The 57671-nt window shown below is 62.7% G+C and carries 49 protein-coding genes (2 of these 49 only partly in view); 27 read left to right on the top strand and 22 right to left on the bottom strand.

Features of this window, described 5'->3' with window-relative positions; genetic code table 11:
• On the bottom strand, positions 1–1307 hold the 5' portion of the coding sequence (pmbA, locus tag CXQ81_RS06975) for a metalloprotease PmbA (protein WP_007929896.1). The gene continues 40 nt to the left of window position 1, outside the view; only the first 1307 of its 1347 coding nucleotides appear in the window; its start codon is at positions 1305–1307; its stop codon lies beyond the left edge, outside the window.
• Between the two features lie 108 nt (positions 1308–1415).
• Between pmbA and yjgA the strand changes: the two genes are divergently transcribed.
• Positions 1416–1937, top strand: a complete 522-nt coding sequence (gene yjgA / locus CXQ81_RS06970; RefSeq protein ID WP_025806420.1) for a ribosome biogenesis factor YjgA — start codon at positions 1416–1418, stop codon at positions 1935–1937.
• A 48-nt stretch (positions 1938–1985) separates the two neighbouring features.
• Here the strand turns inward: yjgA and tldD are convergent, their stop codons facing one another.
• The 8 genes from tldD to mreB all read right to left on the bottom strand — a co-directional run bounded on the left by tldD (position 1986) and on the right by mreB (position 13155).
• Entirely contained in the window at positions 1986–3428 is a 1443-nt protein-coding gene (gene tldD, locus CXQ81_RS06965) for a metalloprotease TldD (protein ID WP_007929903.1), read from the bottom strand.
• 27 nt (positions 3429–3455) lie between these two features.
• On the bottom strand, positions 3456–4295 hold the full coding sequence (locus CXQ81_RS06960) for a carbon-nitrogen hydrolase family protein (protein ID WP_009042186.1): 840 nt from the start codon (positions 4293–4295) through the stop codon (positions 3456–3458).
• A gap of 58 nt (positions 4296–4353) precedes the next feature.
• Positions 4354–8157: a YhdP family protein gene (locus CXQ81_RS06955; protein ID WP_101336848.1), complete on the bottom strand. Its 3804-nt coding sequence runs from the start codon at positions 8155–8157 to the stop codon at positions 4354–4356.
• A 75-nt stretch (positions 8158–8232) separates the two neighbouring features.
• Entirely contained in the window at positions 8233–9690 is a 1458-nt protein-coding gene (rng, locus tag CXQ81_RS06950) for a ribonuclease G (RefSeq protein WP_007929907.1), read from the bottom strand.
• A 57-nt stretch (positions 9691–9747) separates the two neighbouring features.
• Positions 9748–10347, bottom strand: a complete 600-nt coding sequence (locus tag CXQ81_RS06945) for a nucleoside triphosphate pyrophosphatase (protein WP_101336847.1) — start codon at positions 10345–10347, stop codon at positions 9748–9750.
• A 43-nt stretch (positions 10348–10390) separates the two neighbouring features.
• Positions 10391–10867 (bottom strand): rod shape-determining protein MreD, encoded by a 477-nt coding sequence (gene mreD / locus CXQ81_RS06940; RefSeq protein ID WP_009042183.1) that lies wholly within the window; start codon positions 10865–10867, stop codon positions 10391–10393.
• Positions 10867–11976: a rod shape-determining protein MreC gene (gene mreC / locus CXQ81_RS06935; protein WP_101336846.1), complete on the bottom strand. Its 1110-nt coding sequence runs from the start codon at positions 11974–11976 to the stop codon at positions 10867–10869. The genes mreD and mreC overlap by 1 nt, the downstream gene beginning before the upstream one ends.
• Before the next feature lie 141 nt (positions 11977–12117).
• A complete protein-coding gene (mreB, locus tag CXQ81_RS06930) occupies positions 12118–13155 on the bottom strand; it encodes a rod shape-determining protein MreB (protein ID WP_002555108.1) in 1038 nt (345 codons plus the stop codon).
• A 210-nt stretch (positions 13156–13365) separates the two neighbouring features.
• Between mreB and gatC the strand changes: the two genes are divergently transcribed.
• The 6 genes from gatC to CXQ81_RS06900 all read left to right on the top strand — a co-directional run bounded on the left by gatC (position 13366) and on the right by CXQ81_RS06900 (position 18572).
• Positions 13366–13653, top strand: a complete 288-nt coding sequence (gene gatC, locus CXQ81_RS06925; protein WP_007929913.1) for an Asp-tRNA(Asn)/Glu-tRNA(Gln) amidotransferase subunit GatC — start codon at positions 13366–13368, stop codon at positions 13651–13653.
• Positions 13654–13669: 16 nt separating this feature from the next.
• Complete coding sequence (gatA, locus tag CXQ81_RS06920; protein ID WP_007929915.1) at positions 13670–15121, top strand: Asp-tRNA(Asn)/Glu-tRNA(Gln) amidotransferase subunit GatA; 1452 nt, start codon at positions 13670–13672, stop codon at positions 15119–15121.
• 10 nt (positions 15122–15131) lie between these two features.
• On the top strand, positions 15132–16577 hold the full coding sequence (gene gatB, locus CXQ81_RS06915; RefSeq protein WP_087091251.1) for an Asp-tRNA(Asn)/Glu-tRNA(Gln) amidotransferase subunit GatB: 1446 nt from the start codon (positions 15132–15134) through the stop codon (positions 16575–16577).
• Between the two features lie 131 nt (positions 16578–16708).
• The gene (locus CXQ81_RS06910) at positions 16709–17080 is read left to right on the top strand and encodes a septal ring lytic transglycosylase RlpA family protein (RefSeq protein ID WP_037035547.1); all 372 of its coding nucleotides are present in this window, start codon (positions 16709–16711) and stop codon (positions 17078–17080) included.
• A 59-nt stretch (positions 17081–17139) separates the two neighbouring features.
• Positions 17140–18195: a calcium/sodium antiporter gene (locus tag CXQ81_RS06905; RefSeq protein ID WP_101336845.1), complete on the top strand. Its 1056-nt coding sequence runs from the start codon at positions 17140–17142 to the stop codon at positions 18193–18195.
• On the top strand, positions 18192–18572 hold the full coding sequence (locus tag CXQ81_RS06900) for a carboxymuconolactone decarboxylase family protein (protein ID WP_101336844.1): 381 nt from the start codon (positions 18192–18194) through the stop codon (positions 18570–18572). The genes CXQ81_RS06905 and CXQ81_RS06900 overlap by 4 nt, the downstream gene beginning before the upstream one ends.
• Positions 18573–18681: 109 nt before the next feature.
• On the opposite strand, the gene CXQ81_RS06895 is transcribed toward CXQ81_RS06900, so the two are convergent.
• From CXQ81_RS06895 to kdgD, 5 genes are all read right to left on the bottom strand, one after another.
• Entirely contained in the window at positions 18682–19623 is a 942-nt protein-coding gene (locus CXQ81_RS06895) for an AEC family transporter (protein WP_007929928.1), read from the bottom strand.
• 344 nt (positions 19624–19967) lie between these two features.
• A complete protein-coding gene (garD, locus tag CXQ81_RS06890) occupies positions 19968–21521 on the bottom strand; it encodes a galactarate dehydratase (RefSeq protein ID WP_101336843.1) in 1554 nt (517 codons plus the stop codon).
• 12 nt (positions 21522–21533) lie between these two features.
• Positions 21534–22895 (bottom strand): MFS transporter, encoded by a 1362-nt coding sequence (locus tag CXQ81_RS06885; protein ID WP_007929934.1) that lies wholly within the window; start codon positions 22893–22895, stop codon positions 21534–21536.
• 97 nt (positions 22896–22992) lie between these two features.
• Positions 22993–24438 (bottom strand): aldehyde dehydrogenase family protein, encoded by a 1446-nt coding sequence (locus CXQ81_RS06880; RefSeq protein WP_085529831.1) that lies wholly within the window; start codon positions 24436–24438, stop codon positions 22993–22995.
• 67 nt (positions 24439–24505) lie between these two features.
• A complete protein-coding gene (kdgD, locus tag CXQ81_RS06875) occupies positions 24506–25417 on the bottom strand; it encodes a 5-dehydro-4-deoxyglucarate dehydratase (RefSeq protein WP_007929937.1) in 912 nt (303 codons plus the stop codon).
• Between the two features lie 235 nt (positions 25418–25652).
• Between kdgD and CXQ81_RS06870 the strand changes: the two genes are divergently transcribed.
• Complete coding sequence (locus tag CXQ81_RS06870; protein ID WP_101336842.1) at positions 25653–27290, top strand: phospholipase; 1638 nt, start codon at positions 25653–25655, stop codon at positions 27288–27290.
• A gap of 13 nt (positions 27291–27303) precedes the next feature.
• Positions 27304–27495, top strand: a complete 192-nt coding sequence (locus CXQ81_RS06865) for a hypothetical protein (protein ID WP_009042169.1) — start codon at positions 27304–27306, stop codon at positions 27493–27495.
• Positions 27496–27603: 108 nt separating this feature from the next.
• Here CXQ81_RS06865 and CXQ81_RS06860 read toward each other — a convergent pair whose 3' ends face one another.
• From CXQ81_RS06860 to CXQ81_RS06845, 4 genes are all read right to left on the bottom strand, one after another.
• Complete coding sequence (locus CXQ81_RS06860; RefSeq protein ID WP_007927044.1) at positions 27604–28353, bottom strand: FadR/GntR family transcriptional regulator; 750 nt, start codon at positions 28351–28353, stop codon at positions 27604–27606.
• 67 nt (positions 28354–28420) lie between these two features.
• On the bottom strand, positions 28421–30148 hold the full coding sequence (locus CXQ81_RS06855) for an ABC transporter ATP-binding protein/permease (protein ID WP_009042167.1): 1728 nt from the start codon (positions 30146–30148) through the stop codon (positions 28421–28423).
• A 97-nt stretch (positions 30149–30245) separates the two neighbouring features.
• Positions 30246–30806, bottom strand: coding sequence for a response regulator transcription factor (locus tag CXQ81_RS06850; RefSeq protein WP_009046975.1), 561 nt, complete (start codon positions 30804–30806; stop codon positions 30246–30248).
• The gene (locus tag CXQ81_RS06845; RefSeq protein WP_007927040.1) at positions 30799–32061 is read right to left on the bottom strand and encodes an ATP-binding protein; all 1263 of its coding nucleotides are present in this window, start codon (positions 32059–32061) and stop codon (positions 30799–30801) included. The genes CXQ81_RS06850 and CXQ81_RS06845 overlap by 8 nt, the downstream gene beginning before the upstream one ends.
• A gap of 400 nt (positions 32062–32461) precedes the next feature.
• On the opposite strand from CXQ81_RS06845, the gene CXQ81_RS06840 reads away from it, so the two are divergent.
• The 11 genes from CXQ81_RS06840 to CXQ81_RS06790 all read left to right on the top strand — a co-directional run bounded on the left by CXQ81_RS06840 (position 32462) and on the right by CXQ81_RS06790 (position 45548).
• Positions 32462–33178: an SIMPL domain-containing protein gene (locus CXQ81_RS06840; protein ID WP_023969588.1), complete on the top strand. Its 717-nt coding sequence runs from the start codon at positions 32462–32464 to the stop codon at positions 33176–33178.
• A 237-nt stretch (positions 33179–33415) separates the two neighbouring features.
• Positions 33416–33979 (top strand): cupin domain-containing protein, encoded by a 564-nt coding sequence (locus CXQ81_RS06835; protein WP_101336841.1) that lies wholly within the window; start codon positions 33416–33418, stop codon positions 33977–33979.
• A gap of 262 nt (positions 33980–34241) precedes the next feature.
• Positions 34242–34679 carry a hypothetical protein gene (locus tag CXQ81_RS06830; RefSeq protein ID WP_101336840.1) on the top strand — a complete coding sequence of 146 codons (438 nt, stop codon included), beginning with the start codon at positions 34242–34244 and terminating at the stop codon, positions 34677–34679.
• Positions 34680–34792: 113 nt separating this feature from the next.
• Positions 34793–36418, top strand: a complete 1626-nt coding sequence (locus CXQ81_RS06825) for an ABC transporter substrate-binding protein (protein WP_087091239.1) — start codon at positions 34793–34795, stop codon at positions 36416–36418.
• A 305-nt stretch (positions 36419–36723) separates the two neighbouring features.
• Positions 36724–38325 (top strand): ABC transporter substrate-binding protein, encoded by a 1602-nt coding sequence (locus CXQ81_RS06820; protein ID WP_101336839.1) that lies wholly within the window; start codon positions 36724–36726, stop codon positions 38323–38325.
• Positions 38326–38497: 172 nt separating this feature from the next.
• Positions 38498–39898 (top strand): OprD family porin, encoded by a 1401-nt coding sequence (locus CXQ81_RS06815; RefSeq protein ID WP_053259633.1) that lies wholly within the window; start codon positions 38498–38500, stop codon positions 39896–39898.
• 82 nt (positions 39899–39980) lie between these two features.
• Positions 39981–41576: an ABC transporter substrate-binding protein gene (locus CXQ81_RS06810; protein ID WP_007927029.1), complete on the top strand. Its 1596-nt coding sequence runs from the start codon at positions 39981–39983 to the stop codon at positions 41574–41576.
• A 73-nt stretch (positions 41577–41649) separates the two neighbouring features.
• Complete coding sequence (locus CXQ81_RS06805; protein ID WP_007927028.1) at positions 41650–42660, top strand: ABC transporter permease subunit; 1011 nt, start codon at positions 41650–41652, stop codon at positions 42658–42660.
• A gap of 11 nt (positions 42661–42671) precedes the next feature.
• Positions 42672–43598, top strand: a complete 927-nt coding sequence (locus tag CXQ81_RS06800) for an ABC transporter permease subunit (protein ID WP_007927027.1) — start codon at positions 42672–42674, stop codon at positions 43596–43598.
• Positions 43599–43608: 10 nt separating this feature from the next.
• Positions 43609–44577 carry an ABC transporter ATP-binding protein gene (locus CXQ81_RS06795; RefSeq protein WP_009042158.1) on the top strand — a complete coding sequence of 323 codons (969 nt, stop codon included), beginning with the start codon at positions 43609–43611 and terminating at the stop codon, positions 44575–44577.
• Positions 44577–45548, top strand: a complete 972-nt coding sequence (locus tag CXQ81_RS06790; RefSeq protein WP_101336838.1) for a peptide ABC transporter ATP-binding protein — start codon at positions 44577–44579, stop codon at positions 45546–45548. Before CXQ81_RS06795 ends, CXQ81_RS06790 begins: the two co-directional genes overlap by 1 nt.
• A 117-nt stretch (positions 45549–45665) precedes the next feature.
• On the opposite strand, the gene CXQ81_RS06785 is transcribed toward CXQ81_RS06790, so the two are convergent.
• Positions 45666–45926: a hypothetical protein gene (locus tag CXQ81_RS06785; RefSeq protein ID WP_007927024.1), complete on the bottom strand. Its 261-nt coding sequence runs from the start codon at positions 45924–45926 to the stop codon at positions 45666–45668.
• 582 nt (positions 45927–46508) lie between these two features.
• Between CXQ81_RS06785 and CXQ81_RS31000 the strand changes: the two genes are divergently transcribed.
• Entirely contained in the window at positions 46509–47510 is a 1002-nt protein-coding gene (locus tag CXQ81_RS31000) for a fimbrial protein (RefSeq protein WP_157832237.1), read from the top strand.
• Between the two features lie 170 nt (positions 47511–47680).
• On the opposite strand, the gene CXQ81_RS06775 is transcribed toward CXQ81_RS31000, so the two are convergent.
• Positions 47681–49264, bottom strand: a complete 1584-nt coding sequence (locus tag CXQ81_RS06775) for a peptide chain release factor 3 (RefSeq protein ID WP_101336836.1) — start codon at positions 49262–49264, stop codon at positions 47681–47683.
• A 520-nt stretch (positions 49265–49784) separates the two neighbouring features.
• Here CXQ81_RS06775 and CXQ81_RS06770 point away from each other — a divergent pair.
• The 5 genes from CXQ81_RS06770 to CXQ81_RS06750 all read left to right on the top strand — a co-directional run bounded on the left by CXQ81_RS06770 (position 49785) and on the right by CXQ81_RS06750 (position 55113).
• Entirely contained in the window at positions 49785–50501 is a 717-nt protein-coding gene (locus tag CXQ81_RS06770; RefSeq protein ID WP_101336835.1) for an ABC transporter permease, read from the top strand.
• A gap of 20 nt (positions 50502–50521) precedes the next feature.
• A complete protein-coding gene (locus CXQ81_RS06765) occupies positions 50522–51415 on the top strand; it encodes a glycine betaine ABC transporter substrate-binding protein (RefSeq protein ID WP_101336834.1) in 894 nt (297 codons plus the stop codon).
• A gap of 14 nt (positions 51416–51429) precedes the next feature.
• Complete coding sequence (locus tag CXQ81_RS06760; protein ID WP_101336833.1) at positions 51430–52083, top strand: ABC transporter permease; 654 nt, start codon at positions 51430–51432, stop codon at positions 52081–52083.
• Entirely contained in the window at positions 52080–53237 is a 1158-nt protein-coding gene (locus CXQ81_RS06755; RefSeq protein WP_062823682.1) for a betaine/proline/choline family ABC transporter ATP-binding protein, read from the top strand. The genes CXQ81_RS06760 and CXQ81_RS06755 overlap by 4 nt, the downstream gene beginning before the upstream one ends.
• 712 nt (positions 53238–53949) lie before the next feature.
• Entirely contained in the window at positions 53950–55113 is a 1164-nt protein-coding gene (locus CXQ81_RS06750) for a type III PLP-dependent enzyme (protein ID WP_007923836.1), read from the top strand.
• Between the two features lie 167 nt (positions 55114–55280).
• Here CXQ81_RS06750 and CXQ81_RS06745 read toward each other — a convergent pair whose 3' ends face one another.
• Positions 55281–56063 carry a tetratricopeptide repeat protein gene (locus CXQ81_RS06745; protein ID WP_101336832.1) on the bottom strand — a complete coding sequence of 261 codons (783 nt, stop codon included), beginning with the start codon at positions 56061–56063 and terminating at the stop codon, positions 55281–55283.
• 3 nt (positions 56064–56066) lie between these two features.
• Positions 56067–56747 carry a Fe2+-dependent dioxygenase gene (locus CXQ81_RS06740; protein ID WP_101336831.1) on the bottom strand — a complete coding sequence of 227 codons (681 nt, stop codon included), beginning with the start codon at positions 56745–56747 and terminating at the stop codon, positions 56067–56069.
• 206 nt (positions 56748–56953) lie between these two features.
• Here CXQ81_RS06740 and CXQ81_RS06735 point away from each other — a divergent pair, with 206 nt between their 5' ends.
• Positions 56954–57671, top strand: partial view of a TonB-dependent siderophore receptor gene (locus CXQ81_RS06735; protein WP_101336830.1) — the 5' portion only. It continues 1556 nt past the right edge of the window; only the first 718 of its 2274 coding nucleotides appear in the window; its start codon is at positions 56954–56956; its stop codon lies off the right edge, out of view.

Genomic DNA, 57671 nt, shown 5'->3' with positions numbered 1-57671 from the left:
CCGGTGCGGATGTTGCTGCGCAACTCCAGATCGTTACCGACGGCGATGATCTGCTTGAACATGTCACGCATGTTGCCGGCAATGGTCACCTCCTGGACAGCGAACTGGATTTCGCCATTTTCCACCCAGAAACCGGCCGCGCCCCGGGAATAATCGCCGGTGACCATGTTCAGCCCGTGGCCCATCAGTTCGGTGACCAGCAGGCCCCGGCCCATGCGGCGCAGCAAGGCCGCCTGGTCTTCCTCGCCATGGGTGACGAACAGGTTGTGCACGCCACCGGCGTTGGCGGTGCTGGGCAGGCCGAGCTTGCGCCCGGAATAAGTTCCCAGCACGTAGGACACCAGTTCGCCGTTCTCGACGAAAGGCTTGGCGTAAGTGGCCAGGCCATCGCCGTCGAACGCCGAACTGCCCAGGGCGCGCATCAAGTGCGGACGCTCATCGATGGTCAGCCACTCGGGGAACAGTCGCTGCCCCAGCGCACCCTCGAGGAAGGACGATTTGCGGTACAGGTTGCCGCCGGAAATCGCTCCCAGGAAGCTGCCGAACAGGCCGCCGGCCAGTTCCGCGGAAAACAGCACCGGCACTTCGCAGGTCGGCACCGGGCGGGCGCCCAGGCGGCTCGCAGCACGTTGCGCGGCGCGCTGGCCGATGGTCACCGGGTCCGTCAACAGATGGCCCTGACGATTAACGTCATACCAATAGTCACGCTGCATCTGGCCGTCGGCCTCGGCGATCATCACGCAACTCAAGCTGTGCCGAGTCGAAGCATAACCGCCGATAAAACCGTGGCTGTTGCCGTACACACGGCAGCCCTGGTGGGTGCTCAGGGTGGTGCCGTCAGCGTTCTTGATCCGGCTGTCGGCGGCAAAAGCCGCAGCCTCACAGGCCAGCGCCTGCTCGATGGCTTGCTCCGGGGTTATGTCCCAGGCGTGGAACAGGTCGAAGTCCGGCACGTCCCGGGCCATCAGGGCGGCATCGGCCAACCCCGAGCTTTCGTCTTCCGAGGTGTGTTTGGCGATGGCCAGGGCCGCGGCGACGGTTTCGCGAATCGCCTCGGGACCACTGGCCGAGGTACTGGCCGAGCCCTTGCGCTGGCCGACATAGAGCGTGATGCCAAAGCCCTGGTCGCGATTGAACTCGACGGTTTCCACTTCCCGCTGGCGAACCGAAGTCGACAGGCCCTGCTCCAGAGAAACCGCCACTTCGCAGGCACTGGCACCCTGGCGCTTGGCCTCGGCGATGATCTGCTCGACTTGTTCCTGCAGTGCCGGCAAAGCCTGCGGGCCGACGCTTTGTGCTGCACTCATGGTTTTCTCCACTCAAATTCTGCTTTCGGTTAAGGCCTTCGAGCGACCGGGCCGGACAAGCGGCCCCCGACTGGTTATCATGGCGGCGTTTCTTTGCGGACTGCCACCATGGTTGATTCTTACGACGACTCCCTCGATGGGGAGAAAAGCAAATCCCAGGTCAAACGCGAGCTGCATGCTCTGGTTGATCTCGGCGAGCGCCTTACAACACTCAAGCCCGACTTGCTGAACAAACTGCCGTTGACCGACGCCCTGCGCCGGGCCCTGGCGGATGCGCCCAAGCATGTCGCCCATATCGCGCGCAAACGCCACCTGCAATTCATCGGCAAGCTGATGCGCGATCAGGACACCAGCGCGATCCTGGTGCTGCTGGACCAACTCGACGCCTCGACTCGCCAGTACAACGAACGTTTCCATGGCCTGGAGCGCTGGCGCGATCGCTTGATCGCGGGCGATGACGCGGTCCTGGAAAAGTTCGTCACCGACTATCCAGAAGCGGATCGTCAGCAGCTGCGCTCCCTGATCCGTCAGGCCCAGCATGAGGTGGCCCATAACAAGCCGCCTGCCTCCAGCCGTAAAATCTTCAAATACATCCGCGAGCTGGACGAGACTCAACGCGGCCTGCGCTGAGCCTCGACTCGGGTGGGTTGCCCGGCAACTCACCCGCCGCTTCACGTCTTAAGCGCCCGTGCCTCCCACGGTGATCGCATCGATCTTCAAGGTCGGCTGGCCGACACCCACCGGCACCGACTGCCCATCCTTGCCACAGGTCCCCACACCACTGTCCAGCGCCAGGTCGTTACCGACCATCGACACCCGGCTCATGGCTTCCGGCCCGTTGCCGATCAGGGTCGCGCCCTTGACCGGGGCGGTGATCTTGCCGTCTTCGATCAGATACGCCTCGCTGGTGGAGAACACGAACTTGCCACTGGTGATGTCCACCTGACCACCACCCAGATTGGCGCAATAGATACCCTTTTTCACCGAAGCAATGATTTCCGCCGGATCGCTTTCGCCACCCAGCATGTAGGTGTTGGTCATGCGCGGCATCGGCAGGTGCGCATAGGATTCGCGGCGACCGTTGCCGGTGCGGGCCACGCCCATCAGGCGGGCATTGAGTTTGTCCTGCATGTAGCCCTTGAGCACACCGTTCTCGATCAGGGTGGTGCATTCGGTCGGGGTGCCTTCGTCATCGATGCTCAGCGAGCCGCGCCGCCCGGCCAGGGTGCCGTCGTCGACGATGGTGCAGAGTTTCGAGGCCACCATTTCGCCCATGCGACCGCTGTAGGCCGAGCTGCCCTTGCGGTTGAAATCGCCTTCCAGGCCATGCCCCACTGCTTCGTGCAACAGCACGCCGGACCAGCCCGAACCCAGTACCACCGGCAAGGTGCCGGCTGGCGCGGGGATGGCTTCCAGGTTGACCAGGGCCTGGCGCAATGCCTCACGGGCATACCCCATGGCACGGTCTTCACTGAGGAAATAACGGTAGTCGGTACGCCCGCCGCCGCCATGGCCGCCACGCTCGCGGCGACCGTTCTGCTCGACGATCACGCTGACGTTGAAGCGCACCAAAGGCCGCACATCCGCCGCCAGGCCACCATCGGTGGAGGCCACCAGGATGCGCTCCCAGACCCCGGCCATGCTGACGCTGACCTGCTGGATACGTGGATCGAGAGCACGGGTCGCGGCGTCGACACGCTTGAGCAGCTCGACCTTTTCCGCGCGGCTGATGACTTCCAGGGGGTTGTCCGGCGCATACAGCTGGGCCACGTCCTGGGTGGTAAAGGCCTGCACGGTACCGTTCTGCCCGGCGCGGGAAATCGAGCGTGCGGCCCTGGCAGCCAGGCCGAGCGCTTCGAGGGTGATGGCATTGCTGTAGGCAAAACCGGTTTTCTCACCCGATTGCGCCCGCACGCCAACGCCCTGGTCCAGATTGAAGCTGCCTTCCTTGACGATGCCGTCTTCCAGCGACCAGGACTCGGAAATCTGCCCCTGGAAATACAGGTCGGCGGCATCGATACCCGGGCCGGCCAGATCGCCGAGCACGCCCTGCAGGCTTTCCAGGGTCACGCCACCGGGCGCCAGAAGGTGTTCACTGACAGAAGATAACAACCCGCTCATATGCTTTACGCCTTAAATTCGTCGTTCTTAAGCAAGTCGCTGCGCGCCTTGCGAGAAAAAGCGCCGGTGACTGGCCACCGGCATGCGCGCCCGGATGGACGCCTGTTCGCTGCTGTCGCGCTCGGCCAGCAGCACGGCCTCGCCTTGATCCTGCTGCGCCAGCACCCGGCCCCAGGGGTCGACGATGGCCGCATGGCCGAAGGTCTCCCGGGGCCCCGGATGAATGCCGCCTTGCGCCGCCGCCAGCAGGTAGCACTGGGTTTCGATGGCCCGGGCGCGGATCAATACGTCCCAATGCGCCGCGCCGGTCACGGCGGTGAACGCCGAAGGAGCGCTGATCAGCTCCGCCCCGGCGGCTCGCAATTCGCTGTACAGCTCCGGAAAACGCAGGTCGTAGCACACGGTCAGGCCAACCCGGCCCACCGGCGTATCCGCCACCACCACCTGCTCTCCATGAGCATAGTCATCCGACTCACGGTAACGGCCGCGATTGTCGGCCACGTCGACGTCGAACAGATGCAGCTTGTCGTAACGCGCCACTTGCTCGCCATGCTCGTCGATCAGCAGCGAGCAGGCCCGGGCCTTGGTCTCCGGCTGATCCACCGGAGGCAGCGGCAAGGTACCGGCGACTATCCATAACTTGAGGTCGCGGGCGGCCTGTTTCAACCAGGGCAGGATCGGGCCTTCGCCCCGGGCCTCCGCCCGACCGATGGCCGCCGCATCGCGGCGCCCCATGGCGGCGAAGTTCTCCGGCAGCACGGCCAGTCGCGCACCGCCGGCAGCAGCCTGCTCCAGCAGTTGGCGCGCCTGCTGTAGATTGGCCAGCACGTCGCTCTGGCTGACCATCTGAATCACCGCAAGAGACATGGCGCACTCCAGGTTGGATATGTGGCCATGCTACTCCATAGGCCCGGGCCGCGGTTTTTCAAAAAGGTTTGTCGAAGGTGATTTTCGGGTCCTTCCAGGGCCCCTTGACGCTGTACTGGACGCTGGCGAAGCGCGACACCCGGTCGCCGATCAGCTTGTCGATCAGGAACAGCGCCCCGCCGACCGCCGGCGCACCGACGATCAGCGCGGCGATCGGCAGGTTGTTGGTCACCGGCAGCGTCACCAGCAGCTTCGAATCCACCTGGTCGGCCACCAGATCCAGGGTGCCATTGAGTTCCAGGTTGCTCGACGGCCCGGTCAGGGTGATGGGTTCGCGGGTCACGTAGACACCGTTGCTGGCCACCAGCAAACCCTTGACCCGGTCGTAGCTCAGGCCCTTGCCGAACAGGTCGGAGAAGTCCAGGCGCAGGCGCCGGCCGATGGAATTGAAGTTCAGCAGGCCGAATACCCGCAAGGCCTGCGCCCCGCCTTCGACTTCCACGAACTGGCCCTTGCGCAGGGTCGCATCCAGGCTGCCCGAGAACCGCTTGGGCCCGACCCAGGCCGGCGAGCCAGGCCAGCGCCCGTCCACATCCAGGTGGAACTCTTCACTGGTCACGGTCGGCGCAAAGCCCCAGCCCTTGAGCACGTCCGCCAGGTTCTTGCCGCCCAGGCGGCCTTTGTACCAGCTGGTGGCCGCGCCGGGTTCGCCTTCCCAGCCGCCGGAGCCTTGCAGGACCATGCCCTTGAGGCCCAGGTCGAGGCTGTTGAAAGCCATGCCCTTGGCGGTCGGGCGCACTTTCAGCGACCAGGCGCCGATCAGGTCGTTGCCCTGGTACAGCTGATTGATCGAGAGATCCAGCGCCGGGACTTTCTTCGGGTCGACCGAGACCAGCGGGTCCGGCGCGTTTTCGTCGGCCTGCACCGTCGGATCGGCGGCCGGCAGGCGCACATATTGCAGATTGATCGCCATCGGCGCCGCCTTGGCATCGGGAATCGCCACGTTGCCCTTGGCTTGCTGGCTGTCGAGCTGCAGGGCCCAGGAGGACGGCTTGCGCGTCAACTGCACGCGGGCCTCGTCCAGGGTCGTGCCGAAACCGCTGAGCTTGCCGACCCGGAAGTCGGCGCCGCTGAGCAGCTGCTTGGCGCTACCGCCCGCGTCCTGCCCGGCATACCGATCGACCAGCGCCTTCCACGGCTCCACGTCCAGTTCCGACAGCACGCCGCGTACCCGCAGGCCCTTGGCCCCCGGCAGCACGGCATCGCCCTCGCCGAGGAACAACTCGCCACGGCCATCGGCAAAATTGCCGCTCGGCGCGGCGAAAGTAAAGTTGGCCAGATCGCCGTAATCGAACCAGTAACGCCGCTCGGCGCCCTGCAAGGTCATGCGCAATACGCTGTCACGTCCCTGGCCGGCCGCCATGCCGAAAGGCGCTGGCAAGTCGACGGCAACCCCCTTGAGGCTGGAGCTGACCATCAGTTGGCTGTCCGCGCCATCGAGGTTGAGCTGCAACTGGTAGGGAATGTCGCCGGAAACCGGCAGTGGCTGGTTGTATTTCAGCCACTCCGTGAGCTTATTGACCGACACCTGGCCCTTGGCAACGACCCGGGTATCGAGCTTGCCGGGGCGACCGTCGGCAAAGATCTGCGCGGTCACCGGGCGCTCGAAGGCCTGGGCGCTGATGCCCTGGCCGCTCAGCCCTTTGCTGCTGTCGAAGCGAAAATCGCCCTTGAGCTGGCTCAACTCCAGCTCCGGCTCGCTCAACTTGAGCCGTGCCTTGCTGGTCTTGAAGTCCACCAGCACCTTCGGTTCTTCTCCCTTGACCAGCGGGATATCCAGTTTCAGCTTGCCCTGCAGGTCGCCATCGCCCTGCCAGCCGGCAAAGGTCGGGCCCGTGCCGATCGGCGCTTCCTGAAGGATCTTCAAGCCATCGCCCAGGCCGCCGGCGAACTCGCCGTCGATAAACATGTGGGGGCTTTGCCCGGCGGGCACATGGGGAATATTGACGTAGACATCCTTCACCTGGGTGTCGAGCAACTGACCCTGGCTGGCCAGGATGCGCACGCCGCTGTCCTCGATGAACACATCGCCGCTGACCTTGCCGATGTGCGGCCAGCCCGGCTGGAAGGCCAGCTCGGCATCGTGCACCTTGAAGAACAGGCTGATGCTGCGCGCGGTGTCGGCTGCACCATGGTTCAGCGAACCCTGGTACTGGAAGAAACCTTCATCCACCGCGCCCTTGAGGATTGCCGTGCGCAGCCATTCGTCCAGGGCCGGGCTGAGCACCTCGGGCAGGTACTTGGCGGTATAACGACCGTCGCCATCGACCAGACCGACCCGCAGGTCCATATAGTCTTCCTGGGTGTGGTCGAAATGCAGGCGGATCAGGAAGTCGCCGGCGATCTTGCCCTCCTCGCCCAGGACCTTGAGGTACGGCGCGATCAGGGTGAACCCCTGCTGATCGAGCTTCCAGGTCAGCCGGGCATTGGCCTGCAGGTATTGCCAGGGCTTGGCGAAGATCGGGTCCAGGTGCAAGGCAAAGTCCTTGCTGTCCATGCGCAGCTCGCCCTGCCCCAGGTCGCCGCTGATGCTGCCGCTGACGTTACGGGCCGCCGGCGCGCCGCGATAGGCGTTGAACCCGATCTGCTCCAGGTTGGCGGCAAAACTCAGGCGCTGATCGCCGCTGACCTGCGGCCGGAAGTCGAACAGGATGTTGCGCAGCGCGCCCGTGACCTTGAGGCTGTCGATGAGGGTCGCGACCTTTTCCGACAACGGCGCCCAGGCATCCAGGACCGGCGTGATCGGCGTCAGGTCGAGGCGGTCGGCCTGCAAGTGCCAGAGTTCTTCGGCACTGTTGACGGTACCGGTCTGCTGCAGGTGCAGGCGGGACTCCCAGCGCGTCTCGCCGATGTTCATGGCCAGCGAGTCGAAGGCGACGCTGAGGCCCTGCTCGTTGCGCTGGAAATAGGCATTGAGCGCCAGGTTCTTCACGGTGACCGGTTTGCGCTCGTCATAGGCCCCGCTGACCTGCGGCGCGTTCAGGCGCGCGACCATGCTCTGCAGCAGGCCATCGCCCCAACTGAGCCAGAACTCGCCACCAGCCTTGAGTTCGGAGAACGTCCACTGTTGGGTCACGCGCGGCGGCAGCCATTTCGCCCAGTCGCTTTGCGGCAGGCTCAGGTAAGCGTCGGCCTGCCCTTCGCGCCAGGCGCTGGCGCGGATTCGCGTGCGCAAGCTGACAGCCAGAGGCTGACCGTCCGGCAGGGTCAGGCGCGCATCCAGGCGTTGACGGCTGGGGCCAACACGCAGATTGAGGCCGACGTAGGTCAAGGCAATCGCGGGATGATCGAGCGGTTGCAGGGTCACCTGGCTGTCGAGCACCGACAGCTCACTGACCATCTGCATGCGGTTGAGCAACTGCTCGGGGTCGAGAGGCTGGTTATCCTGCACCGGCAGACCCTCGAGCGCCCAGCGCCCATCCGGACCTTCCTTCAGGCTCAGGTTGAGGCCGCTGAATTCAAGGTGTTTGACCCGCAGTTGGCGCGCCAGGGCACTGCCAGGCAGGTCGGGCGCCACCCGCACCTGATCCAGGCGCAAGGCGTTGGCGCCCTCGCCGACTGTCACATCGTGGGCCAGCAGGATGGGCGAGAAACCGCTCCAGTTGCCTTCCAGCCGACCGATCTGCACCGGCATGCCCAAGGCTTCCTGAGCCTTGGCCTGGACCTCGGCACGATATTCGGCCACCAGCGGGGTCAGCTCCCGACCCAGGCTGACGTACAAGGCCGTCAGCACCAGCAGTAACGCACAAAGCCCCAGCCCCCAGCGGGTCAGAGCAGCGAGAAAGCGCATCAGACGCTCCATGTCAGTTGGCCCCCGTGGCAAGAGTCATGTGAAAACCGGGGCCAGCTGTATCCGGTAAATGTAGGGTACGCGGACTCAGAGCAGCACCACGTCGTATTGTTCCTGGGAATACATGGTTTCGACCTGAAAACGGATGGTCCGGCCGATAAAGGCCTCCAACTCCGCGACGTTGCCCGACTCTTCGTCGAGCAGCCGGTCGACCACTTTCTGGTTCGCCAGGACCCGATAACCTTCGGCCTGATAGGCCCGCGCCTCACGCAGGATTTCCCGGAAGATTTCGTAGCAGATGGTTTCCGGGGTTTTCAGCTTGCCGCGGCCCTGACAGCTGCTGCAGGGCTCGCAGAGCACCTGCTCAAGACTTTCCCGGGTACGCTTGCGGGTCATCTGCACCAGGCCCAACTCGGTAATACCAATGATGTTGGTCTTGGCGTGATCGCGCTCCAGCTGTTTTTCCAGAGTGCGCAGCACCTGGCGCTGGTGTTCTTCATCTTCCATGTCGATGAAGTCGATGATGATGATCCCGCCCAGGTTGCGCAGGCGCAGCTGGCGGGCAATGGCGGTCGCCGCTTCGAGATTGGTCTTGAAGATGGTCTCTTCGAGGTTGCGGTGACCGACGAAAGCCCCGGTGTTGACGTCGATGGTGCTCATGGCTTCCGCCGGGTCGACCACCAGGTAACCGCCGGACTTGAGCGGTACCTTGCGTTCCAGGGCTTTCTGGATTTCATCTTCGACGCCATACAGGTCGAAGATCGGCCGCTCGCCCGGATAGTGTTCCAGGCGATCGGCGATTTCCGGCATCAGTTCGGCGACGAACTGCGTGGTTTTCTGGAAGGTTTCCCGGGAATCGATGCGGATCTTCTCGATCTTCGGGCTGACCAGGTCACGCAGGGTACGCAGGGCCAGGCCCAGGTCTTCGTAAATGACGCTGGGGGCGCCGATGGTCTTGATCTGCGCGCCGATCTGGTCCCACAAGCGGCGCAGGTAACGGATGTCCATCATGATTTCGTCGGCGCCCGCGCCCTCGGCGGCGGTACGCAGGATGAAACCACCGGCTTCCTTGATGCCTTCCTGAGCCACGCAATCGCTGACCACCTGTTTCAGGCGCTCGCGCTCGGCTTCGTCCTCGATCTTCAAAGAGATGCCGACATGGGCGGTGCGCGGCATGTACACCAGGTAGCGCGAAGGGATCGACAGCTGGGTGGTCAGGCGCGCGCCCTTGGAGCCGATCGGGTCCTTGGTCACCTGCACCACCAGGCTCTGCCCTTCATGGACCAGGGCGCCGATGCTTTCCACCGCCGGCCCTTCGCGCAGGGAGATTTCCGAGGCATGAATGAATGCCGCGCGATCCAGGCCGATATCCACGAACGCCGCCTGCATGCCGGGCAGAACCCGGACCACCTTGCCTTTATAGATATTGCCGACAATCCCACGACGCTGGGTCCGCTCGACATGGACTTCTTGCAGCACACCGTTTTCGACCACCGCCACGCGCGACTCCATCGGCGTGATGTTGATCAGAATCTCTTCACTCATGGCAGGGTCTCGTTCAGGCATATTCACTATGGATGGCCGCATCGGTAGGTACGGCGCTTAGCGCACTGCAAGGTTTTGCCAACAGGGTATGCCGAAATGGCCAAGTAGTTCTGCGGTTTCGCATACCGGCAAGCCGACGACAGCGGAATAACTGCCATTGAGCCCTGCCACGAATACCGCCGCAAGCCCCTGGATGCCATAGCCGCCAGCCTTGTCGCGGGGCTCGCCGCTGGCCCAGTAGCGGGCCGCCTCGTCATCGCCGATCGCCCGGAAGCGCACCAGGCTGCGGACCACCCGCGACTCGCAGCGCTGGCCATCGAGCACGGCAATGGCGGTCAGCACTTCATGTTCGCGATCCGACAGAGCCATGAGCATCGACTGCGCATCGGCCTGGTCCAGGGGCTTGCCCAGGATCTGCCCATCAAGTACCACCGCGGTGTCGGCGCCCAGGACACAGGCCGCAGACTGGCCATCGGCGATCAGCGCATACCCGGCCGCCGCCTTGTCGCGCGCCAGGCGCTCGACATAGGCCGCTGGGTTTTCATCGGGGAGAGGGGTTTCATCGATATCCGCGCTGATGGCGGTAAAAGGCACACCGATCTGCGTGAGCAGTTCCCGTCGACGCGGCGAGCCTGAGGCGAGGTAAAGCGATTTCATCAAGACATCTCCCTGTCGAGGTACGGGCAAATGCCTGACCGAATCAGTTGATTTTGAAACGTCGGCGCAACCCGCGCAAACCGAAGCTGACCCAAGGCCAGAGCAAGGCACTGACCAATGCCGGCAGCACCAGTGCAAGGGTCGGTTGACGGTTACCGGTCAAGGCGCTGAGCCACAGCTGGACCAGTTGCGCCAGGCCGAAGATCACCAGGATCACCAGGCTTTGCTGCCACATCGGGAACATGCGCAAGCGCTGTTGCAACGACAGCACCAGGAAGGTGATCAGGGTCAGGATCAGCGCGTTCTGCCCCAGCAATGTGCCGTACAGCACATCCTCGGCCAGCCCCAGGCACCAGGCCGTGACCATGCCGACCTTGTGCGGCAGGGCCAGGGCCCAGAACGCCAGCAGCAAGGCCAGCCAGAGCGGGCGCAGGATTTCCATGAATTGTGGCAAAGGCGACACGCTGAGCAGCATGCCGATGGCGAAGGTCAGCCAGACCATCCAGCCGTTTCGGGACATTATTCTCTTCCTCCCGTGGGGGCCGGGGCCGCTGCAGGCGGCTTGGGCGCGGCGGGTCTGGTGGCGGCTGGCTTGACCGGAGCCGGATGGGCCACGGGTTTGACCGGCGTCGTGGCGGCTGGCGTCGCGGGTGCAGCGGCTGGTGCGGCAGGAGCGGTCGCGGTGGCCGGCGTCGCGGGCACGACAGGCTTGGGCACGGTCGCCGGGACCACCGGCATGGCGGTGCCGCCCTGCTGGTCCTGCGCTTCCTGAGCCTGGGCGGCATCGTTGGCACGCTCTTCGGCGGTGCGGTTATCGCTGAACACCAGCAACAGGTAACGGCTGCGGTTCAAGGCGGCCGTCGGCACGGCCCGCACTATGGCAAATGGCTGGCCGGAGTCATGGATCACTTCCTTGACCGTCGCCACCGGGTAACCCGCCGGGAAACGCTGGCCCAGGCCGGAACTGACCAGCAAGTCGCCTTCCTTGATGTCCGCGGTGTCGGCCACATGACGCAGCTCAAGGCGTTCCGGATTGCCGGTACCGCTGGCAATCGCCCGCAGACCGTTGCGGTTCACCTGGACAGGAATGCTGTGGGTGGTGTCGGTGAGCAGCAGCACACGGGAGGTATAAGGCATCAGCTCGACCACCTGCCCCATCAGGCCACGGGCATCGAGCACCGGTTGCCCGAGCACCACGCCGTCGCGCTCACCCTTGTTGATGATGATGCGATGGGTGAAGGGATTGGGGTCCATGCCGATCAGCTCGGCCACTTCGACCTTCTCGTTGACCAGCGCGGAGGAGTTGAGCAACTCGCGCAGGCGAACGTTCTGCTCGGTCAAGGCGGCAAGCTTTTGCATGCGGCCCTGGAGCAACAGGTTTTCGGTCTTGAGTTTTTCGTTTTCGGCGACCAGTTCGGTGCGGCTGCCAAACTGGCTGGCCACACCCTGCCATAGCCGTTGTGGCAGGTCGGTGATCCAGTAGGACTGCATCAGCACCAGCGACATTTGGCTACGCACTGGCTTGAGCAGTGTGAAGCGGGCATCGACCACCATCAGCGCGACCGATAGCACGACCAGCACCAACAGGCGTACGCCCAATGAGGGGCCTTTGGCGAAAAGCGGTTTAATAAGCCGCTCCTCCCAGGCAAATGTTCTCTTTATTCATACGGCTTCAAACCGGCCTGGAGCAGAATGACAGAAGATAAACGCCAACAGGCAGCACTGCAAAGTGCTGCCTGCGAGCGGAACACATGGATGCATCCGGCGCGATTATTCGCTGGAGAGCAGGTCCATGGTGTGTTTGTCCATCATTTCCAATGCACGGCCACCGCCGCGGGCTACGCAGGTCAGCGGGTCTTCGGCGACGATCACCGGCAGACCGGTTTCCTGGGCCAGCAACTTGTCCAGGTCACGCAGCAGGGCGCCACCACCGGTCAGCACCAGACCGCGCTCGGCGATGTCCGAAGCCAGTTCCGGAGGCGATTGCTCCAGCGCGCTTTTCACGGCCTGAACGATGGTTGCCAGGGACTCTTGCAGAGCTTCCAGCACTTCGTTGGAGTTCAGGGTGAATGCGCGTGGCACGCCTTCGGCCAGGTTACGGCCACGAACGTCGACTTCACGGACTTCGCCGCCCGGGTAGGCAGTACCGATTTCCTGCTTGATGCGCTCGGCGGTGGATTCGCCGATCAGGCTGCCGTAGTTGCGACGCACGTAGGTGATGATCGCTTCGTCGAAACGGTCGCCGCCGACACGTACGGATTCGGCGTAAACCACACCGTTCAGGGAGATCAGGGCAATCTCGGTGGTACCGCCACCGATATCCACGACCATCGAACCGCGGGCTTCTTCGACCGGCAGGCCGGCACCGATCGCGGCCGCCATCGGCTCTTCGATCAGGAACACTTCACGGGCACCGGCACCGAGGGCCGATTCACGGATGGCACGACGCTCGACCTGGGTGGACTTGCATGGAACGCAGATCAGCACACGAGGGCTGGGCTGCAGAAAACTGTTTTCGTGAACCTTGTTGATAAAGTATTGCAGCATCTTTTCGCAGACACTGAAGTCGGCGATCACGCCGTCCTTCATCGGACGAATGGCAGCAATGTTGCCCGGAGTACGACCGAGCATGCGCTTGGCTTCGGTACCGACAGCCACGACACTTTTCTGATTACCGTGGGTCCGAATGGCCACAACCGATGGTTCATTCAGGACAATACCGCGCTCGCGCACGTAAATAAGGGTGTTGGCAGTGCCCAGGTCAATGGAAAGATCGCTGGAAAACATGCCACGCAGTTTCTTGAACATGGGAAAGGGACCCTAGGCAACGCGTGGGTAAAAAAGTGCGGCAAACTCTAACAACGACAGGGATTTTGGGCAAGGCGCCAATATGTTAAATTGACCGCTTTTCTGTGCACCAACCCCCACAATCGCGGCCTTATGACCGTAGAAATGCGGTAGTGTTCCGACAATCTAACACACGGACGAGATCCGTTCTGTTTTCCACTGGAGAATCCCATGGCGCTTGAACGCTCCGACGTGGAAAAAATCGCTCATCTGGCCAGCCTTGGCCTCAATGAAGCCGATCTTCCACATATCACCTGCGACCTGAACAGCATTCTCGGGCTGGTGGATGCAATGCAGGCAGTCGATACCGACGGTATCGAGCCCCTGGCCCACCCGCTGGAAGCCAGCCAGCGCCTGCGCGCAGACGTTGTGACCGAGTCCAATCATCGCGAGGCCTATCAGTCCATCGCACCAGCGGTCGAAAACGGCCTGTACCTGGTTCCGAAAGTCATCGACTAAAGGGAAAGAGCCTGCAATGCATCACATGACCCTGGCCGAGATCGCCCGCGGACTCGCCGACAAGAAGTTTTCCTCCGAAGAGCTGACCAAGACCCTGCTGGCGCGCATCACCCAGCTCGACCCGCAGCTCAACAGCTTCATCAGCCTCACCGAAGATCTCGCGCTGCAGCAGGCCAAGGCCGCTGACGCCCGTCGCGCGAACGGTGAGAGCGGCGCCCTGCTCGGCGCGCCGATCGCCCACAAGGACCTGTTCTGCACCCAGGGCATCCGCACCAGCTGCGGCTCGAAGATGCTCGACAATTTCAAGGCGCCCTACGACGCCACCGTAGTCGCCAAGCTGGCCGCCGCCGGGACCGTGACCCTGGGCAAGACCAACATGGACGAATTCGCCATGGGCTCGGGCAACGAGACCAGCTATTACGGCGCGGCGAAAAACCCGTGGAACCTGGAACGCGTTCCGGGCGGCTCGTCCGGCGGTTCGGCGGCCGCGGTCGCTGCGCGCCTGCTGCCTGCCGCCACCGGCACCGACACCGGCGGCTCGATCCGCCAGCCGGCTGCATTGACCAACCTCACCGGCCTGAAACCGACCTACGGTCGCGTTTCGCGCTGGGGCATGATCGCCTACGCCTCCAGCCTCGATCAGGGCGGCCCGCTGGCGCGCACCGCCGAGGACTGCGCGATCCTGCTGCAAGGCATGGCCGGCTTCGACCCGCAGGACTCCACCAGCATCGACGAACCGGTGCCGGACTACAGCGCCAGCCTCAACGGCTCGCTGCAGGGCCTGCGCATCGGCGTACCCAAGGAATACTTCAGCGCCGGCCTCGACCCACGCATCGCCGAGCTGATCCACAACAGCGTCAAGGAGCTGGAAAAGCTCGGCGCCGTGATCAAGGAAATCAGCCTGCCGAACATGCAGCACGCCATCCCGGCGTACTACGTGATCGCGCCGGCGGAAGCCTCCTCCAATCTGTCGCGTTTCGACGGCGTGCGCTTCGGCTACCGCTGCGAGAACCCGGCAAACCTGGAAGACCTGTACAAGCGCTCCCGTGGCGAAGGTTTCGGCAGCGAAGTGCAACGCCGGATCATGGTCGGTGCCTATGCCCTGTCGGCCGGTTACTACGACGCCTACTACCTGAAGGCGCAGAAGATCCGTCGCCTGATCAAGAACGACTTCATGGCTGCCTTTAATGAAGTCGACATCATCCTTGGCCCGACCACGCCGAACCCGGCCTGGAAAATCGGCGACAAGAGCAGCGACCCGGTCGCTGCGTATCTGGAAGACGTTTACACCATCACCGCCAACCTCGCGGGTCTGCCGGGCTTGTCCATGCCCGCCGGCTTCGTCGACGGCTTGCCGGTCGGCGTGCAACTGCTCGCCCCGTATTTCCAGGAAGGCCGTCTGTTGAACGTTGCCCACCAGTATCAGTTGAACACTGACTGGCATACCCGCACACCAACCGGCTTCTGAGGAGAAACACATGCAATGGGAAGTCGTGATCGGGCTGGAGATTCACACCCAGCTCACCACCAAATCGAAGATTTTCTCCGGTAGCTCCACCGCCTTCGGTGCCGAGCCCAACACCCAGGCCAGCCTGGTGGACCTGGGCATGCCCGGCGTACTGCCGGTGCTGAACCAGGAAGCAGTGCGCATGGCGGTCATGTTCGGCCTGGCCATCGACGCCGAGATCGGCCAGCACAACGTGTTCGCCCGCAAGAACTACTTCTACCCCGACCTGCCCAAGGGCTACCAGATCAGCCAGATGGAACTGCCGATCGTCGGCAAGGGCCACCTGGACATCCCGCTGGAAGACGGCACGGTCAAACGCGTCGGAATCACCCGCGCGCACCTGGAAGAAGATGCCGGCAAGAGCCTGCACGAAGAGTTCAATGGCGCCAGCGGCATCGACCTGAACCGCGCCGGCACCCCGCTGCTGGAAATCGTTTCCGAGCCGGACATGCGCAGCGCCAAGGAAGCCGTGGCCTACGTCAAGTCGATCCACGCCCTGGTGCGTTACCTGGGGATCTGCGACGGCAACATGGCCGAAGGCTCCCTGCGTTGCGACTGCAACGTCTCGGTACGCCCCAAAGGCCAGGCCGAGTTCGGCACTCGCTGCGAGATCAAGAACGTCAACTCGTTCCGCTTCATCGAGAAAGCCATCAATTCGGAAGTCCAGCGTCAGATCGAACTGATCGAGGACGGCGGCAAGGTGATCCAGCAGACCCGCCTGTACGACCCGAACAAGGACGAGACCCGTCCGATGCGCAGCAAGGAAGAAGCCAACGACTACCGTTACTTCCCCGACCCGGACCTGCTGCCAGTGGTCATCGAGGACTCGTTCCTCGACCAGGTACGCGCCACCCTGCCCGAGCTACCACCGCAGAAACGCGAGCGCTTCCAGGCGCAGTTCGGCCTGTCGGTCTACGACGCCAGCGTGCTGGCCACCAGCCGCGAACAGGCGGACTACTTCGAGAAGGTCGCCAGCATCGCCGGTGACGCCAAGCTCGCCGCCAACTGGGTCATGGTCGAGTTGGGCAGCCTGCTGAACAAGCAAGGCCTGGAAATCGACGAGGCGCCGGTCTCGGCCGAGCAACTGGGCGGCATGCTGCTGCGCATCAAGGACAACACCATCTCCGGCAAGATCGCCAAGACCGTGTTCGAAGCCATGGCCAATGGCGAAGGCAGCGCCGACGAAATCATCGACAAGCGCGGCCTCAAGCAGGTCACCGATACCGGCGCCATCTCCGCCGTGCTGGACGAAATGCTGGCGGCCAACGCCGAGCAGGTCGAACAGTATCGCGCCGCCGATGAAGCCAAGCGCGGCAAGATGTTCGGCTTCTTCGTCGGCCAGGCGATGAAGGCTTCCAAAGGCAAGGCCAACCCGCAGCAAGTGAACGAATTGCTGAAAAGCAAACTCGAAGGCTGACTGCAGTGTTGATGGCGGAGTTCGAAAATTCCGCCCCTGTAGGAGCGAGCGTGCTCGCGATTGCGTTGTCTCAGACAGGACGCTATCGCGAGCAAGCTCGCTCCTACTCTTGTATCTGGGGTCCCGTATTGATGAAACGCTTGCTGGGCTGCCTGGCCCTTTTCTCACTCCTGGCCGGCTGCGCCAGTCATGTCATCGACCCGCGGGGTTACGACAAGACCGGCGTCGCTTCCTATTACGGCGCCAAGCACCATGGCAAACGCACCGCCAGCGGCGAACCCTTCAACCAGCACGGCATGACCGCCGCGCACCGCGAGCTGCCATTCGGCACCCGGGTCAAAGTCACCAACCTCAATAACGACAAGAGCGTCGTGGTCCGGATCAACGACCGCGGCCCGCATACCCGTGGCCGCCTGATCGATTTGTCGCGTGCCGCCGCGCAACAGTTGGGTATGATCAGAAGCGGCACCGCCAAGGTGCGCGTGCAAGCCATCAGCGACTGACCCACGGAGCCCTGATCATTTTCGGATTAACCGATTTACCGCTGCTCAGCGTTCTCCAGTTGTTCAGTGGCCTGGTCCTGCTGGTCGCCGGCGCCGAATTGCTGGTACGCGGCGCGGTCCGCCTCGCCGCCCGCCTGCGCGTACGAGCGCTGATCATTGGCCTGAGCATCGTCGCCTTCGGCAGCAGCGCCCCGCAGATGGCCGTCAGCCTGCAAGCCACCCTGGCGGAAAACACCGATATCGCCGTCGGCAGCGTGATCGGCAGCGGCATCTTCAACATCCTGGTGACCCTCGGCCTGTCCGCCCTGATCATTCCGCTGCGGGTATCGCGCCAGCTGGTGCGGCTGGACATCCCGTTGATGATCCTCGCCAGCCTGCTGGTGTTCGCCCTGGCCTACAACGAAGAACTGACGCCCCTCGACGGCCTGATCCTGCTGGCGACCTTGATCCTCTACCTGGGGTTGCTGCTGCGCCAGTCGCGGCACTCGGCGCGCCCACAGTCCCAGCAAGGTTCCGACGCACCCCGCGCGCACTGGCTGAGCAGCCTGCTGTGGATGATCGGCGGCCTGCTCCTGCTGGTGTTCGCCGGCCATCTGCTGGTCGAGGCGGCGGTGGAAGTCGCCACCGACCTGGGGCTGTCCGAGCGCATTATCGGCCTGACCATAGTCGCCGTCGGCACCTCCCTGCCGGCCCTGGCCACCTCGCTGATCGCCGCCTTGCGTGGCCAGCGCGACATTGCCGTGGGCAACGTCATCGGCAGCAACCTGTTCAACCTGCTGGGGGTCCTGGGTTTCACCGCCCTGGTGGCGCCGACGCCCTTGTCGGTATCGCCCAATGCCGTGGACTTCGACCTGCCGGTAATGCTCGGCGTCGCGGTGCTGTGCCTGCCGGTGTTCTATTCGGGTTATCGGGTCACCCGCGCCGAAGGCCTGCTGTTTCTCGGCCTGTACCTGGCCTACGGGCTGCACGTGGTGTCCTTCACCACCGGCATGCCACTGGCTGGCAAGCTGGAAGACCTGATGCTGTTTTTCGTCCTGCCAGTGCTGGTGGCGTTCCTGCTGTTCAGTTCGCTGCGGGCCTGGCGCCGCCAACATAAAAAAGGGGAAACGCAATGACCGAGAATAAAAAGCCGGGCGTGGAAATGCGCCGCCAGGTGATGGGCGATGCCTTTGTCGATCGCGCCCTGGGCAACGCCACCGAGTTCAGCCAGCCGCTGCAGGACTTCGTCAACGAACATGCCTGGGGCAGCGTCTGGAACCGCGAAGGCCTGCCGCTGAAAACCCGCAGCCTGATCACCCTCGCCGCCCTGACCGCGCTCAAGTGCCCGCAGGAACTCAAGGGTCATGTCCGCGGCGCCCTGAATAACGGCTGCACGGTGGAAGAGATTCGCGAGGCGCTGCTGCATTGCGCGGTGTATGCCGGCGTACCGGCGGCGATCGACGCGTTCCGCGCCGCCCAGGAAGTGATCGACACTTACCAGAAGCCGGAATAACCCTTCCCGCTGTAGGAGCGAGCCTGCTCGCGATTGGCCAAGGGCCGCTGGTGGATTCACTGCCACATCGCGGGCAATCGAGCGTCGACCGGCCGCTTCTACAAGAGCACTAGATCCACCCGCCCCACTGCAGCAGGAAGATCCCGATATTGGTGGTCACCGCCGCCATCAGCGTGGTGATGACGATGATTGCCGCCGCCAGCTCATGATTGCCATTGGCCGCCCGGGCCATGACAAAACTCGCCGCCGCAGTCGGGCTGCCGAAATACAGGAACAGAATCCCCAGTTCCGCCCCGCGGAATCCGCAGAGCCAGGCCCCCAGGGTGGCGAGGATCGGCAGGCCGACCATTTTCACCAGGCTCGAACTCAAGGCCAGGTCGCCGCTCTCGCGCAACGCCGCCAGGGACAGGGTACCGCCGATGCAGATCAAGGCCAGCGGCAGGGTCATCTGCGCCAGGTACTGGCCAGACGTCTCCAGCCAGGTCGGCAGGCCGATCTGGAACACGGCGAAAGGCGCTGCCGCCAGGACGCTGATGATCAACGGGTTGCTGACCACGCTTTTGCAGATGCTCCACGGATCGGACTTGATCACCGGGCTGTACACCGCCAGGACGATGGTCGACAGGGTGTTGTAGAACAGGATCACCAGCGCCGCGAGAATCGCCCCGAGGGAGATACCGTAGTCGCCATACATGCTGGCCGCGAGCGCCAGGCCGATGACCCCGTTGTTGCCGCGAAAGGCGCCCTGGGTGTAGATACCCCGGTCTTCCCGCGGGCAGCGCCAGATCGCCCAGCCCCAGGCGAAGGCAAAGCTGGCCAGGGTGGCCACGGCGAAATAGATCAGCAGCCCGGGCTTGAGCGCCGAATGCAGGTCGGCATGCAGAATCCCGAGAAACAGCAGCGCCGGCATGGTGACGTTGAACACCAGGGCCGACGCTGTGTGGATAAAACCGTCGTTGATCCAGCCGATGCGCTTGAGCAGCACACCGAGAAACAACATGGCGAATACCGGCGCGGTGATATTCAGCGTTTCGAGAAAAATGGCCAGCATGCCGGGTCAACCTTGAACCTGTCGTTAGGTGGCTAATGATAAGCCAGCCCGCGCGCTTAAGCCCGATGGATTTGCCCTAACCGCAAGCTGATCCATCGGGCCGCAGGCGTTCGCGGCCATCCAAGGCCACGCCCGCGCCACGCCCGATCGCAGCCTGCACAGCACCACCATCCACCCACGCCCAGCACAACCCTGTAGCCGCTGCCGAAGGCTGCGATAGGTCCGCAGGACCTCCAGCGATTTCAAAAGCCACGCCCGCTCCGCGGTCGATCGCAGCCTGCGGCAGCGGCTACCCGGATTGCGACCTGCCATTCAACCGAGCCCAGCACAAACCCTGTAGCCCGTCAGGTGATCGGCGCCGGATTGAACAAGGTGATGTCGTTGTGCAGCTTGTGCCGTTCGGCCCAGGTCTGCTGCTTGCCACTGGCCACGTCCAGGTAGAAGTGGAACAGCTCCCAGCCCAGCTCTTCGATACTCGCCCGCCCGGTGGCGATGCGCCCGGCATCGATGTCGATCAGGTCCGGCCAGCGCTGAGCCAGTTCGGAGCGGGTCGAGACCTTGACCACCGGCGCCATCGCCAGCCCGTAAGGTGTGCCACGCCCGGTGGTGAACACATGCAGGTTCATCCCCGCCGCCAGCTGCAAGGTGCCGCAGACAAAGTCGCTGGCCGGCGTCGCGCAGAAGATCAGGCCCTTGCGGGTAAAGCGCTCGCCCGGCCCCAGCACGCCATTGATCGCGCTGCTGCCGGACTTGACGATGGACCCCAGGGACTTCTCGACGATGTTCGACAACCCGCCCTTCTTGTTGCCCGGCGTGGTATTGGCGCTGCGATCGGCCTCGCCCTTGGCCAGGTAGCGGTCGTACCAGTCCATCTCGCGCACCAGCTCCCGGGCCACTTCTGTGGATTCGGCGCGGGAAGTCAGCAGGTAGATGGCATCGCGCACCTCGGTGACTTCGGAAAACATCACTGTCGCGCCGGCCCGCAGCAACAGGTCCGAGGCATAGCCCAGGGCCGGGTTGGCGGTAATCCCGGAAAAGGCATCACTGCCACCACATTGCATACCGAGGACCAGCTCCGAGGCCGGCACGGTTTCCCGGCGCCGCTGATTGAGCTTCTGCAAACGCACTTCGGCCAGCTGCATGATCTGCTCGATCATCTCGGTAAAACCCTGGCTGGCGTCCTGCAGGCGGTACAGCCAGGGCTCGCTGAGGTCCACCGAGCTGTCGCCTTCGTGCATCACCTGCCCGGCCTGCAACTTCTCGCAGCCCAGGCTGATTACCAGGGCTTCGCCCCCCAGGTTCGGGTTGCGCGCCAGGTTGCGCACGGTGCGGATCGGGATATAGGCATCGGTGGCAGTGATCGCCACGCCGCAGCCATAGCTGTGGGTCAGCGCCACCACATCGTCGACATGGGGATACCTGGGCAGCAGTTCGTCCTTGATGCGCTTGACCGCATGATCGAGCACCCCGGTCACGCATTGCACGGTGGTGGTGATCCCCAGAATGTTGCGCGTGCCGACCGTGCCGTCGGCATTGCGATAACCCTCGAAGGTAAAGCCGTCCAGGGGCGCCTGGGCCGCCGGCACTTCGGTGGACAGCGGCAGACTGTCCAGCGGCGGCGCGCTGGGCATGCGCAACTGCTCTTCCCTGACCCAACTGCCGCGCAGGATCGGCTGCAAGGCATAACCGATGGTCTGGCCGTAGCGGATCACCGGGTCGCCTTCGGCGATATCTTCCAGCGCCACCTTGTGGCTCTGGGGGACGAAGTCCAGGGTCACCAGGCCGTCGGCGAACGCCGTGCCTGCCGGTACGCCCTGGTCATTGACCACAACCACCACATTGTCCCGCTCGTGCAGGCGGATGTAGCGCGGCGAATCGGAATGTTCAATCAACTGCATGACGCCGCCCCTTCAGGAATGCGCTTGGGAAAGTTGGGTCAGCTCGGGGCCGTTGCTCGGTGGATCCTTGAGCACCACGCGCTTGATCGGGCCGACGATCACCAGGTAGCTGAACACTGCCAGCAGCGCGTTGCAGCCGACGAACACCAGCGCCCATTTGAACGAGCCGGTGGAACTGATGATGTAGCCGATGACGATCGGCGTGGTGATCGACGCCAGGTTGCCGAAGGTGTTGAACAGGCCGCCGCTCAAGCCGGCGATCTGCTTCGGCGAAGTGTCGGACACCACCGCCCAGCCGAGCGCGCCCACGCCTTTGCCGAAGAACGCCAGGGCCATGAAGCCCACCACCATCCATTCGATGTCCACATAGTTGCAGGCCACGATGCTGCTGGAGACCAGCAGGCCGGCGATGATCGGCGCCTTGCGGGCGAAGGTCAGGGAATGCCCCTTGCGTAGCAGGTAGTCGGAAATCACCCCGCCAAGCACCCCACCGATAAAACCGCAGATGGCCGGCAAGGAGGCGATGAAGCCAGCCTTGAGAATAGTCATGCCACGCTCCTGCACCAGGTACACCGGGAACCAGGTCAGGAAGAAGTAAGTGATGCCGTTGATGCAGTACTGGCCCAGGTACACGCCGAGCATCATGCGATTGGTCAGCAACTGGCGCAGGTAGTCCCATTTCGGGCCGTCGCTGCGTTTGCCTTTGCCGTCCTGGTCCATGTCGACCATGCCGCCGTTGTCGGCGATGTGCTTGAACTCGGCCTCGTTGATCAGCGGGTGCTGGCGCGGGCTGTAAATCACCTTGAGCCAGACCAGCGAGAAGACGATGCCGATCACCCCCATCACGATGAACACGTGCTGCCAGCCGAAGTGATAGACGATCCAGCCCATCAGCGGGGCGAACAGCACCGTGGCGAAATACTGCGCCGAGTTGAAGATCGCCGAAGCCGTACCGCGCTCGGCGGTGGGGAACCAGGCCGCGACAATCCGCGCGTTGCCGGGGAAGGACGGTGCCTCGGCAAGCCCGACCAGGAAGCGCAGCATGAACAGCGCCACCACCGCGGTGGAGACGCCGAACTCACCGACATAACCCTGCAGCACGGTGAACAGCGACCAGGTGAAGATGCTCAGGGCATAGATTTTTTTCGAGCCGAAGCGGTCGAGCAGCCAGCCGCCGGGGATCTGCCCCGCTACATAAGCCCAACCGAATGCGGAGAAGATATAACCGAGGGTGACGGCGTCGATGCCGAGGTCTTTTTGCAGGCTGGAACCCGCGATGGCGATGGTGGCGCGGTCGGCATAGTTGATCGTGGTCACCAAAAACAGCATGAACAGGATCAGGTAGCGGACGCGAGTCGGCTTGGTCGCTTGCATATGGATGTACTCCCACTAGTTATTTTTATGCGGGTAAACATGCGTTTCATCGACCCCGCCGAGCCTCAGGCAACGGCCGGCGGGGGTACGGCGGGGCTTAGGATCCGATGTAGGAAGTCTTCACCACGGTGTAGAACTCCTGCGCGTAGCGACCTTGCTCGCGGGAACCATAGGATGAACCTTTGCGGCCACCAAAAGGTACGTGGTAATCGACGCCGGCCGTCGGCAGGTTGACCATGACCATCCCGGCCTGGGAGTGGCGCTTGAAGTGGTTGGCGTATTTCAGCGACGTGGTGGCGATGCCCGCCGACAGGCCGAACTCGGTGTCGTTGGCCATGGCCAGCGCCGCCTCGTAATCAGCCACCCGTACCACGTTGGCCACTGGGCCGAAGATCTCTTCGCGGCTGATGCGCATCGAGGCCTGGCTGTCGGCGAACAGGGTCGGCGCGAGGAAATAACCTTCGGTATCGCAAGTCACCAGGCCGCCGCCGCTGACCAGCCGCGCCCCTTCGGACTGGCCGATATCGATGTACTTCAAGTCCTGTTCGAGCTGCGCCTGGGACACCACCGGACCGATATCGGTGCCGGCCCGCAGCGCATGGCCGACCTTGATCGAACCCATGCGTTCGGCCATCGCCGCGACGAACCGGTCGTGGATGCCCGCGGTGACGATCAGCCGGCTGGAAGCGGTGCAACGCTGCCCGGTGGAATAGAAGGCACTCTGTACCGCCAGTTCCACCGCCTGCTTGAGGTCGGCATCGTCGAGGATGATCTGCGGGTTCTTGCCGCCCATTTCCAGCTGCACCTTGGCCTGGCGCGAGACGCAGCTGACGGCGATCTGCCGGCCCACGCCCACGGAACCGGTGAAGCTGATGCCGTCGACTTTCGGGCTGTTGACCAGGGCATCGCCGACCAGCCGGCCGCTGCCCATCACCAGGTTGAACACCCCGGCCGGGAAGCCGGCGCGGGAGATGATTTCCGCCAGGGCCCAGGCACAGCCCGGCACCAGCTCGGCGGGCTTGAGCACCACGCAGTTGCCGTAGGCCAGGGCCGGGGCGATCTTCCACGCCGGGATGGCGATCGGGAAGTTCCACGGGGTGATCAGGCCGACCACGCCCAGGGCTTCGCGGGTCACTTCGACGTTGACCCCCGGACGCACCGACGGCAGGTAATCCCCCGACAGGCGCAGGCATTCGCCGGCAAAGAACTTGAAGATGTTGCCGGCGCGGGTCACCTCGCCGATGGCCTCGGGCAGGGTCTTGCCCTCCTCCCGGGCCAGCAGGGTGCCGAGCTCTTCGCGACGGGCGAGGATCTCGCTGCCGACCTTGTCCAGGGCATCGCTGCGCGCCTGGATACCGGAAGTCGACCAGGCCGGGAATGCATCGCGCGCCGCATCGATCGCGGCATGCACCTGAGCCAGGTCGGCCTTGGCGTATTCGCCAATGACATCGGACAACTCGGACGGGTTGATATTGGTCGAGTAGTCGGCACCGGCAAGCCATTGGCCACCGATGTAGTTATCGAAGCGTTTTACCTCTGCCACGCGCCCTCTCCTTACACAAAAGCCTTACGCAAAAGGCCGCTGATTGCTCAGCGGCCCCGGGGATGGATTACTGCGCGCCCTGGGCGTCGATCAACGCCGCCAGCGCTGCATATTCTTCCGGCAACAGGTCGGTCAACGGCGCCCGCACCGGGCCTGCGTCATGGCCGACGATGCGGGCTCCGGCCTTGACAATGCTCACGGCATAACCAGCCTTGCGGTTACGGATATCCAGGTAAGGCAGGAAGAAGTCGTCGATGATCTTGCCGACCGTGGCGTGATCTTCCCGGGCAATGGCGTGGTAGAAATCCATCGCGGTTTTCGGGATGAAGTTGAACACCGCCGAGGAATACACCGGCACGCCCAGGGCCTTGTAGGCCGCGGCGTAGACTTCGGCGGTCGGCAGGCCGCCCAGGTAGCTGAAGCGATCGCCGAGGCGGCGACGGATCGACACCATCAGTTCGATATCGCCCAGGCCGTCCTTGTAGCCGATCAGGTTCGGGCAGCGCTCGGCCAGGCGCTCCAGCAGCGGCGCGGTCAGGCGGCAGACGTTGCGGTTGTAGACCACCACACCGATCTTCACCGATTTGCACACCGCCTCCACATGAGCGGCGACCCCATCCTGGCTGGCTTCGGTCAGGTAGTGCGGCAGCAGCAACAGGCCCTTGGCACCCAGGCGCTCGGCCTCCTGGGCGTATTCGATGGCCTGGCGGGTCGAGCCGCCGACGCCGGCCAGGATCGGCACGCTGGTGGCGCAGGTGTCGACCGCAGTCTTGATGATTTCCGAATATTCGCTGGCCGCCAGGGAGAAAAACTCACCGGTGCCACCTGCCGCGAACAGCGCCGAGGCGCCATATGGAGCCAGCCATTCCAGGCGCTTGATATAGCCCGCGCGATGGAAATCGCCCTGGGCGTTGAAATCGGTCACCGGGAAAGACAGCAGGCCGGAGGAGAGGATGGACTTCAGTTCTTGTGGATTCATTATTCGAACACCCTGGGACGCACATTGTGATGAAAAACACATCAGCCTTGGCTGAAGTTGTAAGTCATCGTACAACTTAAAAAACAATCGTCAACAGCAATTCGTCAGCCATCGCCAAAATACGCGGTAAAAAATACCTGCTTGACGAGTCAGGGTTTTGCTTTATGCTCGCAATTAACTGTATATACATACAGTTAATTTCTTGAAATACCTACGACATATCAAGGAGCTAGAAATGTCAGGTCTACACACTCAGCAGCGGGAACAGCTGCAACACAAAAGCCAGGTCGTTGCCGATCTGGACAGCCTTTTCAGCGAACGCGGCATTGCCATTTCCGGTGATGGCGACCACCTGGTGCTGATCGCCGACGGTCATCACACCATCAAGTATCACCAGCCCGGGCTCCTCCCCGCGGTACCGGGCAAAAACCTCAAGGCCCTGCCCCAGCTGCGTTTCGAGGGTGGCGAACACACCGCCATCGGCGATGCCACCCTGCTGCGTTTCGTCAAGGACGCCCCCGGCGTTCCAGCCTGGCAGGTCGAATTGCACCTGCCCAATGGCCTGGCCCTGACCTACGGCCAGGTGGTGGCGCTGGGCGGCGATTTCTACGGCATCCCCGACCAGCCGATCTGCGAAGGCGCGACGCCGGTGGATCGTTTGCAGCGTTTTACCGCCGCGTTCAACTCCCTCGCCGTGTTGCCAGCGGCCAAGGACGAGGCGAAACAGATTCTCGCGGTAATGCAGAAGGAAGTCGCCGCCGCCAACCAGGCGCTCAAGGACGGCAGGCAACCTCACGAAGCCTATGACGCCCTGGGAGATACGTTGTCCGAAGAGTGGAACAAGATCACCGGCGGCGGCAGCTTCGCCTCGGCGCTGTTCCCCCTGGGTCGCTACCTGAAGCTGGCGGCCAACAATGCCGACCATTTCGGCGAGTGGGCGCTGCTGGCCTATATCGCCGGGCACACCGCGGCCCTGCAGCAAGCGGTACTGGCGCACAAGAACGCCGACGAGAAGCAGCTGGAACTGGCCTACGCCATGAACGCCTTCGCCGATCACTTCCTCACCGACCTGTTCTCCGCCGGCCATGTGCGGGTACCGCGCAAGCAACTGGCGGCGGTGGTCACGCCGAGCGATCTCGGTTCGCTGATCACCCGCTTCATGCACGACGAGGACAGCAAGTTCGGCCTCAACGTCAGCAACGCCCAGGGCGACCGCTGGCATGCCTATGGCGACAAGCGTTATTTCGACACCCTCGACAGCAACAACCGCAAGCAGGTCAAGCTGGCCGTGCAACGCTCGGCGGACGAAATCTTCGAAAGCTACCTCAGCGGTGCGGCCCCGACGCCCGGCAACTTCACGGCGCTGAAGCTGTTGCCGGACCTGAACGCGGCGAAGAGCGGCAACTTTTCACCGCTGTTCGTGATGCAGGGCGACAAGGTGCTGCGACGCAGCGACGTGAACAACCTGAACGACACCAAGACCATCGACAACTGGTGGGGCTGGAGCACCTACCTGCTGCTCAAGGACTACAAGCCCAACAAGCCGGCGGGCTACCTGGAAGCACCGACGCTTGCTCCGAGCATCCAGGCCGATGGCTGGCAGAGCCAGACACCCAGCGAACCCAACTGGCTGCCCGGCAGTGCCGTGCGTTATGCCTTCAGCTACACCAACGGTTTGAACGAGTCGTACATCGGCCCGTGGTCCGCCTACGCCGAACTGAGCGAGCGCTTCCAGCCGACCCTGAATGTGCCGGTGGACACCAGCGGCGGTTCCAGCGGACGCAACATTTTCCGTCAGTTCCGCGGTGGCTCGCCGGAGCTGATCGCCTCGATCGACAAGACCGCCACCACCTACATCGACCGCAATGCCTGATAAGGACATCGACATGGCTATCAACCTGACTCTAGAACTGGCCTCGGGCCAATCCCTGCAGGGCGCGCCCCTGGAACTGCTGGTCAACGGCGCTCCCGTCGCGCGGGCAACCGTCGACCAGCAAGGGCATGTGACCTTCAATGCCAAACCCGGCGCCGGGCAACTGGCCGTGAGGGTGGATCGCTCGATTCTCAAAAACCGCTAAAAGCATCGCGGGCAAGCTTCGCTCCTACAGGGTCACCTCCCCTCACTGTAGGAGCGAGCTTGCTCACGATAAGAACCCAAGGGCAACGCAATAACCGCCCCAACCGCATTACCCGCGCTGCGCCTCTGCCTCTTCATGGGCATGTCGCAGCCGTTCGCGGCTGTTGGTCAGGTGCAGACGCATGGCCGCCCGGGCCGCGTCCGAATCCTGGCGGGCAATGGCTTCATAGATTTCTTCATGCTCGCGGCTCAGGCGGCTCATGTAGTGCTGCTGATCGTCGTGAGCCAGGCGTGCCGAATTCAGGCGGGTGCGCGGAATGATGCTGGTTCCCAGGTGGGTCATGATGTCGGTGAAATAGCGGTTACCCGTGGCCAGGGCAATCTGCAGGTGGAACTGGAAATCCGAGGCCACCGCATCGCTGTCGTGGGCCGCGCTTTCATTGAGGGCATCCAGCGCCGCCCGCATCGCCGCCAGTTGCTCGCTGCTGCGCCGCTGCGCGGCCAGCCCGGCCGACTCCACTTCCAGGCTGATGCGCAGTTCCAGGATCGCCAGCACATCGCGCAAGGTCACCACGGTCGCCGGATCGATCCTGAAGCCGCTCGGGCTCGGTGTGTCGAGCACAAAGGTGCCGATGCCGTGGCGGGTTTCCACCTGGCCGGCGGCCTGCAAGCGGGAAATGGCTTCGCGTACCACGGTCCGGCTGACGCCATGGGCCTCCATGATCGCCGACTCGGTGGGCAACTTGTCACCGCGCTTGAGCTGACCGTCGCGAATCTGCTCCGACAGCACGGTCACCAGCTCCTGGGCGAGGCTACGGCGCTTGCGTGGAAGGCGGGGCGCCGTGTTCTGGTTGTCCATGGTGAAGTTCTTTCTCCGAAAACTGATGACGCATCATAGCTCAGCCGGGTTGTACGATCACTGTTGACTACACCGTCACCGCCTGGTCGACCAGATGCCCGCGCTCGATGCGGATGTGCCGCGGGTGGAAACGCTTGAGGCTGCTGCGATGCCCGACGCTGACAATGCTCAGCCCCGGCAGCTGGTCGATCAGCGCCTGGTACAGGGTCGCCTCGTCTTCTTCGTCCATGGCCGAGGTGGCCTCATCCATGTACAGCCACTGCGGCGCATAGAGCAACGCACGGGCAAAGGCCAGGCGCTGCTGCTCGCCCGGGGACAACATGCGCTGCCAGTGATTGCTCTCGTCCAGACGAGAAACCAGGTGCGGCAGCCGGCAGGTTTCCAGCACCTGCGCATAACGCTCCTGCGGGTAGGTGTCGCCCGACTGTGGATAACTCAAGGCTTCGCGCAGGCTGCCGATCGGCAGGTAAGGCTTTTGCGGCAGGAACAGATAACGCTCGGCAGGCATGCGAATGCTGCCGTGACCGGCCGGCCAGAGCCGCCCCATCGCCCGCAGCAGGGTACTTTTGCCACTGCCGGAACGGCCGCTGAGCATCAGTCGCTCACCGGGAGTCACGGTCATCTCGGCACCGGCCAGCAGGTGCCGGCCGTCCGCCAGGTCCAGGCCAAGGTTATGCACCTGCAGGGTTTCACCCTGGCTCTGCACGTCGATGGCTGGCGCGCGCTCTTCGTTTTCGCTCATAGCCTGGCGGAAACTCAGCAGCCGGTCGCAGGTGGCGCGCCATGCCGCGAGCTCGGAATAGGCGGTGATGAACCAGCTGAAGTTCTCCTGGACGTTGCCGAATGCCGAGTTGATCTGCATCAGCTCGCCCAGTTCGATCTTGCCCGTCAGGTAACGCGGGGCCGCGACGATGAAGGGGAAAATGATTGCGATCTGGCCGTAGCCCGAGGTGAAGAAGGTCAGCCGCTTGGACACTTTCATGATGTCCCAGAAGTTGTGCCAGACCATGCCGAAGCGAGCGCTGAGGCGTTTGTTCTCATTCGGCTCGCCGTCGTACAGGGCAATGCTCTCGGCGTTCTCCCGCACCCGCACCATGGAAAAACGCAGGTCTGCCTCGAAACGTTGCTGGTTGTTGTTCAAGCCGATCAGGCGTCGACCGATCAGGTGCGTCAGCCAGCTGCCGACGGCGGCATACACCAGGGCGCACCAGAACATGTAGCCGGGAATGGTATAGCCGAAGACTTCGATACTGCCCGACACGCCCCACAGGATGATCGAGAACGACACCAGGCTGACCACGGTACGCAGCAGGCCCAGGGCGAGCCCCAGGGTATTGCTGGTGAAGCTGTTGAGGTCTTCGGAAATCCGCTGGTCCGGGTTATCGGTGTAGCCGCCCTGCTCCAGCTGGTAGTAGTTCTTGTGGCCCAGCCAGCGGGCGAAGTGTTTTTCCGTGAGCCAGGCGCGCCAGCGAATGGTCAGCATCTGGGTCAGGTAGAGCCGGTAGACCGCGGCCAGGATGGCCACCGCGGCAATTCCGCAGAAATACAGGATCAGTTGCCAGAACGCCGCCTCGTCCTTCTTTTGCAGGGCGTTGTAGAAATCCTTGTACCAGCTGTTGATCCACACCGAGATCGCCACGCTGAACAGGGTCAGGGCGATCACCGCGAACAGCAGCAACCAGGCCTTGCCCTTCTCTTCACTGCGCCAGTAAGGCGTAGTCATTTCCCAGACACGACGGAAAAACTGCCCGCGCACAGCATCGTTGACCGCGGAATACTCAGCGTTCTGATTCATCATCAAGGCTCGATTGGGATAGGGACAAGCATCGAGCCGATCATAGAGGATCGGCTCGTTTTTTCACTTGTCCTGAGGACATTCGTTCAGTCGCGGTTCAGCGGCGAACCGGGCGCTTCTGCAACTTGCGTTGCAGCGTTCGACGGTGCATGCCCAGGGCGCGGGCAGTGGCGGAGATGTTGCCTTCGTGTTCGGTCAGCACCCGCTGGATGTGCTCCCATTGCAGGCGGTCCACCGACATCGGGTTTTCCGGCACCAGGGTGTCGAGGTCGGCGTGCTCGGAGAGCAGCGCGGCCAGCACGTCGTCGGCGTCCGCCGGTTTGCACAGGTAGTTGCAGGCGCCGCGCTTGATCGCTTCGACTGCGGTGGCGATGCTCGAATAACCGGTGAGGATCACCACGCGCATTTCCGGATCGAGCTCTAGCAGCTTGGGCAGCAGCACCAGGCCGGAGTCGCCATCCATCTTCAGGTCCAGCGCGGCGAAGTCCGGCAGGTCCTGCTGGGCGAGGGCCAGGCCTTCCTCGGCGGAACCCGCGGTGCTGACGCGGAAGCCGCGACGGCTCATGGCTCGCGCCATCACCCGGGTGAAGGTGGCGTCGTCATCCACCAGCAACAGATGCGGCAGTTCTTCGCCTTCGACTTGGATTTCGTCACTCATGTTGGTCTCCTCGGGCGCCGTGGGGCAGGCGCAGCTCGGTGAGCGTGCCGCCTTCCTCATGACTGTAGAGTTTCACTGAGCCGCCGGCGCGTGTCACGCTGGCCTTGCTCAAAAACAGGCCCAGGCCGAAACCTTTGCCCTTGGTGGTAAAAAACGGTTTGCCGATCTGCTCGGCGATGGCCAGCGGCACACCGGCGCCGTGGTCACGAATACTGATGGTCAGGTTCTCGGCGTCCCAATCCAGCTGGACTTCCAGCCCTTCCGGACAAGCGTCTGCTGCATTGTTCAGCAGGTTGAGCAACGCCTGGGTCAGGTCCGGCGGCGGCGCCAGCCGCGGCATCGTGCCCTTGCCCAGCAATTGGAAGCGGTAGCTGGCTTCGGGGCGCATCAGGTGCCAGCGGTTCAGCGCTTCGTCGAGCCAGACAGTGACATCCTGCATCTCCACCGCCAGCCGGCGGTTGGCCTCGGCGGCGCGTACCAGTTGCTGCAGGGTTTCCTTGCACAGTTTGACCTGGTCCTGGAGCACGCCTAGGTCATCTTGCAGCATTGGGTCGAGGTGGTCCTGGCGCATTTCCTTGAGCAGCACGCTCATGGTCGCCAGGGGCGTTCCCAACTCGTGGGCGGCACCAGCGGCCTGGGTCGCGACAGCCAGCAACTGCTGGTCGCGCAGGCCCTCTTCGCGGCGGATCGCCCGCAGCTCCTCCTGCCGCCGCAGTTCCTCGGCCATTCTCGCGGCGAAGAAGGTGATCACCGCCGCGGCCAGGGCGAAGCTCAGCCACATCCCGTAGATCTGCAGGTTCTCCCGGGCGATGGGGAAAGTCTGCAGCGGGTAGAACTGCGCCAGCAGCAAGGTGTACATGGTCAGCGCGATACCGGAAAGGACCACCGAATAGCGCCATGGCAAGGTCACGGCGGCGATGGTCAGCGGCACCAGGTAATAGGAGACGAAGGGATTGGTCGAGCCGCCGGAGAAATACAACAGGGCGCTGTGGATAAACAAATCACAAGCCAGTTGCACGGCATATTCCAGCTCGGTGACCGGCCACGAGGTGCGCAGGCGAATGGCGGTGAAGGCGCAGAGGATCAGCGACAGGCCCAGGGTGACGGCCAGTTGCAGCCAGGGCAGCGGCAACAGGTCGAACCAGTAGGCGAGCCCCACCGAGCCAGCCTGAGCGGCCAGAACCAGGATGCGGATGAAAGTCAGACGCCAGAGGTTCTGGCGAGTGGCGGAAAGCAGTTGTACGGGGGCGAGCATGAGCTCTCCTGATGAGCGCTCCAGGCGGATCGCGACGAGTATAACCAAGCAGCGGCCCGGACAGGCAAAACTGCGGCAAACCGCCACAGTCTTGGGCAATGGCCAATCGCGGGCAAGCCTTGCCTGCAAAAACACCACCTGCCTGTAGGAGCGAGGCTTGCCCGCGACAGAGCGCAAAGCGCTCGCCATCCCCATCTCAGAGTCCGGCTCGAGAACAGATTACGACTGCTGCGCAGTCGAGCGCAGGCTTCGCCAGCGGCTACAAAAACCTCCGTAGTTGGCGTTGGGTAATAGATGTATAGAAGTTGTTAACGGGCCGAACCAGACAATAAAAGCTAGAGTCTGATGGTTTCACGCAGGCTGGGACCCAATACCTGCGGACCGCACTCAAGGAGTTTTCATGCATACATTCAGTCGCAGCGCCGCCCTTCTCGCCCTCAGCGCCGGCACCCTCGCCAGCCTGCCGGCCCTGGCCGCCGATGAGCTTCATTACAACCAGATCTCCCTGCGCGCCGAAGTCAGTCAGGAAGTGGCCCGCGACCTGATGATCGTCACCCTCTACAGCGAATCGCAGAACGCCGACCCGGCCAAGCTCGCCGCGGAAATCACCACCACCATGAACAAGGCCCTGGGCCAGGCACGCCAGGTCAAGGACATCACCTTGCGCCAGGGCAGCCGCAACAGCTACCCGATCTACGACACCAAGGGCCAGAAGATCACCGGCTGGCGCGAGCGCGCCGAACTGCGCCTGGAAAGCTCGGACTTCGCCGCGCTGTCCAAGCTCACCGGCGAACTGCTGACCGACCTGAAGATGGGCGGGATGGATTTCGCCATCGCCGACCCGACCCGCAAGGCCAGCGAAGACAAGCTGCTCAAGGAAGCGGTCGATGCCTTCAAGGCTCGCGCGCAACTGACCACCGAAGCGCTGGGCGGCAAGGGCTACAAGATCGTCAACCTGAACCTCAACAGCAACGGTTATCCACAACCGTACCTGCGTGGCCAGATGATGATGAAAGCCGCGGGCATGGATGCGGCGCCGGTCACTCCGGAAGTCGAAGCCGGTACCAGCCAGGTCAGCATGACCGCCGATGGCTCGATCGAAGTCCTGATGCCGTAACGTTTTCCCTGCCCGTCCCCAAAAAAACGGCGGTGACCTCCAGCACCAATGAGGTTACCGCGTTTTTTTTGCTACCCACTGTTTCAACCCAGCCTGAGGGACTCGCCCTTTTTTGGAATAGAGGGGCTGAACTCGGCCACATCGGTGATGCTAAAGTTACGGCCCCCGGTATGGCGCCTATCAGACGTCATTGACGTCCACCGGGTATACTGCGCCTTTCCTATAAGAGTCTCTCCAATGACCGCAGACCGCATCGGCGAACGCCTGCGTCGCTATCGCCGCGCCGCCAAGAAAACCCTGCGCCAGATCGCCAGCGAATCCGGCCTGACCGCCAGTTTCCTCTCCCAGGCGGAACGCAATCTCACCGGCGTCTCGATCTCCTCCCTGGTCAACATTGCCAAGTCTCTGAACGTTCCGCTGAACGCCCTATTCGACCAGCCGACCCAGGCACAACCCGACTCCCACGACGGCAAGCGGGTGCGCTACACCATCGAAGGCCAGCCCCTGGCCTACGAGCGGCTGTCCAGTTCCTTTCCCGGCAACCTGATCAACGCGGTGAAGATGAACATACCCGTGGGCTACCAGTCGGAACTGATTTCCCATGATGGCGCCGAGTTCTCCTACGTTCTTTCGGGGCAGATTATCTACACCATCGAGGGGCAGCAGTATCCCCTCGGCGCCGGCGACTCGGTGCACTTCGACTCGACCAAACCTCACTACCTGGCTAACGCCGGCAACGGCCCGGCAGAAGTATTGACCGTCACGACCATGGGCCTGTTCGACGACCATTCAGCGGCCTGAACCCGCCCCGTGGCCGCCTGCGCAACCTCACAGACACCCCGCGCGCAAGAGAAATGTTAGTCACGCTTAATTTTCGTTGACCACGATTTCAGCATGACTTAATTTCGGCATCGGCGAATCGTCAATCACCCCCACAACAAAGCGATCGCCATCGCCGCACAGGGTCCATGGGGCTGCATCCACTCCCCATAGAAGGCGAGTTGCCCCGGCCCACAAGGCCAATCCTCAGATATGCCCTAGAAAAAGAAAAAATGAGGTTTGCATGCGTAAGACCTTTCCGCTCCAGGTTTGGCAGACAGCGGGGCTGATCCTCGGCATCCCACTGTCGCACGCCACCCGCAACCTCCACAGTGACAACCTCACTGCGAGCCACAACGTCAACGCCGCCGCCGATGTGCTGTGCACCCGCCATCGCCTGCAAGGTCCCGGGCATCCGTTCTCCACGGCCTCCCTCACCAAACCGTCCTACTTCATCCGGTCAACCCAATGCGCCAAACACTTGCGCCAGGCAGGCAAGGCCAGGCGGTTCAACCAGAAGCCGGTCGACACCTGCTCCAGCGACGCACCAAGCGGAGGCACGACTCGCTCCGGATGCCCCGCAAGAAGGCAACCCATGCACCAGAAAAAACCAGCGCATAGGGCCAAATTCGTCAATATTTATACAAATGCGTCATTCCTGTACGTTCGTTCCACTCCTTGATACTTGTGACGGCCCCGCATCTTGCATTGGGTATGGGGCCTGCATAAGTATCGGCGGGTCGACTCATAAGGTCGCCCTCTACACCAAAAATGACAACAAATCATGAGGCAACCATGTTCAAACAAGCAGTCATTCCGCTTTTAGTCAGCGCCGGCTTGCTCGCCAGCGCACCCTTCGCCCAGGCGGCGACTAACCTGGTGTTCTGCTCCGAAGGGAGCCCGGCCGGCTTCGACCCAGGCCAGTACACCACCGGAACCGACTTCGACGCCTCAGCAGAGACCCTGTTCAACCGCCTCAGCCAGTTTGAGCGTGGCGGCACCGCCGTCATTCCTGGCCTGGCGACCAGTTGGGACATTTCCGACGATGGCCTGACCTACACCTTCCATCTGCGCGATGGGGTGAAGTTCCACACCACGCCGTATTTCAAGCCGACTCGTGATTTCAACGCCGACGACGTGCTCTTCACGTTCAACCGCATGCTCGACAAGGACATGCCGTTCCGCAAGGCGTACCCCACCGAATTCCCTTACTTCACCGACATGGGGATGGACACCAACATCACCAAGGTCGAGAAAGTCGACGACAAGACCGTCAAGTTCACCCTGAAAACCGTAGACGCCGCGTTCATCCAGAACCTGGCGATGAGCTTCGCCTCCATCCAGTCCGCCGAGTACGCCGACCAGCTGCTCAAGGAAGGCAAGCCGGGCGACATCAACCAGAAGCCGATCGGCACCGGGCCGTTCGTGTTCAAGAGCTACCAGAAAGACTCCAACATCCGTTACACCGGCAACAAGGAGTACTGGAAGCCTGAAGACGTGAAGATCGACAACCTGATCTTCGCCATCACCACCGACCCGTCGGTACGCATCCAGAAGCTGAAAAAGAACGAATGCCAGGTCACCCTGTTCCCGCGCCCGGCCGACCTCAAGGCCCTGGGCGAGGACAAGACCCTCAAGCTGCCGCAGCAAGCCGGCTTCAACCTCGGCTACATCGCCTACAACGTGATGCCTGTGCTCAAGGGCCGCACCGACGCCAACCCGCTGGCCGACCTCAAGGTCCGCCAGGCGCTGGACATGGCGGTGAACAAGCAGCAGATCATCGACTCGGTCTACCAGGGCGCGGGCCAGCTGGCGGTCAACGCCATGCCACCGACCCAGTGGTCCTATGACGACACCATCAAGGATGCCAAGTACGACCCCGAGAAAGCCAAGGCGCTGCTCAAGGAAGCCGGCATCAAGGAAGGCACCCAGATCACCCTGTGGGCCATGCCGGTGCAGCGTCCGTACAACCCGAACGCCAAGCTGATGGCTGAAATGCTGCAGTCCGACTGGGCGAAGATCGGCCTGAAGGTCAACATCGTCAGCTACGAATGGGGCGAGTACATCAAGCGCTCCAAGGGTGGCGAGAACCAGGCGATGATCATCGGCTGGAGCGGCGACAATGGTGACCCGGACAACTGGCTCGGCACCCTGTTCGGCTGCGACGCCATGAACGGCAACAACTTCTCCAAATGGTGCGACAAGCCGTACGACGCACTGATCAAGCAAGCCAAGGCCACCCCGGACGTGGCCAAACGCACCGAGCTGTACAAGCAGGCGCAACACCTCCTCAAAGACCAGGTCCCGATGACACCTATCGCCCACTCGACGGTGTTCCAACCCATGCGCGCCAACGTGCAGGACTTCAAGATCAGCCCCTTTGGCCTGAACTCGTTCTACGGCGTCAGCATCAGCAAATAAGGGTCTGCAACGGCGACGTCAGCTGACGTCGCCGTTGCCTTACCTGCCAGGACTGCCGGAACTCGAACGCTCTTCCTCTTGCTGCGCCCCATCGTGGTGAGTACGGGCATTTCGGAAGTTCCTTACATGTCTTTCAGGCTCTTTGGCATTTACTACCCATGCGGCGACCCCTACCGTCAAAGCATGGAGTGGTGCATCCATTGCCCGGCATTTGCTGCAAGCGAGACTTGGGATCAATGACATGACCGCCTCCGGATGGGGCGACTGCTCATCGATCAAAACAATAAAAAGGAAGAGGGATCGTCATGCGTCATTCCCTGGTTTTATCCGCCCTGCTGGGCACCGGTCTGTTGACCGCAACCTCCGCCAGCCTGGCGGCCGGCAACAGCCTGGTGTTCTGCTCCGAAGGCAGCCCGGCCGGCTTCGACACCGCGCAATACACCACCGCCACCGACAACGACGCGGCAGAGCCGCTGTACAACCGCCTGGCGGAGTTCGAAAAAGGCGCGACCAATGTGGTGCCGGGCCTGGCCACCCGCTGGGATATTTCCGCGGACGGCCTGCAGTACACCTTCCATCTGCGCGAAGGGGTGAAGTTCCATACCACGCCGTACTTCAAGCCGACGCGTGATTTCAACGCCGACGACGTGCTCTTCACCTTCAACCGCATGCTCGATCCCGAGCAGCCCTTCCGCAAGGCCTACCCCACCGAGTTTCCCTACTTCAACGGGATGAGCCTGAACAAGAACATCGCCAAGGTCGAGAAGACCGGGCCGTTGACCGTGGTGATGACCCTGAACTCGGTCGATGCGGCGTTCATCCAGAACATCGCCATGAGCTTCGCCGCGATTCTCTCGGCCGAATATGCCGACCAGTTGCTCAAGGCCGGCAAACCCAGCGACATCAACCAGAAGCCGATCGGCACCGGGCCGTTCGTGTTCAAGAGTTACCAGAAAGACTCGAACATCCGCTACACCGCCAACAAGCAGTACTGGGACCCGAGCCGGGTCAAGCTCGACCAGCTGATTTTCGCCATCAATACCGATGCCTCGGTGCGCGTGCAGAAACTCAAGGCCGGCGAATGCCAGGTCACCCTGCACCCGCGGCCGGCCGATGTCGAAGCGCTGAAAAACGACCCGAAACTGCAACTGATCGAAAAGCCCGGCTTCAACCTCGGCTACATCGCCTACAACGTTCGCCACAAACCCTTCGACCAGCTCGAAGTGCGCCAGGCGCTGGACATGGCGGTGAACAAGCAGGGCATCCTCAACGCCGTGTACCAGGGCGCCGGCCAGCTGGCGGTCAACGCCATGCCGCCGACCCAGTGGTCCTACGACACCAGCATCAAGGACGCCGCCTACAACCCGCAAAAGGCCCGTGAGCTGCTCAAGGCCGCCGGGGTCAAGGAAGGCACGGAAATCACCCTCTGGGCCATGCCGGTGCAACGTCCCTACAACCCCAACGCCAAGCTGATGGCCGAAATGCTCCAGTCCGACTGGGGCAAGATCGGCCTGAAAGTGAAAATCGTCAGCTACGAGTGGGGCGAGTACATCAAGCGCACCAAGAATGGCGAGCACGACATCAGCCTGATCGGCTGGACCGGCGACAACGGTGACCCGGACAACTGGCTCGGCACCCTGTACAGCTGCGACGCCATTGGCGGCAACAACTACTCCATGTGGTGCGACCCGCAGTACGACAAGCTGATCAAGCAGGCCAAGATCGTCACCGATCGCGAACAGCGCACGGTGCTCTACCAACAGGCCCAGCAGTTGCTCAAGCAGCAGGTACCGATCACCCCGGTCGCCCACTCGACGGTCAACCAGCCGTTGAGCGCCAAAGTCGAAGGATTCAAGGTCAGCCCCTTCGGCCGCAACGTGTTCTCGGGCGTCAGCATCGACCAATAAATGATTAGCCAGGCCGCTGGGGGCGATATTCGCCCCCACGCAAATCTGTTGCCTGAATTCGGCGATCAAGCCTCATGCAAACGTTTGCGATGCCTTGAATGAGTTGTAAAGCAAAAGCCGGTCAACCCAAAAAGACCGGCATAAAAATAAAGAAAGCAAAGGAGCTTCACCCATGAAACCGAGCAACACCGCGTTACTGGCCCTGGCCATCAGCAGCATCACGGCCATGGCCCATGCGGAAAGCGTGAGTCAGGAATTCGTTCCGACCGAACTGAACGGCACCAGCGCCCAGGCGGAGGCCAAGGGCTTCGTCGAAGGCCAGAGCCTGTCGGGCACGACCCGCAACTGGTACGCCAACGAGCTGAAGCGTCGTGACGACCGCTTCTCCTACAACCACAACGGCCAGCCGACTTCGACCCCACGCCGGATCAACTGGGTCCAGGGCACCATCCTCAACTACAGCTCGGGCTTCACCGAAGGCACTGTCGGGGTCAGCACCGAGGTGGCCGCCTACAACGCCATCGCGTTGGATCGTGACCGCAAGGACATCGCCGGCAAGAACAACCGTACCCTGACCCACTCCGACGGCGACGCTGTCGGCCAGTGGAGCAAACTGGGCCTGGCCAACGTCAAGTTCCGCGTCTCCAACACCACCCTGACCGCCGGTCGCCAGAACTTCAGCACGCCGATCGTCGACGTCATCGGCAACCGTGCCCTGCCTTCAAGTTTCGAAGGTGTGAGCCTGCACAGCGAAGAGTTCAACAACCTGTCGTTCGATCTGGCCGGTTTCGATCGCGTTTCGCCGCGTACCGAACAGAGCCTGTCGAAATTCCGCACCGAGTACTCCGCCACCGGCGTGGAAACCGACAAGGTCTACACCGCAGGTGTGAACTACCAGCCGTTCAAGAGCCTGAAAACCAGCCTGTATGGCGCCAACGTCAAAGACTTCTGGAACCAGTACTACTTCGGCGCCACCCACGAGCTGGGTGACAGCCAGGTACTGAGCCTGACCACCGGCCTGAACTACTACAAGACCGTCGACGAAGGTAAGAAGTTGATGGGCGAGATCGACAACGACACCTACTCGCTGTCGCTCGGCCTGACTCACCAGGCCCACAGCCTGACCTTCTCCTACCAGCAAGTGAACGGTAACGAGTACTTCGACTACCTGCATGAAACCAACGGTATCTACCTGGCCAACTCCCTGCTCTCGGACTTCAACGGCCCGAACGAGAAGTCCTTCCAGATCGCCTACGGTCTGAACATGGCCGAATACGGCGTGCCAGGCCTGAAGTTCAACATCTACTCGGCACGCGGCTGGGGCATCGACGGTACCCATTACCGCGGCACCGCCTACACCGATCCAGGCGCCCAGCGCGGTGACCTGAGCCTGATGGATGGCGAAACCCACTACGAATACGGTATTGGCGCGTCTTATGCAGTCCAGAGCGGTCCGCTGAAGGCAACCGCGATCCGGGCGACCTACACTACCCACCGCGCCAGCGAAAACCAGGCCGACGGCAACATCAACGAGTTCCGCCTGGTCACCACCATCCCGTTCAAGATTCTCTAAAAAACACATCGGCTGGTTGGCGAATTCATGACGAATTCGCCACTCCAGCTACTCTGGTTCAACCGATTGCAGAGGGTTCTAGATGAAAATGCTTCCCCTGAAAGCGGCCATCGCTGCCGCACTGCTGAGCGTCGCCGCAGGCGTCTCGGCCAAGCCCTTGGTGGTCTGTACCGAAGCCAGCCCGGAAGGCTTCGATATGGTCCAGTACACGACTGCAGTCACTGCCGACGCGGTGGCGGAAACCATCTTCAACCGCCTGGTGGACTTCAAGCCCGGCACCACGGACATCGAGCCGGCCCTGGCCGAGTCCTGGGAGATCAGCCCGGACGGCCTGATCTACACCTTCCACCTGCGCAAAGGCGTCAAGTTCCACAGCACCGATTACTTCAAGCCGACCCGCGAGATGAACGCCGACGACGTGCTCTGGAGCTTCCAGCGTCAGCTGGACCCGAAACACCCGTGGCATGACAAGTCCAGCGTGGGCTTCCCCTATTTCGAGAGCATGGGTTTCAAGGAACTGCTCAAAAGCGTCGAGAAAACCGACGACCACACCGTGGTCTTCACCCTGACCCGTCGCGAAGCACCGTTCCTGGCCGACGTGGCCATGGCCTTCGCCTCGATCTTCCCGGCCGAATACGCCGACCAGTTGCTCAAGGCCGGCAAGGCCGGCGAACTGAACAGCAAGCCGATCGGCACCGGCCCGTTCGTCTTCCAGCGCTACGCCAAGGACGCCCAGGTGCGGTTCAAGGCCAACCCGGACTACTTCCGTGGCAAGCCGCCGGCCGACGCGCTGATCCTGGCGATCACCACCGACAACAACGTGCGCCTGCAGAAGCTCAAGGCCAATGAGTGCCAGGTCGCCCTGTATCCGAAGCCGGACGACATCCCGAGCATCAAGGCCGACACCAACCTGAAGGTCGACGACCTGGCCGCCATGACCGTGGGCTACGTGGCCCTGAACACCACCAAGAAGTACATGAGCGACCCGCGTGTCCGTCAGGCCATCAACATCGCCTTCGACAAGGAAGCCTACGTCAACAGCCTGTACGGCAAGGGCAACGCGGTGGTCGGCACCGGCCCCTACCCGCCGACCCTGCTGGGCTTCAACACCAGCCTGGGCAACCCGGCCCGCGACCTGGACAAGGCCCGCGCCCTGATCAAGGAAGCCGGCGTGCCGGAAGGCACGGTCTTCACCCTGTTCACCCGCAACGGCGGTGGCCCGACCAACCCCAACCCGCTGCTCGGCGCACAGATGATGCAGTCCGACCTGGCGAAGATCGGCCTCAAGATCGATATCCGCGTCATGGAATGGGGCGAGATGCTCAAGCGCGCCAAGAACGGCGAGCACGACATGGTTTCTGCCGGCTGGGCGGGGGATAACGGGGACCCGGACAACTTCCTGACCCCCAACCTCAGTTGCGAGGCCGCCAAAAACGGCGAAAACTACGCTCGCTGGTGCAATAAAGCGTTCCAGAGCCTGATCGATCAGGCCCGCGCCGAATCCGAGCCGGCCAAACGGACCGCACTCTATGAACAGGCCCAGGATATTTTCGACAAGGAACAACCCTGGATCCCCATGGCCTATCCGAAAATGTTCACGGCAATGCGCAAGAACGTCGAGGGCTACCACCAGAGCCCCCTGACCACCAACAACTTCGCTACCACCCAGGTGAAGTAGATAAGAAACGCCCGGCATCCCTGACCCCAGGGGTGCCGGACACGCCTAACCGGCTGATGAGGTACACCAGAAGATGTTTAGTTTTATTGCCCGCCGTGTGGGGTTGTTGATTCCCACATTCTTCGGCATCACCTTGCTGACGTTCGCATTGATTCGCATGATTCCCGGCGATCCCGTGGAAGTCATGATGGGCGAGCGCCGGGTCGACCCTGAGATGCATGCCCAGGCAATGGAACGCCTTGGTCTGAACAAACCGCTGTATGCCCAGTACCTGGACTACATCGGCAAACTCGCCCAGGGCGACCTGGGTGAATCCCTGCGTACTCGCGAGAGTGTGTGGAGCGAGTTCACCTCCCTGTTCCCGGCGACCCTGGAACTGGCCTCGGCCGCGATGCTGTTCGCTGCCGTGATCGGCCTGCTGGCCGGGGTGATCGCCGCGCTGAAACGAGGATCCCTGTTCGACCACGGGGTGATGGGCATCTCCCTTGCCGGCTATTCGATGCCGATCTTCTGGTGGGGCCTGATCCTGATCATGTTCTTCTCCGTGAGCCTGGGCTGGACCCCGGTTTCCGGGCGGCTCGACCTGCTCTACGACATCGAGCCGAAAACCGGCTTCATGCTCATCGACACCCTGCTGGCCGATGACACCGGCGCCTTCTTCGATGCCCTGCACCACCTGATCCTGCCGGCCATCGTGCTTGGCACCATTCCGCTGGCGGTGATCGCGCGGATGACCCGTTCCTCGATGCTCGAAGTGCTGCGCGAAGACTACATCCGCACCGCCAAGGCCAAGGGCCTGTCGCCGGCGCGCGTGGTGTTCGTACACGGCCTGCGCAACGCGCTGATCCCGGTGCTGACCGTGGTCGGCCTGCAAGTCGGCACCCTGCTGGCCGGCGCGGTCCTGACCGAAACCATCTTCTCCTGGCCCGGCATCGGCAAATGGCTGATCGAAGCCATCGGCGCCCGGGACTACCCCGTGGTGCAGAACGGCATCCTGTTGATCGCCTGCCTGGTGATCCTCGTCAACTTCGTGGTGGACATCCTCTACGGCTTTGCCAACCCACGCATTCGTCACCAGCGCTGAGGACAATACTCATGAGCACTCCAACCTCCTCAGTAGCCGTATCCGCCGTGGCCGTGGATCAAAGCCTGCTGTACCCGTCGCCGTACAAGGAATTCTGGCAGGCCTTCTCGCGCAACAAGGGCGCGGTGGCCGGCCTGCTGTTCATGCTGCTGGTGATTTTCTGCGCGATCTTCGCGCCCTGGGTCGCCCCGCATAACCCGAGCGAGCAATACCGCGACTTCCTGCTGACCCCGCCGGTCTGGCTCGAAGGCGGCCAATGGCAGTTCATCCTCGGCACCGACGAACTGGGCCGCGACCTGCTGTCGCGCCTGATCACCGGTTCGCGCCTGTCGCTGCTGATCGGCCTGTCGTCGGTGGTCATGTCGCTGATCCCGGGCATCCTCCTGGGCCTGTTCGCCGGCTTCTTCCCGCGCCTGCTCGGCCCGACCATCATGCGTCTGATGGACATCATGCTGGCCCTGCCGTCCCTGCTGCTGGCCGTGGCGATCGTCGCCATCCTCGGCCCAGGCCTGATCAACACCGTGATCGCCATCGCCGTGGTATCGCTGCCGTCCTACGTGCGCCTGACCCGCGCCGCGGTGATGGGCGAGCTCAACCGCGACTACGTGACCGCCGCGCGCCTGGCCGGTGCCGGCCTGCCGCGCCTGATGTTCATCACCGTGCTGCCCAACTGCATGGCGCCGCTGATCGTCCAGGCGACCCTGAGCTTCTCCTCGGCGATTCTCGATGCCGCGGCCCTGGGCTTCCTCGGCCTTGGCGTCCAGCCGCCCACCCCTGAGTGGGGCACCATGCTGGCCTCGGCCCGCGACTACATCGAACGCGCCTGGTGGGTGGTGAGCCTGCCCGGCCTGACCATTTTGCTCAGCGTGCTGGCAATCAACCTGATGGGCGACGGCCTGCGCGACGCGCTGGACCCGAAACTCAAGAACGCCGCCTGAGGAGATTCCCATGTCACTGCTAGAAATCAAGAATCTCAACGTGCGCTTCGGCGACGCCCAGGCCGTTCCCGTGGTGGATGGCCTGGACCTGAACGTGGACAAGGGCGAAGTCCTGGCCATCGTCGGCGAATCCGGCTCCGGCAAGTCCGTGACCATGATGGCGCTGATGGGGCTGATCGAGCATCCCGGCATCGTCACCGCCGACGCCCTCAGCTTCGACGGCAAGGACATGCTCAAGCTCAGCGCCCGGCAACGCCGGCAGATCGTCGGCAAGGACCTGGCCATGGTGTTCCAGGACCCGATGACCGCGCTGAACCCGAGCTACACCGTGGGCTTCCAGATCGAGGAAGTGCTGCGCCTGCACCTGAAGATGTCCGGCAAGGCGGCCCGCAAGCGCGCCATCGAACTGCTGGAAAAAGTCGAGATCCCGGGCGCCGCCAGCCGCATGGACGCCTACCCGCACCAACTCTCCGGCGGCATGAGCCAGCGCGTGGCGATTGCCATGGCGATTGCCGGCGAGCCGAAGCTGCTGATCGCCGACGAACCGACCACCGCCCTGGACGTGACCATCCAGGCGCAGATCATGGAGCTGCTGCTCAACCTGCAACGCGAGCAGAACATGGGCCTGGTGCTGATCACCCACGACCTGGCGGTGGTCGCCGAGACCGCCCAGCGCGTGTGCGTGATGTACGCCGGGCAAGCGGTGGAAGTGGGCCAGGTGCCGGAGTTGTTCGACATCCCGGCCCATCCCTATACCGAAGCGCTGCTGGCAGCGATTCCCGAGCACAGCATGGGTGCCGCGCGCCTGTCGACGTTGCCGGGCATCGTTCCCGGTCGCTACGACCGTCCGCAAGGCTGCCTGCTCTCGCCGCGCTGCCCGTACGTGCAGGAAAACTGCCGCCAGCAGCGTCCAGGCCTCGACCCGAAAGCCGCCAGCCTCGCCCGCTGCTTCTATCCGCTGAATCAGGAGGTGGCGTAATGGCCGTCGTTCTTACCGCCCGCAACCTGACCCGTCACTACGAAGTGTCCCGCGGCCTGTTCAAGGGCCATGCGACCGTGCGCGCCCTCAACGGCGTGTCGTTCGAGCTGGAAGCCGGCAAGACCCTCGCCGTGGTCGGCGAGTCCGGCTGCGGCAAATCCACCCTGGCCCGGGCCCTGACCCTGATCGAAGAACCGTCTTCCGGCTCCTTGAAAATCGCCGGCCAGGAAGTCGCCGGCGCCGACAAGGCCCAGCGCAAGCAACTGCGCAAAGACGTGCAGATGGTGTTCCAGAGCCCCTACGCCTCGCTCAACCCACGGCAGAAGATCGGCGATCAACTGGCCGAGCCGCTGCTGATCAACACCCAACTGTCGGCCAGCGAGCGGCGGGAAAAGGTCCAGGCGATGATGAAGCAGGTGGGCCTGCGCCCCGAGCATTATCAGCGCTACCCGCACATGTTCTCCGGCGGCCAGCGCCAGCGTATCGCCCTGGCGCGGGCGATGATGCTGCAACCGAAAGTGCTGGTGGCGGACGAACCGACCTCGGCCCTCGACGTGTCGATCCAGGCCCAGGTGCTGAACCTGTTCATGGACCTGCAGCAGGAGTTCAACACCGCCTATGTGTTCATCTCCCACAACCTGGCGGTGGTGCGTCACGTCGCCGACCACGTGATGGTGATGTACCTCGGTCGGCCGGTGGAAATGGGCCCGAAAGAGGACATCTACACCCGTCCGCTGCACCCCTACACCCAGGCGCTGCTGTCGGCCACGCCGACCATTCACCCGGACCCGGACAAGCCGAAGATCAAGATCGTCGGCGAATTGCCCAACCCGCTGAACCCGCCATCCGGCTGTGCGTTCCACAAGCGCTGCCCATACGCCACCGAGCGTTGCAGCAACGAAGAGCCGGCCCTGCGCCTGCTCGACACCCGCCAGGTGGCCTGCCACTACGCCGAGCAGTTCCTCGGCTGAGCCGGCAAAAAAAGGCGCCGCGGTGACCCGCGGCGCCTCACTCGTGTTGACCAAACCCCATCTGCCGGATTGCGCATCAGTCCGGCAGGAGGGGTTTCTTTTTTCCGCCAGCCTGGCTCAGCCCTGGCTAGCCTCGTCATCACTGTCGGGATCCGGCTCGTCGGTGGTCGAATCGTCATCGCCCTCGCTACCACCCTGTCCCTGATCGCCCGGCTCGGATTCCGACTTGGCGATCATCTGCACCCCGTTCTGCAAATGCCCCGGCCCCCAGAAACCCGGCACCCGTGCGGCCTGGTCGCCGGCCCAGGCCGCGGACATGCCCAGCGACAACAGCACCAGCACCTTGAGTAACAGCACACCCCGTTGGAAGACATTCATGTTGATTCCGTCCCTTTATGTAGGTGAATCAATGATGGCCACAGGCCCTGACCTGCAAGACGCGGCTTCGTATGAAACCTAGCCCCTGAAACCTAGCCCCGAAGCCGGCGCTTTTCCAGATAGGAAGCTAGCTATCCGCCCACTGGATAGACGGCTTTCGACTAGGCCTTAAAACCTGCGGTTATGCCCCGCGTCCGCAGGAGCTGCCGGTCGACGCTCGATTGATCGCGATGGGCTGCGCAGCAGCCCCAAAACCTGCCACCGCCGTTCTGCCGGGGAAAATTCATTGCCCGAACGGACATCATCGCGGGCAAGCCTCGCTCCTACGGGGAGAAGGCGTCGCAGCAGCAATGGAAATACTCGCGCAAAACCAGGACCTGCGCGCAGGCATATCAGATTCATCTGATTCATCGATATGCCCGGGATCGATAACATTCCTTCCCCCGGCTGAAACTTATCCACAACACCATCGAGCCCTATCGTCGAGCAGAACACTCAGCAGAGCAGGCTAATCGAACCTCTGCTCAAGGAACGGCAGGGAAAGCCCTGCCCCGCTCACTTTCGCGACCAGACAGGTACCCCATGCTCTTCAAGAAAATGTTATCGGCATTGGTTCTGGTTACCACGCTAGCCGGAGCCCATTCGGCTTTTGCCGCATGTAGCTGGTGGAATCAGCCGCCAGCTAAGATCACGACCCCTCCCCTGGCAGGCACCACTAGCTTGTCCCCGGCACCTATCGGCCAGGCCATGGCATCGCAGAAAATCAGTTTTTACTCTGGCAATGCCGAGATCGTGTACTGTGCAACCGGCGATAAATGGGGCATGAACCTGAATGTCTCTGGCCTGGAATCTGCCGGGTTGCCCAATGTGTACAAGACCAATGTTGAAGGCGTCGGAATAAGAATCGGCTTTGACAGCCCACGCAATGGGACCTGGGGGAGCGTCAAATACCCCCCGTTTGAGTCTCAAACCTATCCGAATTGGTTATATCCCCTTCCTTCCCAAGTGGTCATTGACTTTATCCGCACCGGCACCGCGGTGGGCAAGGGGCCGATCTCATTCAACTTCAGCGCCTATTTCCAGGCAACCGGTTTAACCCCGATCAATATTGTCGGTACGAACCTGAAGACCGAAGTGGTCAATAACATCTACTTCAGCGCCTGCGAAGCACAGGTCAAGAGCCTCATCGTCCCCATGGGGAAAGTCGCCTCCGCCAATATCCGTACAGGCAACACCCAGGCGCAGAACTTCAATTTGAACGTGTACTGCAAGGGCCTGCGCCCCACCCAGCCGGCGCCGGTCAAGATCTATTTCCAGGGCGCCACCACCAGCGATGGCCTGCTCAAGTTCAACGATGCCGGGCAAAGCCATGTCGCCAGCGGCGCGGCCATCGAACTCACCAATGGCAAGGGCACCCGGCTTCCCTTCACCCCGAGCCAGGCCCTCAACCTCGACTGGCAGCAGAGCCAACCCGACGCCGAGGTCTACCATTTTGCTGGCCAGGCCCGTTACGTCCCGAGCGGTGGCGAGGTGAAAGCCGGTAAAGCCGATGCGGTGGTCAGTTACGTGCTGGTGTACAACTGAGCCGGATCCCGCCCAGCGGCCCCAAAACCTGCCACCGCCGCTCTGCCTGAAAAAATTCATTGCCCGAACCGGCGCTTTCGCGGGCAAGCCTCGCTCCTACAACTGCATAGGGACATAAAAAAGCCCCGCTGTTTGGCAGCGGGGCTTTTGCTTGGGGCGTCGCTCAGACCTTAGTGATGCTCGCGGGTCGCGCGGAATTTCACGTCGGGCCAGCGCTCTTCCATCAGCGCCAGGTTGACCCGGGTCGGGGCCAGGTAGGTCAGATGACCGCCACCGTCCAGTGCCAGGTTTTCCACGGCCTTGTTGGAGAATTCCTCGAGTTTCTTCTTGTCGCTGCAATCGATCCAGCGCGCGGACCACACGGTGATCGGCTCGTAGGAGCACTCGACCTTGTATTCCTCTTTCAGGCGGCTGGCGACCACATCGAACTGCAGCACACCGACGGCGCCGAGGATGATGTCGTTGCTGCGCTCGGGGAAGAACACCTGGGTCGCGCCTTCTTCGGCCAGCTGTTGCAGGCCCTGGCGCAGTTGCTTGGATTTCAGCGGGTCCTTCAGGCGCACGCGGCGGAACAGCTCCGGGGCGAAGTGCGGGATACCGGTGAAGCCCAGGGCCTCGCCTTCGGTGAAGGTGTCGCCGATCTGGATGGTGCCGTGGTTGTGCAAGCCGATGATGTCGCCGGCGTAGGCTTCTTCGAGCTGTTCACGCTCGGAGGAGAAGAAGGTCAGCGCATCGCCGATGCGCACGTCCTTGCCGGTGCGCACGTGGCGCATCTTCATGCCTTTCTCGTACTTGCCCGAGCAGATGCGCATGAAGGCGATACGGTCGCGGTGCTTGGGGTCCATGTTCGCCTGGATCTTGAACACGAAGCCTGTGAACTTCTCTTCCTGCGGCTCCACGGTGCGCTCGTTGGCCACGCGCGCCAGCGGCAGCGGCGCCCAGTCGACAACCGCGTCGAGCACGTGGTCGACACCGAAGTTGCCCAGGGCGGTACCGAAAAACACCGGGGTCAGCTGGCCGTCCATGAACGCCTGCTGGTCGAACTCATGGCAGGCGCCCTGCACCAGCTCCAGCTGCTCGATGAAGCGTTCGTACTCGTCGCCCAGGTGGGCGCGGGCTTCATCGGAATCGAGCTTCTCGATGATCTTGGTTTCGGTGCGCTCGTGGCCGTGGCCGGGGGTGTAGACGATGATGTAGTCGCCCGCCAGGTGGTACACACCCTTGAAATCGCGGTAGCAACCGATCGGCCAGGTGATGGGCGCCGCCTTGATTTTCAGGACCGCTTCGATTTCGTCGAGCAGTTCGATTGGGTCGCGGATGTCACGGTCGAGTTTGTTGATGAAGCTGACGATCGGCGTGTCGCGCAGACGGCAGACTTCCATCAGGGCAATGGTCCGTGGCTCTACGCCCTTACCGCCGTCGAGCACCATCAGCGCCGAGTCCACCGCGGTCAGGGTGCGGTAGGTGTCTTCCGAGAAGTCTTCGTGGCCCGGGGTGTCGAGCAGGTTGATCATGTGTTCGCGATAAGGGAACTGCATGACCGACGTGGTAATGGAAATACCGCGCTGCTTCTCCATCTCCATCCAGTCGGAAGTGGCGTGGCGGTCGGACTTGCGGGACTTCACCGTACCGGCAACGGCAATCGCCTTGCCCATCAGCAAGAGCTTCTCGGTGATGGTGGTTTTACCCGCATCCGGGTGGGAAATAATGGCGAAAGTGCGGCGTTTCGCGACTTCGGCGGCCTGTTTGGTCATGGGAAATCGCCTGGCAGGTGATTCAAAAAAAGGGCGGCGAGTATAGCGCAAAGCAAGCTCCACGGACCACCGTTCGGCCCTCGCCCCTGCAACCCTTGCCCTGTAGCCGCTGCCGAGCAGCGCGAGGCTGCGATTGGCCCGGGCGGCATTGCGATGCGCTCTGTCAGGTATACCGAGGGGGCAGGTTTTGCGACGGCTGCGCCGCCGATCGCAGCCTCGCTGCGCTCGGCAGCGGCTACAGATGCCAGGCATCAGAGATATCGGAGTTATGGGATGGAGGGTGGCCAAACGCTGCCAAATATGGAACCTTTTAAAAGGTGGAGGCGTCCACTCCCCTGTTACGAGCATTCGTCAGGGGTAGAAAAATCAGCAAGTTAGCCTGACGAGGCTATGCGTATGGCTCGATCCCGCGCTGTTTCCAGCGCAGCGACGAGCTGCTTCTCGCGACCGTTCTTTTGGCAGCCAGGTATGGCCTTGCCACACGAAAGAATGCTCGCCGACATGAAAAAGGAGTCCGCCTGTGGCTATTCGCTATGGCAAAGGGCTGATAGGAGGCGCGGCGGTCATCGCTCTCCTGGCCCTGCTGGTCCACTGGATCGGCATCAGTACGATCGAACACTACCGCGACGATCTGTTGTTTTACCTGCAAGCCCATCTGTACCTGGTACTCGCTTCAATGTTCGCCGCCCTCGTGGTGGGGATACCCGCCGGCATCTTCCTCAGCCGACCGCAGATGGTCGGGCGTGCCGAGCGCTTCATGCAGGTGTTCAACATCGGTAACACCGTCCCTCCCCTGGCCGTCCTGGCCATCGCCCTGGGGATCCTCGGCATCGGCAGCGGGCCGGCCATCTTCGCCTTGTTCCTCGCCTCCTTGCTGCCCATCGTGCGCAACACCTACGAAGGCCTGAAAAACGTCCAGGGTTCCCTCAAGGAAGCCGCCGTCGGCATCGGCATGACGCCGCGCCAGGTGCTGTGGAAAGTCGAGCTGCCCAACGCCGTGCCGATCATCGTCGGTGGCGTGCGCGTGGCCCTGGCGATCAACGTCGGTACCGCGCCGCTGGCCTTCCTGATCGGCGCCAACAGCCTTGGCAGCCTGATCTTCCCCGGCATCGCCCTGAACAATCAGCCGCAACTGCTGCTCGGCGCGGCCTGCACCGCCTTGCTGGCGCTGCTGCTCGACGGCCTGGTGACACTGGCCAGCCGCCTCTGGCTGGAACGCGGCCTGCGCCCGTCTTAAGCCTGCGCGAAGGAATTCACATGAAAAAAATAGCTTTGATCATAGGCTGCGTCCTGCTGTGCGCAGGAATTGCCCAGGCCGCGCAAAAACCGGTGATCCGCATCGGCGCCCGGGTCTTCACCGAGCAGACACTGCTGGCGGAAATCACCTCGCAGTACCTGCGCGGCAAGGGCTACGACACCCGGGTCACCGGCGGCCTGGGCAGCAACCTGGCACGCAGCGCCCACGAAAGCGGGCAGTTGGACATGCTCTGGGAATACACCGGAGTGTCCCTGGTGGCGTACAACCACGTGACGGAAAAACTCGACAGCCAACAGTCCTATGAGCGGGTCAAGGAACTCGACGGGAAAAAAGGCCTGGTCTGGCTGACCCCGTCGAAATTCAGCAATACCTACGCCCTGGCCCTGCCGAAAAACGTCGCGGACGCATACCCGCAGATCAACAGCGTCAGCGACCTGAAACACGTCCTCGACGCCGAACGCCAGGACCACCACCTGATCGCCCTGGACACAGAGTTCGCCAACCGCTCCGACGGCCTGCAAGGCATGGTCAAGCTGTACGGCATGGACCTGACCCGCAAGAACATCCGGCAGATGGACGCCGGGCTGGTCTACACCGCCCTGCGCAACGGCCAGGTGTTCGCCGGCCTGGTCTACACCACCGACGGCCGGCTCAATGCCTTCAACCTGAAATTGCTCAACGACGACCTGCATTACTTCCCGGACTACACCGCGGCCCCCGTGGTGCGCCAGGCCTACCTCGACGCCCACCCGCAACTGGCCGCCGACCTCAAGCCACTGGCCGAACTGTTCGACGACGAAACCATGCGCCAGCTCAACGCCCGGGTCGACGTCGACCATGAAAGCCCATCCGCCGTTGCCGCAGATTTCCTGCACCAGCATCCACTGAATTGAGGGAGGAAAGAGCCATGGAATTTCTCAACGCCTTTTCCCATCTCGACTGGCAGCAAGTCATCCAGCTGACCTGGCAGCACATCACCCTGGTGGGCATCGCCGTGACCCTGGCGATCCTCTTCGGCGTGCCCCTGGGCATCCTGATGACCCGCTTCCCGAGCCTGGCCGGGCCGCTGCAAGCCAGCGCCACCGTGCTGCTGACCATTCCGTCGATTGCCCTGTTCGGCCTGCTGCTGCCGTTCTACTCCAAATTCGGTCTGGGCCTGGGGCCGCTGCCGGCGATCACCGCGGTGTTTCTCTACTCCCTGCTGCCGATCATGCGTAACACCTACCTGGCGCTGACCGGCGTCGAGCCGGGGATTCGCGAAGCGGCCCGCGGCATCGGCATGACCTTCGGCCAGCGCCTGCGCATGGTCGAGTTGCCGATCGCCGTGCCGGTGATCCTCGCCGGCGTGCGTACCGCGGTGGTGATGAACATCGGCGTCATGACCATCGCCGCCACCATCGGCGCCGGCGGCCTGGGTGTGCTCATTCTTGCTTCCATCAGCCGCAGCGACATGTCGATGCTGATCGTCGGCGCGGTGCTGGTCAGCCTCCTGGCCATCTTCGCCGACCTGCTTCTGCAATGGCTGCAACGTTCGCTGACTCCAAAAGGACTGCTCAAATGATCGAACTTCAAAACCTGACCAAGACCTTCCAAAGCAACGGCAAGACCATCACCGCCGTTGACTCCGTAAGCCTGACCGTCAATGAAGGCGAAATCTGCGTGTTCCTCGGGCCATCGGGTTGCGGCAAAAGCACCACGCTGAAAATGATCAACCGCCTGATCAAACCGACCTCAGGCAAGATCCTGATCAATGGCGAAGACACCACCGATCTGGACGAAGTGACCCTGCGCCGCAACATCGGCTACGTGATCCAGCAGATCGGCCTGTTTCCCAACATGACCATCGAGGAAAACATTGTGGTGGTGCCCAAGCTGCTGGGTTGGGACAAGCAGAAATGCCATGACCGCGCCCGCGAGCTGATGAGCATGATCAAGCTCGAGCCCAAGCAATATCTGCATCGCTACCCACGGGAACTGTCCGGCGGCCAGCAACAGCGGATCGGCGTGATCCGCGCGCTGGCGGCCGATGCGCCGTTGCTGCTGATGGACGAACCTTTCGGCGCGGTCGACCCGATCAACCGCGAGATGATCCAGAACGAGTTCTTCGAAATGCAGCGGGCGCTGAACAAGACCGTGATCATGGTCAGCCACGACATCGACGAGGCCATCAAGCTCGGCGACAAGATCGCCATCTTCCGCGCCGGCAAGCTGTTGCAGATCGACCACCCGGACACCCTGCTGGCCCATCCGGCGGACGAGTTCGTCAGCAACTTCGTCGGCCAGGACAGCACCCTCAAGCGCCTGCTGCTGGTGAAGGCCGAGGACGCCGCCGACAACGCGCCGTCGGTGAGCCCGGAAACGCCGGTGGCCGACGCCCTGGAACTGATGGACGAACACGACCGCCGCTACCTGGTGGTGACCTGCGCCGACAACAAGGCCCTGGGGTATGTACGCCGCCGCGACCTGCACCGCCAGGCCGGCACCTGCGCCCAGTACCTGCGCGAATTCAACGCCACCGCGGCCTACGACGAACACCTGCGGATCCTGCTGTCGCGGATGTACGAGTTCAACCGTTCGTGGCTGCCGGTGCTGGATGCCGAGCGGGTGTTCCTCGGCGAAGTGACCCAGGAATCGATTGCCGCCTACCTCAGCTCCGGCCGCTCGCGCGGCATGAAGACCAACATCGTCTCGCCGGCCGAGACAGCATTGGCCTGACCTGCCGCATCGGCCCGATCTTGTAGCCGCTGCCGAAGAATGAGGCTGCGATCGGCCGCAAAGCGGCCGTGCCCCCCTGCCCTCGGTGCCCTGATATACCGAGGTGCCGGGTCTGCGCCTGCTTCGCAGTCGATCGCAGCCTCGTACCTCGGCAGCGGCTACAGTGCCTCGCGACACCAGCCCGCACTCGACCGGGAACCGGGCGCCTCACGCCACGGATTCCCCACCCTGGGGAACATCAGCCTGTCATCTGGGTCGGTTACATAAATGACTGGCTCGGACCACGCGACGAACGCGTGCAAAAACGCGACATTTTTTGTTGATCTCAGGCCCCTCACGCCCTAAAGTTCGCGCCGAACGTCCATGCTGGAAACGATCCATCCGGCTCAAGTACTGACGACGAGACAGCAAGGCCATAGGGAAACCTTTTGCAGATCGTTTGAGAGCGTAGCGAGCGCAGGCAAGACAAGGCGGGAAGAGGCGAGGAAGCGGAGTTTACTGGTTGTAAATGAGCATTCCGAGCTTCTTCCCAACGCAGTATTGCTCGCGTAGCGCCGAAGGCGCACAGCACGCAGTAGCTCTCAAACGATCCGGGTGGCCTTTTTGCTTTCGGCGGCAATGCCTTGGGAAGTAGGCGAACCAAAGTGGGGATACGGAGGACGTTCATTTGCACCCATTGTTTTTACCCGTTTGCCATTAGGAGCTCCCAGGTATGTCGATTCAGGTCGAAGACTATTTCGCGCGCGAAACCTTTCAGAAAATGAAGGCGTTCGCCGACAAGCAAGAAACCCCGTTCGTGGTGATCGACACCCAGATGATCGCCCAGGCCTACGATGACCTGCGTGCCGGTTTCGAGTTCGCCAAGGTCTACTACGCGGTAAAGGCCAACCCGGCCGTCGAAATCATCGACCTGCTGCGGGAAAAAGGTTCGAACTTCGACATCGCCTCGATCTACGAGCTGGACAAGGTGCTGGGCCGCGGCGTCAGCCCGGACCAGATCAGCTACGGCAACACCATCAAGAAATCCAAGGACATCCGCTACTTCTACGAGAAGGGCGTGCGTCTGTATGCCACCGACTCCGAAGCCGACCTGCGCAACATCGCCAAGGCCGCGCCGGGCTCGAAAGTCTATGTGCGCATCCTCACCGAAGGCTCGACCACCGCTGACTGGCCGCTGTCGCGCAAGTTCGGCTGCCAGACCGACATGGCCATGGACTTGCTGATCCTCGCCCGCGACCTGGGCCTGGTGCCTTACGGCGTGTCGTTCCACGTGGGTTCGCAACAGCGCGACATCAGCGTCTGGGACGCAGCGATCGCCAAGGTCAAGGTGATCTTCGAACGCCTGAAGGAAGAAGACGGCATCCACCTCAAGCTGATCAACATGGGTGGCGGCTTCCCGGCCAACTACATCACCCGCACTAATAGCCTGGAAACCTACGCCGAGGAAATCATCCGCTTCCTCAAGGAAGACTTCGGCGACGAGCTGCCGGAAATCATCCTCGAGCCAGGCCGTTCGCTGATCGCCAACGCCGGTATCCTGGTCAGCGAAGTGGTGCTGGTGGCGCGTAAATCCCGGACCGCCGTGGAACGCTGGATCTACACCGACGTGGGCAAGTTCTCCGGCCTGATCGAAACCATGGACGAAGCCATCAAGTTCCCGATCTGGACCGAGAAGAAAGGCGAGACGGAAGAAGTGGTAATCGCCGGCCCGACCTGCGACAGCGCCGACATCATGTACGAGAACTACAAGTACGGCCTGCCGCTGAACCTGGCCATCGGCGACCGCCTGTACTGGCTGTCCACCGGTGCCTACACCACCAGCTACAGCGCTGTGGAATTCAACGGCTTCCCGCCCCTGAAATCCTTCTACGTGTAAGCGATACGCCGCAACAAAAAAGCCCATGACCAGTCATGGGCTTTTTTGTGCCTGCGCGATAAACGCTGAAAAAATGCCTCCGTAGGAGCGAAGCTTGCTCGCGATAGGCCGAAGGCCGGTGGTGGCCTTGATGCTGCCTTCGCGGGCAAGCCTCGCTCCTACAGAAGCTACAGCCGGGCTAATGCCTCGCGATCGGTTTCATTCCCTAACTGCGCCGCACGCTGGTGATACGCCAGGGCCAGGCCACGGATCTGTGGATGGGCCGCCTGCAACAAGGCGCCGCGGGCGACCCGCAGGAAATTCAGGTTGCCGCCAGCCAACGCCTGGTCCAGCCAACCCAGCGCCTCGTCGATACGCCCGGCATCGGCGAGCACCGCGGCATGGCTGAACTGCCCACGAAAATCCCCGCCCTCGGCGGAACGGCGATACCAGTCACAGGCCGCCGCGACATCCCTGGGGCAGTGACGCCCCTCCTCCAGATAACGGCCCAACAGGTTCATGGATTTGGCGTGACCCATCGCCGCCGCCCACTGGTAGCAGCTCAAGGCCAGGGCCTGGTTTTCAGCGACCCCGCGACCGGTGGCCAGCAGGTTGGCGTAGTTGTACAGCGCCCAGTCCAGCCCGGCTTCGGCGGCCTGGCGATAATGCCCGGCGGCGGCCTGGGCATCGGCCTCGCAGCCCCAGCCATGCTCGTGGCAACGCCCCAGCATGTTGCGCGCCATCAGCTGCCCGCCCTTGGCGGCGATCGCGAACCAGCGCAGCGCCAGCGCCTGGTCGCGCTCGATGCCCAGGCCATCGAGCAGGATCTGCCCGAGCAGCGCCTGGGCATCCGGCACGCCCTGCCCGGCCGCCAGCAGGATCGCCTGGGCGGCCCGGGCCGGGCTCTGTTCGAGCATGGCGCGCAGTTGCTCGCCGTCGAGGACTTCCTCGCGGCGTAACTGGAAACTCACGGCTTACACCTCGACCCAGCGACGCAACAGGTTGTGGTAGGTGCCGGTCAGACGGATCAGCGACGGATGCTCCGGCATGTCGCGGGTCAGTTGCTGGATCGCCTCGTCCATCTCGAACAGCAGGGCGCGCTGGCTGTCTTCGCGCACCAGGCTCTGGGTCCAGAAGAACGACGCGTAACGGGTGCCGCGGGTGACCGCGCTGACCTTGTGCAGGCTGGTGCCCGGGTACAGCACCATGTCGCCGGCCGGCAGCTTCACCCGCTGGGTGCCGAAGGTGTCCTGGATTTCCAGCTCGCCGCCGTCGTAGTCCTCCGGGTCGCTGAAAAACAGGGTCGACGACAGGTCGGTCCGCACCCGCTCGACGCTGCCCTTGGGCTGGCGCACGGCGTTGTCGATATGAAAGTCGAAACTGCCACCGGCGGTGTAGCAGTTGAGCAGCGGCGGGAAAACCTTGTGCGGCAACGCCGCCGACATGAATTGCGGGTGCTGCCACAGGCGCTCGAGCATCGCCGCGCCAATCTCCTGGGCCAGCGGATGGCCTTCGGGCAGTTGCAGGTTGTGCTTGGCCTTGGCCGACTGGTAACCGGCGGTGATCTTGCCGTCGGCCCAGTCCGCCTGCTTCAGGGCCTCACGGATACGCAGCACTTCTTCACGGGAGAACAGGCCGGGAATATGCAGGAGCATGAGGCAATACCTGAAAGCAAAGGGGGTGCAAATGATATTGATTCTTATTGCAAATGTAAAATGCGCATACGAATGAAAACGTAAAAACCGTAAAGCGAAATTGTAAAGAATGTAAATTCCGCGCGAATAGCAATATTTCGCAATTGATACATAGACTTGTTCGCCTTATATTCCGCCGCCTCAAATCCTTGGGGAGGGGAATCACCATGTCGCGCCAACCACCACAATTACCGCTCGGTTCACCACGCCTGCTGGCGTCTGCGATTGGCGTGGCGATCACCGCCGGCTCCGCAGCCCATATGGCTTTTGCCGCGGAAAACACCGAGAAGAAAGCCGCCGGCAATGCCATTTCCCTGGACGCCACCAGCATCACCGGTGAAGCCCAGGACCAGACGTCCTACCAGGTCGAAAAAGCCTCGTCGCAAAAGTACACCGCGCCGCTGGTCAACACGCCGCGCTCGGTCACCGTGGTGCCTCAACAAGTGCTCAAGGACACCGCCGCCACCTCGCTGCAGGACGCACTGCGCACCGTGCCGGGCATTACTTTCGGCGCCGGCGAAGGCGGCAACCCGCAAGGCGACCGTCCGTTCATCCGTGGCTTCGATGCCCAGGGCGACACCTATCTCGATGGCGTGCGCGATACCGGCGGCCAGAGCCGCGAGATCTTCGACATCGAATCGATCGAAGTCAGCAAGGGGCCCAACTCCTCCTTCGGCGGTCGCGGCTCGGCCGGTGGCAGCCTCAACCTGGTGAGCAAGACGCCCAAGCAGCAAGACTTCCTCAACGGCGGCTTCACCTACGGTTCCGACCAGACCCGCCGTTATGTGCTGGACGTCAACCGCCAGTTCCTCGACAGCGCCGCCTTCCGCCTGAACCTGATGAGCCACGAGCAGAACGTGGCCGGTCGCGACGCCGTCAACTACG

Origin of the sequence: Pseudomonas sp. 09C 129 (assembly GCF_002843625.1) — a bacterium.
In the GTDB taxonomy this organism is placed as follows: domain Bacteria; phylum Pseudomonadota; class Gammaproteobacteria; order Pseudomonadales; family Pseudomonadaceae; genus Aquipseudomonas; species Aquipseudomonas chlororaphis.
Note: the sequence above shows the minus strand (reverse complement) of the source record. Positions and strands in the feature narration are given on the sequence as shown.

What these genes read in the sequence shown, in the direction of transcription:
- yjgA (WP_025806420.1), top strand. Translation starts at nt 1,416, where the DNA reads ATGGTTGATTCTTACGACGACTCCCTCGATGGGGAGAAAAGCAAATCC.
- tldD (WP_007929903.1), bottom strand. Translation starts at nt 3,428, where the DNA reads ATGAGCGGGTTGTTATCTTCTGTCAGTGAACACCTTCTGGCGCCCGGT.
- CXQ81_RS06960 (WP_009042186.1), bottom strand. Translation starts at nt 4,295, where the DNA reads ATGTCTCTTGCGGTGATTCAGATGGTCAGCCAGAGCGACGTGCTGGCC.
- CXQ81_RS06955 (WP_101336848.1), bottom strand. Translation starts at nt 8,157, where the DNA reads ATGGAGCGTCTGATGCGCTTTCTCGCTGCTCTGACCCGCTGGGGGCTG.
- rng (WP_007929907.1), bottom strand. Translation starts at nt 9,690, where the DNA reads ATGAGTGAAGAGATTCTGATCAACATCACGCCGATGGAGTCGCGCGTG.
- CXQ81_RS06945 (WP_101336847.1), bottom strand. Translation starts at nt 10,347, where the DNA reads ATGAAATCGCTTTACCTCGCCTCAGGCTCGCCGCGTCGACGGGAACTG.
- mreD (WP_009042183.1), bottom strand. Translation starts at nt 10,867, where the DNA reads ATGTCCCGAAACGGCTGGATGGTCTGGCTGACCTTCGCCATCGGCATG.
- mreB (WP_002555108.1), bottom strand. Translation starts at nt 13,155, where the DNA reads ATGTTCAAGAAACTGCGTGGCATGTTTTCCAGCGATCTTTCCATTGAC.
- gatC (WP_007929913.1), top strand. Translation starts at nt 13,366, where the DNA reads ATGGCGCTTGAACGCTCCGACGTGGAAAAAATCGCTCATCTGGCCAGC.
- gatA (WP_007929915.1), top strand. Translation starts at nt 13,670, where the DNA reads ATGCATCACATGACCCTGGCCGAGATCGCCCGCGGACTCGCCGACAAG.
- gatB (WP_087091251.1), top strand. Translation starts at nt 15,132, where the DNA reads ATGCAATGGGAAGTCGTGATCGGGCTGGAGATTCACACCCAGCTCACC.
- CXQ81_RS06910 (WP_037035547.1), top strand. Translation starts at nt 16,709, where the DNA reads ATGAAACGCTTGCTGGGCTGCCTGGCCCTTTTCTCACTCCTGGCCGGC.
- CXQ81_RS06900 (WP_101336844.1), top strand. Translation starts at nt 18,192, where the DNA reads ATGACCGAGAATAAAAAGCCGGGCGTGGAAATGCGCCGCCAGGTGATG.
- CXQ81_RS06895 (WP_007929928.1), bottom strand. Translation starts at nt 19,623, where the DNA reads ATGCTGGCCATTTTTCTCGAAACGCTGAATATCACCGCGCCGGTATTC.
- garD (WP_101336843.1), bottom strand. Translation starts at nt 21,521, where the DNA reads ATGCAGTTGATTGAACATTCCGATTCGCCGCGCTACATCCGCCTGCAC.
- CXQ81_RS06885 (WP_007929934.1), bottom strand. Translation starts at nt 22,895, where the DNA reads ATGCAAGCGACCAAGCCGACTCGCGTCCGCTACCTGATCCTGTTCATG.
- kdgD (WP_007929937.1), bottom strand. Translation starts at nt 25,417, where the DNA reads ATGAATCCACAAGAACTGAAGTCCATCCTCTCCTCCGGCCTGCTGTCT.
- CXQ81_RS06870 (WP_101336842.1), top strand. Translation starts at nt 25,653, where the DNA reads ATGTCAGGTCTACACACTCAGCAGCGGGAACAGCTGCAACACAAAAGC.
- CXQ81_RS06865 (WP_009042169.1), top strand. Translation starts at nt 27,304, where the DNA reads ATGGCTATCAACCTGACTCTAGAACTGGCCTCGGGCCAATCCCTGCAG.
- CXQ81_RS06860 (WP_007927044.1), bottom strand. Translation starts at nt 28,353, where the DNA reads ATGGACAACCAGAACACGGCGCCCCGCCTTCCACGCAAGCGCCGTAGC.
- CXQ81_RS06855 (WP_009042167.1), bottom strand. Translation starts at nt 30,148, where the DNA reads ATGAATCAGAACGCTGAGTATTCCGCGGTCAACGATGCTGTGCGCGGG.
- CXQ81_RS06850 (WP_009046975.1), bottom strand. Translation starts at nt 30,806, where the DNA reads ATGAGTGACGAAATCCAAGTCGAAGGCGAAGAACTGCCGCATCTGTTG.
- CXQ81_RS06845 (WP_007927040.1), bottom strand. Translation starts at nt 32,061, where the DNA reads ATGCTCGCCCCCGTACAACTGCTTTCCGCCACTCGCCAGAACCTCTGG.
- CXQ81_RS06840 (WP_023969588.1), top strand. Translation starts at nt 32,462, where the DNA reads ATGCATACATTCAGTCGCAGCGCCGCCCTTCTCGCCCTCAGCGCCGGC.
- CXQ81_RS06835 (WP_101336841.1), top strand. Translation starts at nt 33,416, where the DNA reads ATGACCGCAGACCGCATCGGCGAACGCCTGCGTCGCTATCGCCGCGCC.
- CXQ81_RS06830 (WP_101336840.1), top strand. Translation starts at nt 34,242, where the DNA reads ATGCGTAAGACCTTTCCGCTCCAGGTTTGGCAGACAGCGGGGCTGATC.
- CXQ81_RS06825 (WP_087091239.1), top strand. Translation starts at nt 34,793, where the DNA reads ATGTTCAAACAAGCAGTCATTCCGCTTTTAGTCAGCGCCGGCTTGCTC.
- CXQ81_RS06820 (WP_101336839.1), top strand. Translation starts at nt 36,724, where the DNA reads ATGCGTCATTCCCTGGTTTTATCCGCCCTGCTGGGCACCGGTCTGTTG.
- CXQ81_RS06815 (WP_053259633.1), top strand. Translation starts at nt 38,498, where the DNA reads ATGAAACCGAGCAACACCGCGTTACTGGCCCTGGCCATCAGCAGCATC.
- CXQ81_RS06810 (WP_007927029.1), top strand. Translation starts at nt 39,981, where the DNA reads ATGAAAATGCTTCCCCTGAAAGCGGCCATCGCTGCCGCACTGCTGAGC.
- CXQ81_RS06805 (WP_007927028.1), top strand. Translation starts at nt 41,650, where the DNA reads ATGTTTAGTTTTATTGCCCGCCGTGTGGGGTTGTTGATTCCCACATTC.
- CXQ81_RS06800 (WP_007927027.1), top strand. Translation starts at nt 42,672, where the DNA reads ATGAGCACTCCAACCTCCTCAGTAGCCGTATCCGCCGTGGCCGTGGAT.
- CXQ81_RS06795 (WP_009042158.1), top strand. Translation starts at nt 43,609, where the DNA reads ATGTCACTGCTAGAAATCAAGAATCTCAACGTGCGCTTCGGCGACGCC.
- CXQ81_RS06790 (WP_101336838.1), top strand. Translation starts at nt 44,577, where the DNA reads ATGGCCGTCGTTCTTACCGCCCGCAACCTGACCCGTCACTACGAAGTG.
- CXQ81_RS06785 (WP_007927024.1), bottom strand. Translation starts at nt 45,926, where the DNA reads ATGAATGTCTTCCAACGGGGTGTGCTGTTACTCAAGGTGCTGGTGCTG.
- CXQ81_RS31000 (WP_157832237.1), top strand. Translation starts at nt 46,509, where the DNA reads ATGCTCTTCAAGAAAATGTTATCGGCATTGGTTCTGGTTACCACGCTA.
- CXQ81_RS06775 (WP_101336836.1), bottom strand. Translation starts at nt 49,264, where the DNA reads ATGACCAAACAGGCCGCCGAAGTCGCGAAACGCCGCACTTTCGCCATT.
- CXQ81_RS06765 (WP_101336834.1), top strand. Translation starts at nt 50,522, where the DNA reads ATGAAAAAAATAGCTTTGATCATAGGCTGCGTCCTGCTGTGCGCAGGA.
- CXQ81_RS06760 (WP_101336833.1), top strand. Translation starts at nt 51,430, where the DNA reads ATGGAATTTCTCAACGCCTTTTCCCATCTCGACTGGCAGCAAGTCATC.
- CXQ81_RS06755 (WP_062823682.1), top strand. Translation starts at nt 52,080, where the DNA reads ATGATCGAACTTCAAAACCTGACCAAGACCTTCCAAAGCAACGGCAAG.
- CXQ81_RS06750 (WP_007923836.1), top strand. Translation starts at nt 53,950, where the DNA reads ATGTCGATTCAGGTCGAAGACTATTTCGCGCGCGAAACCTTTCAGAAA.
- CXQ81_RS06740 (WP_101336831.1), bottom strand. Translation starts at nt 56,747, where the DNA reads ATGCTCCTGCATATTCCCGGCCTGTTCTCCCGTGAAGAAGTGCTGCGT.